We start from the raw sequence: 57,671 nt of genomic DNA on the forward strand, positions 1-57,671 counted from the left end.
AAAACTTAAAAGAAGATCTGCTTAAATAGAATCAGAAAAGAATAGTAAAGGAGTGATTTTTAGATCACTCCTTTTTTTATTGTATCAAATTTGAAATTGCTTTCTAAATAAAAGTTTAGCAGATGCAGTTCAAAAAAAAACTTTATCTTAGCACCCACACCAAACTTATTATCCCTAGGGATAAATACTTTTATAACAAATCTTTCGGACTTTAGGAATCTGTTTCTTGAGAAGATATTTTGCACCCTTAATTTTGTGTGCATTTTGTGAAACAAAAACAATAACAATGAGTACCAATAGATTTTCTAAAATTGTAGGTTCTGGTAGTTATCTGCCAAGTATCGAAATTAAAAATTCACACTTTTTGAACCATGATTTTTTTGAACCGAACGGACAAAAAATTGAAACTCCAAACGAGGAAATAATTGAAAAATTCCGTGAAATTACCGGAATTGAGGAAAGAAAATATGCTACGAATGAGCAGCAAGCATCGGATTTGGCTTATTTGGCTGCAAAAGATGCACTAGACTCTTCGAAAATCGATAAAGAAAGTATTGATTATATTCTGGTTGCGCACAACTATGGTGATATAAAACCAAATTCAACTTTAACAAGTCAACTTCCATGTTTGGCTGCGAAAGTGAAAAACCTTCTGCAAATTGAAAACCCAAAATGTATTGCTTACGATATTCTATTTGGATGTCCAGGTTGGGTTCAGTTAATGATTCAAGCCAACTATTACATTAAATCGGGAGATGCCAACAGAGTATTGGTTATTGGTGCAGAAACTCTATCACGTGTTTGTGATCCACATGACAGAGATAGTATGATTTATTCCGATGGAGCCGGCGCCACTATTTTGGAAGCTTGTGAATCGGAAGAAGAAACTGGAATTCTATCTCATGCAATGAGAACCGACACCAAAGATCAGGCATATTTTTTAAGAACAGATATTTCGGACAATGCTGATTTTGAAGGAAACAGCAACAGCCATTTCATTAAAATGTACGGTCGTAAAATTTACGAATACGCAATTACCAACGTACCTGGAGTTGTAAAGGAAAGTATCGATAAAGCAGGTTTGGATATCAAAGACATTAAGAAAATCCTGATACACCAGGCAAACGAAAAAATGGACGAAGCCATTGGAAAAAGACTATTTAGGCTGTACAAAGAAAGAGAAGTACCTGAAGATATCATGCCAATTATTCTTCAAAAAATGGGCAACAATTCTGTAGCTACCGTTCCTGTTCTTTACGATCAAATTGCAAAAGGAACTCTAAATGGTCACAGTTTAAATCCTGGCGACTATGTTATTTTTGCATCTGTTGGTGCGGGAATGAACATTAACTCTTTTGTATATAAAGTGTAAATAGAACTTGAAATGTTAAAATTTTAATCTTTTTAATAAAGATTTATCCAAATGTGTTGGATTCAAAAATAATTTTTCTAAATTAGCAGGGCTGAATCTGATAGAGGCTAGAAAATAAAAGGGATTGAGGAGAATAAGATATTATCAGATTTGATTTTGGAATTGCATTCTAACCCTAAAATTACTATACAATATTACCCGAATTAACACTTGTTGGTTCGGGTAATTTTTTGCTCTTTTTTAAATTGTGATTTAAAATGCATAAACATATAATTAATCAATTTAAGGTTTAAATGCCGAGAAAGAATCCAAATTAGATTTGCAAAATGGATTCCCTAAAAAAATCCTTTATCTTTCGGTTCTAAGCCTAATCAAATGAACCAAATTTCACTTCTTACCTGCCTGATTTTTTCAATTATTCTGTTGGCAGGTTTACTGTACGCATCCATTGTTTTTTATCAGGAAAAAGAAAAAAGGGCTGGTTTCAGAGCCATTTTACTTGCTTTACTCCTACCTCCTATTTACCTGATAACATGGTATTACAACTGGGAAATTGTAGCTCTCATTCTTACAGCCGATCTTTTGATTACCGGAATCCTGTTTCTTATTCCTTTCGGCAATAAGAAAAACATTACCGATGATTTTCCACAAGCACAGATTGACGAAAGAGATATCATGTTTTCACGAAACGAATTAAAAGAAAACACAGATAGGTTCAATGAATATTATTCCAAAAACCCAGACAAATTAAAACTGGATAATGAGTTTAGAAAAGAACCCGGATTAACTGCTGATAAATCCATTTTCTTTAATGAATTGGCATACAAAGCTGCCAATGCCAGCTTTTTTACGGTAGATCAATTTCATCAAGCTGTAGATGGTAATATCAATCCAAAAAAATCAGATATTTCAAAAGACGAATTAAGTAATTTTATAAAGGATTGGAGCAAAAAGCTTGGAGTTTTAAATGTAGGAATTGCTGAATTGAAAGATTATCATTTCTATTCGCATAAAGGTAGAGGTGAAGAATATGGTGATCCTATCGAGAGTTATCATTCACATGCCATTGCCTTTACTGTTGAAATGAGTCAGGAAATGGTGGCCGCAGCACCACAATCCTCCATTGTAATGGAATCGGCACAACAGTATTTAGAAGCTGGACGAATTGCTGTTCAATTGGCACAATTCTTAAGAAGCATGGGATTTTCAGCCAGAGCTCATATCGATGGGAATTACCAAATTGTTTGCCCTTTGGTTGCTCGCGACGCAGGTTTAGGAGAAATTGGAAGAATGGGATTACTAATGACTCCAAAAGAAGGTCCGCGAGTTAGATTGGGAGTGGTTACCACAGAATTTGAATTGAATACTGACAAAAGAACCAAGGAAAATTCGATGCTTGATTTCTGCTTACAATGTAAAAAATGTGCCGAGGTTTGTCCAAGCAAATCCATATCGTTCGACGATCCAAAACTTGTGAATGGAATTAAAAGATGGCAGATCAATTCTGAATCTTGCTTTACCTATTGGTGCAAAGCTGGTACCGATTGTGGTCGTTGTATGGCCTGTTGTCCATACTCGCATCCCAATAATTTACTGCACAACTTTATTCGTTTTGGAATTAAAAATTCTGCTCTATTCAGAATCTTGGCTGTTCATTTGGATGATTTCTTTTATGGAAGGAAACCAAAATCGGCAGATCTTCCGAACTGGATTCCTAACAGCAAAAAGGCGCAGAAATAAATTTCCTGATTAGAAACGTATTATTTCATATTTGTCCATAAAAAAAACGCAGAAAGCTTCTTTCTGCGTTGCAATATTTTTAGTCTTTACAGATTATTTTCTCTGTCGAACAGCTTCGTATACCATTAAGGATGCAGCTACCGAAACATTCAGCGATTCAATCTGACCCAAGATTGGTACTTTTACCTTTTCATCAGCCAAGCGAAGCAATGCCTCATCAATACCAGTATCCTCCGATCCCATAATAATAGCCGTTGCCAAAGTTAAGTCTGCATCGGTATAATAACTTTCAGCCTTCTCGGTTGAAGCTACAATTCGAATTCCTTCCTTTTTAAGATTTCGCACTAGAGTTTTTAGATTCTGTACACGACAAACCGGAATTTGATACAATGCTCCGGCTGAAGTTTTAATTGAATCAGGTGTAATTTTAGCCGAATTCTTAAATGGGATAATTATCGCATCAACCCCAGCACACTCTGCAGAACGAGCAATGGCACCAAAGTTTCTAACATCGGTAATCTGGTCCAAGATTAAGATTAAAGGAGTTCTACCTTCAGCCATAATTTGTGGCACAACATCTTCAACATCCTGGTAAGCAATAGGTACAATTAAGGTAACAACACCTTGGTTGTTTTTCTGGTTAAGTGAATTGATTTTTTCAGCAGGAACAAATTGATATTCGATTGATTCATCACGAATTAAATCGAATAGATCTTGGTACAAACGACCAGTTAATCCTTTACGAATTAATACTTTTTCAATTTCTTTACCACTTTTAATCGCTTCCATTGTTGCTCTAATACCGAACAACATTTCCTGTTTCTGTTTAGCCATCTATCTAATTCCTTGATTTTACTTTTAATGCAAGTTGTGGTTTTTCCTTATAGGTTAGGTATCGCCACAACCATTCCAATGGTCCCATCCTGTAATACTTCAACCAAATATAAGATGAAGTTATTTGAAAAATCCAGATGCCTAGCATCCAAAATAGCAACTCAAACCTGCTGAACTCACCGAACAATCCAAATCCGTAACTATAAAAAATGATGGAACAAATTACGGATTGGCAAAGGTAGTTTGTAAAAGCCAATCGACCAACTGCTTCGAAAGCTTTCGTTAAAAATTTCAACAGATTTAATTGATACACCAAAATGATTAAGCCAATGTAGCCTAGAGAAGTAAAAATGCTGGAAAAATAATTGTACTGATATCCATATTTGAAATAATGTACTACTTCCCATCTATTTTGAGCCATTTCCTGAACGCCATAATTGGAAATTAATGCACCAATTCCTATCCCAAAAACTGCCATTCCAGCATAAAATAGTTTGGATTTTTTTGCTGATAAAATTCCTTGATTTAAAAGTACCATCCCTAACAACATCATTCCTGTAGTTCGCCATACAGAAAGCATAAAGAAGCCACCTACCTGATAATTCATGTTTAACTGAACCCTTTTCACAAAAATATCGAACCACGAGCCATGTTGATATAAGTTTATTTCAGCAGATAATGACTCAGCAGAAGGTAAAAATTCAGACATTGACTCTTCCATCATTTTTTCTGGCATGGTATCAAACATACTTCCAATTGCATAAAAGAAAAGCATAGGAACCAGGTAAAGCAATACAGCGAAAACCAACTTCCATACATCCTTCATTTTACGAAGCAGCACAGCAATTAAACCAATAATTGCGTAGGCAACCAGAATATCACCAAACCAAATTAAATAAGCGTGAATCATCCCAAAAAGTAGAAGCCACATCATTCTTCTGATGTGAATTTTTGAGCCATCAATCCCTTTATCTGCCAAACGATTCACAAATAATAGAATGCCTGCACCAAACAGAATAGAGAAAATACTCATGAACTTTAGCTCGGCAAAAACATGAACCAGCCAATAAGAAAAACTTTCCAATTCACTCATTTCTCCCAACACCAAAGGATTGGCAAATGATGCATTTGGCAAAGCAAAAAGCTGAATATTAATAAATAGAATGCCCAATAGTGCGAAGCCTCTCAAAATATCAAGGGAATGGATTCTTTCTTTTAGGGTAGTTGGAGCAGCATGTGTGGTTTGCATTTTTTTCTTTCTAAGATAAGAAGATTAAAGAAATAAAATATTTCACGTAAAGGATGCAGAGGTTTTTATTTTAAAAGATCGCAAAGATTTCCTACACAAAAACTTTAACACAAAGACACACTAAGTTATTGCACAAAGTCCACAAAGAATATGTTCACTTTTAGTTTAAGACCTGCAGTCAACCTATTTTCAGGTAATGACTCCTTTATCCTTTATCCTTTATCCTTTAAACTACTCCCCTCTTTCAGAAATCAATTCCTCTAATTGTTCATTGTATTCTTCCCAGGCCATCATTTCATTTTCAAGATCTTGCTTAGCATCCTCATATTTGGTAAAAAGAGATTGATCTTGCATTTTCTCAGGGTTAGAAAGCAAGTCCTCCATTTCAGCAATTTGCTCTTCAAACTTGGCTATATTTTCTTCAGCCTTGGAAACATTGCGCTCCATTTTGGTGATTTTTTTACTTAACTCTTTTCTCTCCAGGTAATTCAACTTATTTTCCGAAGGAGCTTCTTCAGCTTTCTCTTGAACAATCGCTTTTTTCACTTCTAACTCCTGAAGAGTTTCCATTCGTTTAGCTCTTAAGAAGTCATAAATACCTCCCAAGTGTTCTTTTATTTTTTTGTTGCCAAACTCATATACTTTCGAAGCCAAACCATCCAGGAACTCTCGGTCGTGAGAAACAACAATAACGGTTCCTTCAAACTGTGACAAGGCCTCTTTCAACACATCTTTCGATTTCATATCCAAATGGTTGGTAGGCTCATCGAGCACCAATAAATTCACTGGTTCTAAAAGCAAGCGAATCATTGCCAATCGAGATCTTTCTCCTCCCGAAAGCACTTTAACCTTCTTGTCTACATCTTCGCCACGGAACATGAAAGCTCCAAGAATATCCCTGATTTTAGTTCGTACATCGCCAACGGCAACATCATCAATCGTATCAAAAACCGTTTTGTTTTCATCCAGAAGTTGAGCCTGGTTCTGAGCAAAGTATCCAATTTTTACATTATGCCCAAGCTTACAAATACCTGAGTATTCTAACTCGCCCATCAAAACTTTTACAAGAGTTGATTTTCCTTCTCCATTCTTTCCTACAAAAGCAAGTTTCTCTCCTCTTTCAATTACAAACTCCAGTTCACTTAAAACCAGATGATCGCCATAAGCTTTGCTCAAGTTCTTAGCTTCGCAAACCAAATCACCAGAACGAGGTGCGGGTGGAAATTTCAAATTCAATTTTGACATATCTTCCTCATCCACCTCAATTCTATCGAGCTTTTCAAGCTGTTTGATTCTTGACTGAACCTGAACAGCCTTAGTTGCCTTATACCTAAACCTTTCAATAAAATCCTCGGTATCCTTAATCATCTTTTGCTGATTGATATAGGCTTTCATCTGCTGTTCTCTGCGCTCGGCATGCAAAACAACATATTCCGAATATGGAACTTTGTAATCATATATTTTCCCAACCGAAATCTCAACTGTTCTGTTGGTGATATTATCCAAAAATGCACGGTCGTGCGATACCAACACCACAGCTCCGGGATACACCTTCAAAAAATCTTCTAACCATTGAATTGACTCAATATCCAAATGGTTGGTAGGCTCATCCAAAAGAAAAACATCCGGACGACGCAAAAGAATCTTAGCCAATTCGATACGCATTCTCCAACCACCGCTAAATTCGTTGGTCTGACGAGTGAAATCGCTACGTAAAAAACCAAGGCCCAATAAGGTTTTCTCAGCCTCAGCATCAACATTTTCACCACCCATCATGTGGTAACGGTCATTTTTATCGCTCAAGCGATTAATCAGCTTCATGTAATCTTCCGATTCATAATCGGTACGCTCAGCGATTTCTGCATTAATTTTTGCAATCTCTTTTTCAAGGCCCAAAACCTCTTCAAAAGCGGTAAGAGCTTCTTCCATTACCGTTCTGCCATCAAAGTGGTTCATTTGCTGTGGCAAGTAACCAATCTTAATCTCCGAAGGAATGGAAACATTTCCCTTTGTGGCTCCTTGTAATCCCGCAAAAATCTTAAGCAAAGTTGATTTTCCCGCTCCATTTTTTCCAACAAGACCAATTCTGTCTCGCGAATTCACAAGGAAACTTACCTCTTTAAAAAGAGTAAAACCACCAAATTCAACTGTAAGATTATTTATAGAGATCATATTAATTCCGTTTTTAAGATGTGGCGACAAAAATAATGAAGAATGAGCAATTAGTAATGAAGAATTATTAATTGCTCTTCAGAAATTCTAATTCGATAACTGCTCACTGTTCACAGATATCTTTTCACTGATCACTGCTTTCTTCAACATTTCTGACTGAATGATATTCTCCTTTACTTCAGTCATTACGATATTTTCAGCTTCAGCAAAAGAAATATCATAAACACGATTTACTTTAGCATACTCTTCAGGGAAACGAGCCAATAGTTTGTCATACAATCGATCAAGATCTTGTTTTTTAGGATTTTGAAACTCCATTTTCAATTCGAATCTGCGAATCAAAGCCTCATCAATCATATCAATTTGATTGGTTGCTGCAATCATTACAGAATTCTTTGGCAAGTGATCCATCATTTGAATCATACCATTCACAACACGTTTCATCTCGCTACTATCCGTGTTGTCATAGTTTCGTTCCTTTCCCAAAGAATCAAACTCATCGAAAAACAAAACTGCCTCTTGTGTTTCAATCATTTTAAAAGCCGATGCAATATTTCTTGAGGTCTCTCCTAATTTTGAAGAAATAATATTCCCCAGGTTTATTGTTTTGATTTTCTTATTCAATTTATTGGCAATTGCCTTTGCTGTCATGGTTTTACCACATCCCGATTTTCCGTATAGCAATATCTTATTGACAACCGGCAATCCATACTTTGTAAGAATTTCAACATGTTCATATTCTCTTAAAAACTGAGAAATCTGCGAAAAAAGTTGTTCGTCAAAAACAACGTCATTCATGTCAACTTTTCCGTTGTTGGGTATAAACAGGTGATTCATGCTTAAATATTGTGTTTGCTGTATTTTGTTGTTGTTTATTTAATGTTGCAAACTTAGTATTTTATCCTTAATCATAAGCAAGGTCATTTTGAGAGTTTTGCAAAAGAATTACATTTGCGAACTATTTTTCATCAATGAACTCTATAAGAGGGTAAATGTGTTTCTAGAGGGGGGAAGGTAATGAGCAATATTAGATATTCATATTTGAAAAAAGAAAAGCAATTGGTTATTGCTTGTAATGCTAAGAAAGTAGATCCAGAAATCTTAGTTTCCGAATTTAAATCCATGTTCGAAAGCTTGAAACTTGATTCGCCTGTTGATATTCTTATAGACATTAAAGATCTTAACTTAATAGCATCTATTGAAGACAATAAGCTTTATACCAACTTTTTTCTGAAAGAAAAGATACATGTTAATGCCAAAAAAATTGCCGTTTTAGCTGATACTCCTTCTCAGGTAGTACAAAGCATGCTACTTTTCGAAGGAGTAAAACATTTAGGTATTGCCATTAAAGTATTTAATTCTGAAAAGACTGCTTTAGATTGGATCAATTCAAAATGTCAACACAAGAGGAAATTACAAATCCATCAAGCTTTATCAAAGCTAACACACAAAAAAGCATCATAAAAAAGGAGAACTTTAAATTGTTCTCCTTTACTTTTTATTTCTCTTTCGAATAATCTTTAAAAATCGCCTTTTCGAATTCTATCCAATGTTCGTTAGTCATCCTATCAGGTGTGAACAAACAAATTCCTGTAGCACCATTCACCATCGATTCTCGAATTGCTTCTCCAATCTCTTCTGGCAGTAGGCCATGATTCTCAGGATCTGCTTCTTTTGCTTTTGAATCTGGACTTGGGCAAATAAACAAACCACTATAAATCGGTCTTTCTCCATTTAAACTTTCAACAGACTCCTTACACATTTTGCCAATCCATTCGGTTCCCTCCAAATAGAAATCATTATAATTCATTGGTAAGAAGGCATCCAAATTCCACTGATTCCATTCCTGGCGAACCATTTTAACCGCATGTGAATTTGGCCCGGGAAATACCGCTGCCGTAATGTCTTTACCTTGAGCATGCACATCTTCAACCAATCGATTAACAATTTTTGTGATCAGATCCTGACGAAACTTTTTCCACTCTTGCAAATCTCTTGCCTTAGCCTGATCAGTGATTTCGATTCCTGTTTTTTCCTTAAAATCAGCTTTACACTTATCGCAATAACAATAATCAAAATCAGGATATTCCTTATCCATTACCAATCCGTACTTATCCCACAATCCTTTTGCAAGAATTACATCAGGGAAACGAATATAATCCAAATGCACACCATCAACCTCTGGTAATCTAGCGATAGTTACATATAAGTTTGACAGATATTTATATACCTCCTCCTTATTCGGACACAAGAAAGTATAATGATCAACATAGGCCGGTTTATCGTAGGCCGATTCTCCGTTTCCATTTACGGCATACAATTCTTTGGGAATATTTTTATCTCTGCCTTGAACCATTGTTGGTATCCAGGTATGAAATTCCAGCCCCACCTCTTTGGCAATCTTTCCCACACGTTGATATACCGCAGGATCATGACCTCCGTTATACATCAAACCATCAATACCTTTTTCCTTTAAATCAGTAAATTTTTGTAAAATTTGGGCATCGCTTGCTTCGCCCGGACCGCCAAGCCATGCAAAACATGGCACTTTAGTTGACTGTTGTGTACCGCACGACACCAACAACAACAAACTGATAACAGCAAGTAGCTTGTTCATAGTTAAATTATAAATAAGATTTGTGGCTTTGGAATACTTGCTAAAGATAGCAAATTAAAGTAAGAAGTATTTAGATAGAGTATCAGGAAATGTAATACGACTTTTTGACCATTCAACTTTTTGACTTTTTGACTATTCGGCTTTTCGACTATTCGACTTTTTATATCTTTGTGCCCAAATTAAAAATATACGACAAGTGGGAAGAAGAAGAAACAGAAAACCCCTTCTGCAAAACATTAAAATTGAGAAGTTAGCCGCCGAAGGAAAGGCCATCGCAAAAGTGGATGAAAAAGTATTGTTTGTAACAAACGTAATTCCTGGCGATGTAGTGGATGTACAGGTTACCAAAAAACGCAAAAGTTATATGGAAGGTAATCCTGTTTTCTTTCACGAACATTCTCCATTAAAAAAAGATGCCTTTTGTGAGCACTTTGGTGTTTGTGGTGGATGTAAATGGCAAAATCTGCCATACGAAGAACAATTAAAGTTCAAGCAACAAGAGGTAATTGACAATTTGGAAAGAATTGGTAAAGTTGAATTACCTGAAGTGAATGACATTTTAGCATCAGCTAAAACTGAATTCTATCGTAACAAATTGGAGTATACCTTCTCTAGCAAGAGATATTTAACCAACGAAGAAATTGCCAGTGGCGAAGATTTAAATCGTACACCAGCTGTAGGTTTCCACGTTCCTCGATTATTCGATAAAATTGTTGACATCAACAAATGTCACCTACAACCTGAACCATCGAATGCCATTCGCTTGGCAATTAAAGATTTCGCTTTTGCCAACGATCTTAGCTTTTTCGACATTCGCAATCATGAAGGGTTTTTAAGAACATTAATCATTAGAACTGCGTCCACAGGTGAGAATATGGTAATTGTTACTTTCTACCACGAAGATGTGGAAAAGAGAGAGGCATTACTGAATCATTTGGTTGAAAAATTCCCTGAAATCACATCTTTAATGTATGTGATCAACGAAAAGGCAAATGATACCATTACCGATCAGGAGGTAGTATTGTTTAAAGGACGCGATCATATCTTCGAACAAATGGAAGATTTGAAGTTTAAAATTGGTCCAAAATCATTCTACCAAACCAATTCCGATCAAGCTTACGAATTGTACTGCAAAACACGCGAATTTGCTGAACTTACAGGCGACGAAGTGGTTTACGACTTGTACACGGGAACGGGAACCATTGCGAATTTTGTAGCCAAACAAGCCAAACAGGTAATTGGTATTGAATATGTGCCCGAAGCCATTGAAGATGCTAAGGTAAACTCTGAAATCAACGGAATCAACAATACAAAATTCTTTGCTGGCGACATGAAAAATGTATTGACCAAAGAATTTATCGAACTTCACGGTCAACCTGATACCATGATTGTTGATCCACCACGTGCCGGAATGCATGTTGATGTTGTGGAAACCATTCTGCACGCAGCACCAAAACGCATTGTTTACGTAAGCTGTAACTCGGCGACTCAAGCTCGCGATTTAGCACTAATGGACGAAACCTACAAAGTAACCAAAGTACAAGCTGTCGACATGTTCCCACACACTCATCATGTGGAAAATATTGTGCAATTGGAGAAACGTTAAGTTTTTCAGCCTTAAAATATAAAAAGCTCGCAGAGATATTCTTTGCGAGCTTTTGTTTTTATTTAACAATACTTTTAGGAATTGTAAAGCTAAATTTTGAACCACGCCCAACATCCGATTCTACCCACAATTCACCGCCCAATAGCTCTACAATATCTTTCGATATGGATAGTCCCAGACCAATTCCTCCATGTTGTCTGATAAGGTGATTTTCGATCTGTCTGAAACGACTAAAAATAATCTTCTGATGCTCTGGAGATATTCCTATTCCTGTATCCTGCACATAAAAAAGAACTGTATCTTTTAAACTTTCACAACCAATAATAATCTCACCCTCTTTGGTAAATTTAATGGCATTTCGAATCAAATTATTTAAAACCTGTAACAGTTTACCTTTATCAGTATGTATTTCAAAATTTGGGTTAAACATGTAATCCAATTTTACACTTAACTTCTTTTTTTCAGCCTCAACAGTATGAAGATTTTTTAAACCAGATAAAAATGGATCAAGAGAAACACGATCTACATTTATTTGTAATTTCTTTGCCTCCAACAATGAAGCATCCATTATATCATCCATAATACTCATTAGCTGATTTCCACAATCTTTTATTATGGAAGCATACTGTTTTCGCTCTTCATCTGTTAAATCAACATCACCAATAAAATCGGTAAATCCAAGCAAACCATTTAGTGGGGTTCTAACTTCATGACTCAGATTAGCAAGAAATGCCGTTTTAAGCCTGTCATTTTCTTCTGCCTTAAGCAGGGCATGTGTTAGTTTAGCTTCAATTTGTTTTTTTTCGGTAATATCCAATCCAACTTTTAAGTACCCTATGATACTATTTTCATCGTCAACCACAGGTGAAATGGAAGCCGACTCCCAATAATAACTAGAATCTTTACGCTTGTTATAAAATTCTCCTTCCCACTTTTCACCAGACGATATTTTCTGCCACAAATCTTTGTAAACAATAGCGGATTGTTTGCCCGATTTTAAAATCCTTGGATTTTCTCCTATCAGCTCTTTAAGATCGTACCCGGTCACCTTGCAGAATATCGGATTTACATATTCTATTTCTCCCTTAGTGTTTGTAATTACTATTGATGCAGGACTTTGCTCAACCGCATTGGATAGTTTAGTTATTTTAAGCAAGTTCTTATTTCTTTCGGTCACATCCCGAATTACAGAGTGTAAAAGTTCTACGCCATCAACCATAACAACACCTGACGAAATTTCAACATCTTTAATTTCTCCCGATGCAAGGCGGTGCTTCGCTTTAAATATCGTTTTTGAGTTAGTTTTAGCTTTCTCAATATTATCCCAAACCGTAACTTCTCCTGCAATATTTAAATCCCAAATTTTAAGATTTAACAGTTCTCTTTTAGAATAACCATAGAACTCACAAGCACTTTCGTTCACATCTTTTATCAACCCATTTTCTGGCGACACAAGCATCATTACGGAAGAACTACCGTAAAAAATATTCTTGTATCTATTCTCCACCTCACTTAACTTCTTCTTTAATTTAACCTTATCGGTTAAATCTACCGCTGAAACTGCAAATTCCTTTTCACTTAACGGAAATGAATCTACATAAATAAACTTCCCAATATCCGAATGATAGGAGTAAAAATTGGTATTCTTGAAATCATTAGTCACCGAATTGAAATAATCAATCCACTCGGGTTCTGTATTTGGAAACAATTCCAACAAAGTCTTACCAATCGCTTTTTCTCTTGAAATTTCTATAAATTTTTCGTTCGCCGGATTCATATCCTTGTAGAGTAAATCCACCAATTCTCCAGATTTATTCTTAATCGTTTCAAAAATAGCTATAGCTGAAGTTGAAGTTGAAAAAAGTGTTTTGTACTTCAATTCACTTTTCAACAATTGCTCTACAAGTTTTTGATTTTCTACCTTATACTCTTCCAAAAAGAACTTATTCATTTCTTCCTGATACAATACTTTTAAATCAGACTCGATAATCTTTCGGAATTCTACCAGCGAGCATTTTATACCTGAATCGAACTTTATTTCCTCCTCATTTACAACATATAAAACTCCAAACAAATCTCCATTCGAAAACTTAAGAGGATATCCAAAATAATTGAGGTTGTTAAAATTGTTAAGTACAAAATCATCAGAACAAATTTCTTTTTTTGCAGCTAATTCTTTTACATGATCCAAATTTTCTTGAATCTCTAACATGAATGCTTTATTGCATCCATCACTTTTTAATAAAAGCTCAATATTTGATTCTTTAAAATGAGCGATAATTACATTCGAAATATTGAATGTCCTTGAAATGAGATTCAATACATCTTGCCATTTACTTAAAATGCGACTTGAAATCTTATAATTTACAACTTCTGACATAATTTTCAATTCTATTCGATAGTAGAATAAATAGTCAACTAAAAATAATTACAGCAAACACACAAATCAACACAGACTCATATTGCAACCCTGACTATTAATAACAAAATGATATTCTTACCATTAAAAATAACTACAGATACATAAAGTTAAATAAAAATACATTTAACCCAAACATAAATTACAAATAAAATCTATTCATCATTTACTTTCTATATGCCATAATACCTTTATTAAATATATATCACATTCACAAAATGCATTCAGCTAACTCTATTATAAAAGCTCAACTTGCAATTTTATATTTTGTTGATTATATTGAGATTACATTCTATCTCTAACTTTAAACTACTACAAGGAAGATTTAACCAAACAACCTCCTACACATGAAAGGACTGAAATTTCAAACACGACTCATACTAGGCTTTTCAACCATACTTTTATTTAGTTTCATAATTGGTATCATTGCATTTATCGAAATTAAAACCATTAGTAAAAACACAGAGTCTATCTATCACCACCCTCTAACGGTAAGTAATTCTGTTCGTGATATAAACATTAGCATTAACGCCATTCACCGATCCATGAAAGATGTTGTTTTGGCAAAGAATATTGAAGAATTATACGAATCAATTTTATTGGTCAACAAACACGATCGCCAGGTTTATGCCTCATTTAAAATTGTAAAAGAACGTTTCCTTGGTGATAAGGAGGTTGTAAATGATACTTACTCGGCATATCGCGATTGGGAAAAAATCAGAAATGAGGTAATCTTGTTAAAAAAAGGCGGTCACGATGAACGAGCTGCTGATATTACCAGAGGTCGTGGCGCTTTTCAAGTAAATCTTTTGTTCGAAAAAACCAAAATCCTTACTGATTTCGCACAAAGCAAAGCTGATGAATTCTACCACAACACAGTCGAATCAGAAGAAAAAAGTATCGCCATTCTAATCTTCAGTATCTCCTTAATACTACTGATCAGTTTGATTACAGCCGTTTGGCTATCAAAAAGTATTTCTAGGCCTATTCATAATTTCATAGAAGAAATAAGTACAATATTCACAAATCAAGATGATTTAATAGATAACATTCAAAACAAAAGCGAACAGGAAATTCTTGGAATTACATCGAAGAAACTGAGATCAGGCTATCAAAAATTAAATGATTTCAACAAAGAGCTTGATCAAAAAATTGAACAACGCACATCGGAGTTAAAAGAAGCAAAAGAAAAGGCAGAAGAAAGTGAGCAATTAAAATCCGCTTTTCTTGCAAACATGTCTCACGAAATAAGAACTCCTTTAAATTCCATACTGGGATTTTCTGAATTCCTAAAAAAAGACAACCTTCCCAAAGAGAAAAAAGAATTGTATTTGAACATGATTGATAATGGAGGACAAAGACTACTTACCATCATCTCCGATATTGTTGACATTTCGAAAATTGAATCCAATCAATTCTCGCTTAGTTATGAAATCACTATGCTAAACGAAATTCTGGATAATTTGGAACGTCAATTCACAATAGTTACCAATAAAAAAGGTATAGAACTAAAAACTGTAAAATCTCTCGATGATTATTCAAGCTTTATTTCAACCGATGTTACCAGACTCTCGCAGGTGATATCAAATCTATTGGAAAACTCTATAAAATTCACAGAAAAAGGAACAATCGAATTTGGGTATAAGGTAAATAATAACAAGTTACTATTCCATGTTCGAGATTCTGGTATTGGCATTCCAAAAGAGTTTCATTATTTAATATTCGAAAGATTCCGTCAAACAGATACACAAGAATCAAAACTGCATACGGGAACAGGCCTAGGGTTATCCATTGCAAGAGGAATAGTAGAATTGTTTGGAGGTGACATTTGGGTTGAATCAGAAGAAGGAACAGGAGCTTGTTTCTATTTTGAAATTCCCCACCTTCCTACTGCCTCATCGCAAGTTGATAAAAAAATCAAAACGGACGAATTCTTTTTACATACCGAAGGAAAAACCATTTTGGTGGTTGAAGATGAACCATCCAATTATATTTATATACGCGACCTATTAAGTGAATTTAACTATAATATAATTCATGCCAAAAATGGCCAGGATGCTGTTGATATCATTAACACCAAAATAAACATTGATTTAATTCTAATGGACATTAAAATGCCGGTTATGAATGGACTGCAGGCTACCAGAGAAATCCGTAAAACAAATAAAAAAGTTCCTGTTATTGCTCAAACCGCTTATGCCATGTTGGAAGATAAAAGACAAGCTCTCAATGCCGGATGCAATGATTATTTAGCGAAACCAATCACCTTTAAGGCTTTCTCTGAAATTATACAAAAACATTTAAGCCATACTAATTGATCAGGGAATATTATTTTGTAGGTTTATAACACAAATAAACCACACTTATTTATGCGACGAAAAGAACGAGAAATAACAGATCGAAATCTCATTGATGAAATTCTAAAAAAATCGAATACCTGCCGATTGGCAATACACGGCACTCCTTATCCATACATTGTAGCTTTAAATTATGGCTACGCTGATAATGCTTTATTCATTCACTGTGCAAAAGAGGGAAAGAAAGTTGATCTTCTAAAAGAGAACAACAAAGTTGGTTTTCAAATTGACCTTGGAAGTGAATTAATTAAGCATACAGAATCCTGTCAATGGACTACAAAATACAGGTCGCTAATGGGAATAGGAGAAGTTGAAATCATTGAGAATTTTGATCAAAAATGCCAAGGTTTAGATGTTATTATGAACCATTCAGGCAAATCAGACAACTACTATCACCCAAGAGCAGTTGAAAAAGTATTGATTCTAAAGGTAAATATCAAGGATATATCGGGAAAGCAAGCGGGTGATTGGCAAGCAAACTAAAGCTTCCAAGCGTCAAAACCCAAGTTAAAAAATTCAAAAAAGCTTCATCTGAAGTTAAAAACAACCGATGAAGCTTATGGTAACAATTCCCTTTTGGAATTTATACTTTTGGGGTTTGTAAATCGGAATTTTCTATACCTTCTTCAATTTCCATCTTCCGGTTTTAAACCAATACAAAGCAATTAGCGTTAGTACTGCCTCAGCAATAATTATGGCATAAAACACTCCTTTTTGATTCCAACCAAATTGAATTGCCAAAAGATAAGCAACAGGAATTTCCACAATCCAAAAACTAATCAAATTTAATAAGGTTGGAGTTTGTGTGTCGCCTGCCCCATTAATCGAATTCAGCAATACCATACCCATTCCGTAGAAAATAAATCCACAACTAATAATTTTAAGTGCTTGAATTCCATTAACCACAATTCCCTGATCATCGGTAAACAATTCAATAAAATAAGTTGGAAACAAGAAGAATATTATTCCTATCAATCCAAGAAATACAACATTAATTCTTCCTGCAGCCCACACCGATTTTTCCGCACGTTCTGACTGATTAGCACCTAAGTTTTGACCAACCAAAGTAGCTGCGGCATTGCTCAATCCCCAGGATGGTAATAAAATGAATATCAAAATACGGATTGCAATGGTATAACCTGCAATGGCAGCACTACCAAACTCAGCCATAATCCTCATCAAACCAATCCAACTTGATGTTGCAATAATGTTCTGTCCTATTCCTCCAACCGACAGCTTAATCAGTTTCTTTATGGTTTTCCATCGTAAAGTAAAATGTTCTAATTTGATATGTATCTTACCACTTCCTTTAAACAATAGAACAAACTGATATACAACCGCCAATCCTCTACCAATACTAGTTGCAATCGCAGCGCCTTCAACGCCCATAGCAGGGATTGGACCTAGTCCAAAAATCAATAATGGATCAAGAATAATGTTTAAACCGTTGGCAATAATCAATACGCGCATAGAAAGTGCAGCATCTCCCGCTGATCGAAATATCGCATTATTAATAAATAGCAACATGATAATCATGTTACTACCCAGAATAATGCTTGTATAACCCAACATTTCATTCACAATGGTAGAATTTGCTCCCATTAATCGCAGCAAGTCCTTCGAAAAGAAAACTCCAACTATTGCGATAAAAACTGAGGCAATCGCTCCGGTTACAATGGCCTGTGCTGAAACTTTTGCTGCTTTCTCGAATTTCTTTTCTCCAACTCTTCTGGCAACCAAAGCTGTTGTTGCCATTGATAAACCAAATCCTATGGCATATACAATTGTGGTAATTGTTTCAGTAATCCCTACAGTTGCAACTGCATCTTTACCAAGTTGGGATACAAATAAAATATCGGCTATAGCAAAAACCGATTCAAAAATCATTTCCAATACCATTGGTATAGCCAGCATAAATAAGGCTTTCCCAATTCTTCCATTGGTATAATCTTTTTCTTCTCCTGATAAGGAGTCCTTAATCATATTAAACAATTGCCTCCCTCGGTCAATTGCCTTTACTCGTAAAAACTTCTCTTTTAAATTGCTATTATAGTGCATTTTCGTTTTCGCTTTTGATGATGAATTAAACTCTTTATTTTTCCTTCGATTTTGAAACAATTGTTTGTTCCAACTTTCACGAGCTCCGCAAATGGGGCACAATAATTCATAGGTGTACTCATAATTTTTCCTCCATTAAATTTTTAGGTGTACAAAAATTGTATCGGGCGGCTTACGCCTCCGTTACTTCTGATTAATAATATTTATAGAATAAGGAAAGCCTAAGCTGTTTAGCTCAGATAATTACAAGGTGTATTTGTGACAAATTTATTCATAGCTTTCCTCCGTTTTTTGCGTGAGTATCACAAATATAAATCAATTTATTTAATTCCCAACAAAATATTTTCTTGTTACAAACTGAATACCAGCTGAAAATTTGAATTGAAGCTAACAAATGTTCTTTTTTATACTCCGAAATTTCCGTAGTATTGAGGTCTAGCAACAAACCAAATAAATCGTAATAAAAAATGAACAAGATCATTGTATCAGCATTGGCTGTAATACTAAGTGTAAATCTTTGCTTTGCTTCCTCTGCCGAGGATAACAAAGAAAAAACAATTAAAAATTGGCTAATTACTGATGCCATCGAACTGCACCTTCCTGCATTCAATACAACCGAAGATTTTAGCGGAAGTACTTTCGAACTGAAAAATCTTTTGCAGGAAAACCAAATAGACCTTTGCAAGATTGCTCCTAAAGAATCAGACAAACTAAATTGGAACAATGAGCAATTAACCTGGAAAAAGAAAAGTGCTAATTCTAAAGGTTTTCTTTCTTTGTCAAATAAGGAAAGTAAATTATACTATCTGGTTTCATATTTAAACACTGATCAGTGGGGTGAGTTTGAGCTATCATTAAAAAGCTACCCTATGATTGAGGTGTATGTGGATGGCAAAAAACAATTATCGCAATACAAGCATGAAGCGGATGAAGCCAAAGAGTCCAGCAAAAGTCTAAAACTAGAACAAGGACACCACAAAATTGTTGTGAAAGTGCTAAGCAGTTCAAAAAACAATCAGTTTCAACTTGCTTTGAAATCCAAAATTGATGCAAATGCTTTTGAATTGAGTCTTTCTCCAAAACAATTTATGAATATCAACAAAGTTTTAGATGGCACAAAAGTAAAAAGTACTGCTTTATCATTCGACGGAAAATATGCTTTGATTTCTTACAGCAGAACCTTACCTCCATCTGATAAAAGTGAGAACTGGAAAGAAATACAAGAAATTGAAACTGGCAAAACCTTATATACTTTTAGAGGAACTCAACTTTCGAACATCAACTGGTTGCCAACAGGAAATCAAATTTCTTATACCAAGAAATACAATGGTAAAACATCTATTTTTGTTTTCAATTTCGAAAAGAATACTGAAAAACAAATTACTGAAAACATTGCTGATTTCTCTTCATATACTTGGGCTCCAAACGGAAAATTCATCATCTACAGTGTAGGTAAAAGCAATTCTGAAGACTGGAAAATGAAAAAATTCCAAGGAATGGAAGATCGTTTGCCATGGTACAGATACAGATCGTTCCTTTACAAACTAGATGTTGCAAGTGGTGTAAAACAACGACTAACTTACGGAACTTTAAGTACCAACTTGGCTGATATTAGTGCTGATGGAAAAAACATCCTATTCACAACTTCGCGTCCTGATTACAGTGGATATCCATATTTTAAACAGAATCTTTACCAAATGAATGTTGAAACTTTTAAAGTGCAAAGCATTTGGGAAGACAAATTGGTATCAGGTCAGGCTCAATATTCTCCTGATGGAAAGCAATTGTTGGTACAAGGTGGTCCTTCTTGCTTTGGCAAGATTGGTGAGAATATCGGCAATCATCCAATAGCGAACAATTACGATGGACAACTTTACATTTACGATTTGGCTTCGAAAAAAGTAGATCCTATTACCTACAACTTCGATCCTGCAATTGATGCATCGGTTTGGAACAAATCTGATCATAAGATTTACATCAAAGCACAAGACAAAGACTATGTGAAACTATTCAGCTATGATATTGGGTCGAAAGAATTCACAGAATTAAATTCGAATTCGGATGTGGTTCGTGGTTTTGACTTGTCGGAAAATGGAAAAACAATTGGCTATGTGGCTTGTGGAATTTCAAGTCCATACAAAGCATTTATTTACGATATTACTTCGAAAACAAATCATGTAATTTCAAACCCTGAAAAGGATCATTTGAAAAATGTAATGTTCGGTAAAACCGAAGATTGGAATTTTACCAAAGAAGATGGTACTACGATTATTGGTCGTGTTTACTATCCTCCTAATTTCGATTCCAATAAAAAATATCCTCTGATTGTAAACTATTACGGCGGAACATCTCCTGTAGAAAGAAGTTTTGGTGGTCGTTATCCATTGAATATGTATTCAGCAATGGGCTATGTGGTATACTTACTACAACCAAGCGGTGCTACCGGATTTGGTCAAGAATTCTCGGCTCGACACCAAAACAATTGGGGTATTATTACTGCCGATGAAATTATTGATGGTACCAAGAAATTTATCAAAGATCATTCATTCATCGATGCTGATAAAGTTGGATGTATTGGGGCTTCATATGGTGGTTTTACCACTCAGTTGCTACAAACAAGAACCAATATTTTTGCAGCAGCCATTTCTCATGCTGGCATTAGTGATATTACTAGCTATTGGGGCGAAGGATATTGGGGATATTCCTACAGCATGAATGCTACTGGTAAATCATTCCCTTGGAACAGAAAAGACATTTATGTAGACCAAAGTCCATTGTTTAATGCCGATAAAATTACCACTCCAATGTTATTGCTTCATGGTAGCCAGGATACTAATGTTCCATTGGGGGAAAGTATTCAAATGTACCAGGCATTGAAACTACTTGGCAAAGATGTAGAGTTTGTGCAGGTTAAAGGTCAAGATCATTTGATTCAAAACTACAATAAGCGCATTCTTTGGAACAACACGATCTTTGCATACTTCGCAAAATACTTGAAAGATCAACCAAAATGGTGGGATGAATTGTATCCTGATAAAAATTTATAAACCTTTATATCAAAAGAGATTGGCAATTGTCAATCTCTTTTTTTATCCATAACTATTTTGGGGAAGTCATTTTTTTTTAGAATTGCCTTCCCCAAGTTGGGGAGGGTCTCTTTTTTTTTAAAACAAGCTTCCCCAAGCTGGGGAATGGCCATTTTTAAAAACAATACCCTTTCCCAGTTTGGGGAAAGGCCCTTTTTTCTACAATCACGTTTTCCCAGCTTGGGGAAGGGCTTCTTTTTTTCAGAGGAGCTTTCCCAAAAATGTAAATAACGTGAATTAAATCCCTTCATTTTCTCATAGACAGAAACTAATGCAATATCAATAATGATAAACTCTATTGATGCTTATTTGAATAATACTTACTTTTAAGAATCAAAAATTAAAAGAACAGAATATGTTAATAGTTATATCACCTGCCAAAACGTTAGATTTTGAATCTCAAGCGAAAACAGATATTCATTCTGAAGCAAACTTTACGAAAGATGCTGAACAATTGATAAAAATTCTTCGCAAACTTAAAGTTGATGAAATTGGAGATTTCATGGGCATTAGCCCTAAACTGGCTCAATTGAATTTTGAACGTTTTCATGAATGGAACTTGCCTTTTACTCCCGATAATGCCAAGCAAGCACTATTGGCCTTTAAAGGCGATGTTTATACAGGTATTGATGCAGAAAGCTTAAGTGATACTGACTTTGAAAATGCACAATCGCAATTGCGCATTCTTTCCGGTTTGTATGGGGTTTTAAAGCCAATGGATTTAATTCAGACTTATCGATTGGAGATGGGGAAAAAACTGGAAAATAAAAAAGGGAAAGACCTGTATGAGTTTTGGGGAGATAAAATCACGAAATCCATTAATAAAGATTTAAAAGAATACGATCACCAGCACTTAATTAACCTGGCATCGAATGAGTATTATAAATCGATAAAGGCAAAACAAATAAAGGCCGAGATCATTACTCCTGCTTTTAAAGATTTGAAGAATGGACAATACAAAATGATTAGCTTCTTCGCTAAAAAAGCACGAGGATTAATGACTCGTTTCATTATTCAGAATGGAATAAGCAATCCTGATGACCTAAAAGCTTTTGATTTAGATGGATATATCTACAATCCTAACTTATCAAAAGATAATGCTCCGGTTTTCACTCGTGATCATTAAAGAAAATTTACATTATTAAAAAGAGTTTTAAGTCTTGTTTTTGCTCTCATTTTTTACTATGTTTAAGTGTAAGACAATCCGAGTATTAACCCCATAATCCTTCTGCATATGACCACTGAAAACTATGTTGTAAAGTATGGTAGTCTTCTAAAAGAAGAAACCCTTGAAGTTATAGATGATAAAATATTACCTAATACCATTGTTCTCGAAGCGACAAATCCGTTTCCGGGATACTATGAGTATTATGATGGTTTTCAGAAAGATGTTCAGCCTCATTATATTTATTTGGTATTGGATAGAAGATACGATTTAGAAGAATTTACTCGAGCTACTCAAAAAATAATGAACTATTTCGAGGCCAAATTCCACGCTGCAATAGGTACTATTACCATTTATAATGATATTCACTATGTAATTCGTATTAGAAGACTTAACACTTACGATCAAGTGAAGGAATTACAGGAATGTTATCAATCTGAAGGAATCATATTTAAGACAAATGGTTCTATTCCTCACAATTCTAAAGCAATGATTCAATTGAATAAGTTTTTTGCATTGGATATCATCGAAGACGGATACTTTAAAGATCATATTGAACCAAATCATGGATATTTTACCATCCCTGAAAAGCTAAATTGGAAGCAATTTGAGCAATTAACAAAGAAAGTGAAGTACAATATGGAGATGATTCATTTCGATGTTTCTCTGGGCTTTATTTACGACCATTTTAAAGCGATTGATATGATCAGAGTTTATGCTGAAAACTTAAATCTGGATTTAATGAAGAAAATTCGAGCTAAATACATTGAAAGAATAAAATAGATTTACAAAACAAAAAAGGAGGTTTTCAAAATTGAAAACCTCCTTTTTTCATGCAATATTTCCTTAAAATACTGGTGATCGAACTGCCTTAATTCTTTTCCTCCTTTTCTTGGTAGTCGCAAGTGGAAAAGAGAATGATATTTCATGTGCTCCAGTATTCGTATGAATTAACTTAGATATGGCGTAATCGTAACTGTAAGCCACTTTAAAGCGTTCGGTAACGAAACCTGCCATGGCAATAAAAGAGTCGTAATTTGGCTCAAAATTCTGGTTAAACCACAATCCGAATACCACAGAACTCTTACTTGCATATAATCCATAGTTCATCTGAGAAAAATCTCCTTGTTGCTGATAAAGCAATGCTGGGGCAAGAATCCAATTATCAGCATATCTTCTACTTCTTCCTCCCAACACAAATTCAGCACCTGCGTGAACTGTGTACTTGGTTTGCAATTTGTCTTCCTGTTCGTCATCAAAACTTAAATCTGGCTTAGCCAAGTGATGAGCAGCAATACCGAAATAAAAATCTCCGTAATAAGCTATCGAACCCAATGAGAAATCCCATCCATCTTTTCTCCTATTTACAGGATCACCTGAAGGATTGTGTGGAAATATATTCCCATAAATAGGAGAAACCTGATCGGGAAATACAAGGTTCTGCCAATCTACTTTTTTTTGCATAAAAGCTGCCTGAATAGCTGGACGAATCACAAAATCATCTGTTATTCTCAAGTAGAATGAGTACATCCCAGCAAAGGTGGTTGTTTTTAATGCTCCATCTCCCTGATCATCCTGAATTACCATAACACCTATTCCTCCATTTAAAGTCTCATAGAAGTTATCGAATGCTACACTATAAGTAACGTATGGAAGATCCAAATTTGGCCATTGGTTACGATAGTTTAAGCTAACATTTGAATTATTTGTAGATCCTGCCAAAGCTGGATTCAGGTATAGTTTATTTGCATAAAACTGAGAAAACCGGATATCCTGAGCAAAGCTTTGCACCAACGATCCAACAAATAATAAGCAAAAAACAATCAGAGCTTTCTTCATCTATACTCAATTTATAACTCCACAGAGTTATTCTAGTTAAAAAAGTGATTCGGACATTTGTGTGTAAGTCCGAAATCACTTGTAAAATAAATTTATTTTATTGATAAAATAAAACCTTTTCTTGATTATCTGATCAACATGAAGGTTCCCTTATTGGTAAGTTCACCATTAATAAACACCATCCAAACATATGCTCCTGCCGGACAAAGTTTTCCTTTGTATTTACCATCCCAACCACCGTTGCGACCTACTTCGTCAGTCTTATAAAGCAATTCTCCCCAGCGGTTGTATACATACATTTCAAATTGCTCAATATCGTAATTGATATCTTTTAAATAAAATTTGTCGTTATCATTACTAGAATTTGGAGTAAATGCATTAGGTGATTCTATACCTACCGGTTTCACCTCTACATTCACAGAATCCTTAGCAATACAACCTAAGTTATCTCTTACTGTTAGTTTATATTTACCTGTTTCCGATACCTCGTATCTCTGAAGAATACTGCCTTCCTTACCATCTTCCCACTCAAAGTAGTATGGAGAATATTCCAATGGAAGATTTGGAACCAATGTTACAGTTTGTCCTTCAAAAATTGTTATTGGTCGATCTTTAACAAGCTCAATCTCTCTAGGTCCACTAAAAATCAAATTATTCAACAATTCTGGTTTTGGTGTTGGATTTATTACAAAATTTTGATCATCGCCACAACCATATTTGTTCTCTACAGTTAACAGATATTTACCTGGTTGATCAATTGTTCTATTAATATCCGTGTATCCATCTTCCCAAATAGGATTTTCCATTCCTGCAATATTCACTTCGAATTTTTCACCCTCACAAGCAAACTTATCTTCTTCCAATTCAGGATCAGCTACCATATTTACAAGTACTTCTCCCTCTGCATCACAACCATAAAGGTCGGTCACACTAATCTTGTAAGTATAAGTTCCTTCAGGAGCATTTACAATCCTCGGACTTCTTGTATTAGGGTCATCTAAATGATCTGGATTCGTCCAAGTAATTTCACCTGCATCACCTACAATATCCGTTAGTAATTGTAATTGGTTACACTGACCTACCATAGTATCAGAAATGGTAGTTACAATTGGCAGCGGAGCAACTGTAAGCTCAACTAAATCCATATTTGTACAACCATGCTCATCCATAACCGTGGCAACCAATACTTGTGATTTTCCAGGAGTAAATGTTGGAGTCATAGAATTCGCATCATCCAAATCTGCTGCTGGTGACCATTGAATATTACTTTCATCCGTTTCTGCACTTAATTTAAAAGGCTTACAGCTACCAATGGTAGTATCATCTGTAATATTTACCGTTGGCAAAGGATCTACTTGTAAAGTTGTTTTTGATGTAACATTAGAACATCCATTTTCATCGGTATAAGAATAATGAATATTATAGGTTCCTGCTCCTTTCTCTGCTGGATTGAATACTTCTTCAGAAATATCATCAACCCAATAAATACCACCTTCAGGATACCCTCCTGAAAGAGTAAAGCTTTCATTACATACTCCTTTTGATTCAAATAGAGCCAAGTTCACATCAGGTAGAGCATTTAATTTCACCAATGAATCGACTTTTGACTCACAACCAGTAGCAACATCTGTAATCATGATAGAAAGTTCTCCATCCTCCAGTTCACCCCAGGTAACACGAGTACGTAAACCTTTATCTGGTCCAGCAAATAAACCACCTTCTACTCCCCATCCATACTCAATTTCTGGTATTGCATCAGTTGTATATGTAACACGATCTTCCTTAGCACAAAGTACCATTCTACCCAAAATTCTCGAGTTTGGTAATTCATGAACGGTTAATTCTGTTGGTTTTGTTGATCTTGAATCTGTACATCTATCAGAAACAATACATGTATAATATCCACTATTATCTGGGCTTGTTTTACCTAAATTCAATACCGATGTATTTTCTCCAGTTAAATCAACTCCATCCAACTTCCATTGGTAAATTACATCATTACCCTCTACATCTGTTGTAAGCATTACTTCTTCACCAGAACAAACCTCAATATCTGCCATCTCAGATAAAATTCTCAATTGAGGAATTACCTTAAGCGTCATTTCATCGCTAATAACATCTGAACATGAATTATAAACTTTACAAGTATAATTGGCTTCATCAGTAAGCTGAATGGATGTTAAACTCAATACAGGTGAAGTTTTTCCAACTATATCAATTCCATCTTTTCTCCACTGATATTTCAGCTCTTCACCGGTAGCACTAACACTAAATTCTATCAAGGATGTGTTTTCACAAGTTTCTACATTGTCACTAACTGAAATAACTACTGGTAATTCAGTCACCTCTAGGTTTCCTGTTGTTGTTACATTACCACATAAACCTGTTACTTGTACTTCATAATTTCCCTCATGCGCTAATTGGGTTGGATTATAATTCAGAATTTTTTGATCCGAAACCTCAACTCCTCCAAAAAACCATTTGTACTTAATATTAGCTGCTCCTTTTACATTTGGAATCCATTCTAATTCCTCGCCTTCACAAATTGTTTTAGCACCAAGAGCTGCAAGAAGAGTTGTATTCTCATAAACACGAACTGTTGTTTTCTCAACAATACCATCTACTGGAGCTCCCTCTCCTTCAACCTTACAAGTATAAACACCTGCATCACCTGCTTTAAGTTCAGCTACATAAAGGGTTAAATTAGTTTCTCCAGGAATTTCAAATCCATCCTTAAACCATTTAACCGATGATATTTGACCAGTGGCACTTATACTCAAACTTAATGGTTCACCAACACATTTTTCTTCCAAACTAACCAATCCATCAGTAATAACAACCGGTTCCTTAACAGTTATCTTACCTGTTGCCAATCGAGTTGCACAAGTGCCATTAATTTCGCAATTGTAATACCCTTCATCAGCAAATTGAATGTTTGTTAGCGTTAATGAATTTGTTTTTTCAGATAAGTTAGTAGTTACACCATCTTTTACATGAGTCCATGTATAAGACAGGTTATGACCTGTAGCATCAACTGTCATCGTGTAATCTTGCCCAACAAATCGCACTACATTCTTTAAAGTAGCTAGAATTATTGTTGAAGGATTCACTGTTAATTGTGCAGTCTCTATTAATATTTCTCCACAACCATTATCGTTGGTAACAGTACATTCCACGATATACACTTTTGGAGTAAATTCATCTGCTGGAAGTACATCCGTACCACTCATTAACAGTGTAGGAGTATTTAATTCAACACCGCCAACAACAACAACATCACCATCAATTTTCCATTGGTAAATTAAATCACGTCCTGTAGCTTTTGCTCTAAACACAACATCTTCATTTTCACAAACCGTTTGATTTGCAATTGGGGCTAATGTGGGTTTAGGATTAACAACCTGAGCTCCTACTGAAATATCAGATCCGCATTTATTTGAAACTTCAACCTTATAATTACCTTCCATTGCTGTTGTTGCATCTCCTAAATTCAATTGAACTCCAGCTACAGAATTTGTTGATCCATCTTTTAATGTCCACTCAATATCATCGTAAGATCCAGTTACACTTACCGTACCTAATACCAAAGGATCACCTTCACAAACTGCTATTAGATTTTCTATGCCATCTCCATCAATTGAAGGCGCATGCATAATTGTAATATTAGTTGTGTAAGTAAATGTATTTCCACAATGATCTTCAACAATACATTGATAGCTTCCTGCATCTAAGTCAGTAACTGCAGCAACCAAATAATTCGTTGTTGCTGTTATTGAATTTCCATTATGCGTCCATGTGTAAGATTTTACATCACCAGTCACTTCTACTTCAAGATTTAACTCATTTCCTAAACAAATCTTATCTGTAAGATTCCATGGTGTTCCTACTACAATTGGCTCATAAATATTTATATATCCCGATACTGATTCAGTTGAGCAATTGTCGTTTACAACTATCTTGTATTGACCTGCTTGATTCTTATCTATAACAACAAGAGTATAGCTTGGGTCTGGTGTAACTCCTAAACTCACATCATCCTTAAACCACTCATATGTAGTTGTTGCAAGCTTAGCAGCATCAACATTTACTGTTGCAGTTAAAGTCTCAGTTTTACCCAAACAGGTCTCGTCAACATTTGTCCATGCTTCAATACTTAAGTCAGAATAATGACTAACAATAAATTTGTCTTTTTCCTCCGGACAAACACCATTATCAACTGTTACTTCGTAATTTCCATTATCCGTATCAGCAATATTAACTGTTGGGGTAGTAGAAACTTCCGTCCCTACAGTATTTGTCCATGAATAGGTTAGAGGTGTAGTTCCTGATGTTACATTCAATGTAATCTGCTTACTTTCACCAAAACATAAAGGCTGATCGGCTATTGGATCAAAGGCAACAGGTGCAAAAACATCAACTTTTACCTCATTTGATGTATCATCAGCACTTGAACCATCTTTAACAAGACAATGGAATGTCCAATCTTTCATTTGATCTCTTACCGATGTGATCTTAAGCTTGGAACCATTCAAATCGCTTGTCGAACTTAAAGAAGGTTCAGAACCAATAGAATTGAAATCAACTCCATTCGTGCTATATTCCCACTCATAAATTAACCCTTCACTTGTTCCTTTAATCTCAAACTCAATATCATCTCCAATACAAGCCTGAAGGTTTGTTGGTTGGGTAAAGATTTTGAATAGAGCATTAACAGTTATTTTAACTGTAGCACTTTCTACATCAGCTGAACAAGTATTGCTAACAAGACAACGGTATTGATTTTCGTTGAACGATAGATTTGCTTTTGTAATTGTTAAAGTTGCAGTATTACTTCCCGAATAAGTTGTTGCATCATCTGTTAAATCATCCCAAGTTCCACCGTTTAGAATTTGCCATTGATAATTGATTGGTTCTTCACCAGTAGCAATTAATTCAAATGTGGCATTTTCTCCATCTGAAATTGTAATATCACTTGGTTCAGAAGTAATCGTCACTCCTTGGTTTACTATCAATTCTGCAACATCACTAGTTAAACTATTTCCACATCCATCGGTAATAACACAATAATAGGTATTACCATCTACAGCTGTTGTTGGTGTATATTTATTATTATCTACCAAAGCTGTTACTGCTACTCCATTCTCAAACCATTGGTAATTTAGCGTTCCATAACCTGTAGCTACAACCGAAAATTCAGGAATCTCTCCTCCTTCACACATGTCTTCTATTTCTGGTGGAGTTATAATAGCTAGTTCCGGACGAACTGTAAAAGTAAATGTTCTACTTTCAGTTACACAATCATTTGAAACTTCACACACATAAACAATGTTTGCACTAATTTCATCAACAAAATAAGAATCAGTTGTAGATATAATATTAGCAGGAGCACCTTGTACATACCATTTATACTCTTTATCATCTCCTGTTGCTGTAACAGATAGGTTTCTGGATTCTCCTTTACAAACTTCTTCTGACGTATCAGCATCAACAGGAGTAGTTATTGCCACTTCTTCCCATACTGTTAATTTTGCTTTATTAGTTGTCATAGGAGAGCCTGTCCCTTTTGAAACGATACAATAAAACTGCCAATCATTCATAACTGGTGTTACATTGGCAATGGTTAATTGACCAGGTACAGAAATATCCCAAATTGCTTTTGCTGGATGATCTGTTCCATCATTATAAAACCAATTGTATGCATTAACACCTGCCACTACTTCTACTGTAAATGTAACTGGTAAACCTTCACATAGTTTCTGATCTGACGGATGAGCTGTAATTAAAGCTAAAGGATCAATTAATAGTTTGGCAAGATTAGTTTCTACAGAAGGAACACAACCTTTCACTCCATCTGTTGTTACAATACAACGATATTGCTTACCATCCATTCCGTCAGCAATTCTTGCATTCGTAACAGTTAATTCTTCAGTATTAACTCCAGAATAAGGATCTACTTCGGTCAGATCAATCCAATCATCAGGATTTGGACCATTCCAAACTTGCCACTGATACGTGTAATTTGGTTCTCCAGAAGCTGTTACATTAAAATGAGCCGTTCCATTATCAGCTATTGATTGATCCAATGGATCTGTTACTGCAAGTGGCTCTACAACTGTTAACAAAGCACTCTTTGAAGTAACTGTATTACAATCAGTAGACACTACGCAATAATACGATTGTCCATTCTGCGGAGTATCTACAATTAAATTTGCATGGCCAGTACCAACAGCTACATCATTTTTATCATACCATTGATAAGTAAATGGTCCATCTCCATTTGCTGTTACTGTAAATGTTGGGTTAGGATCACCTATACACATTACTACATCCTCAGGATTATCAAGTGTAAGCAATTCTAATACATCTACTCCAAATGTTCTAGTCTCATTATTACAATTCTGATTGTTAAAGACTTCAACCTTATAAGTCCCTTCATCTCCTGTAGTAACTTTAGCAATACTGAAAGTTGCTTTATCGGAAAGAGTAGTTGACTCATCTCCTACCTTATACCATTTGTATTTTAAGTTCTCACCTGAAGCTTCAACTGTTATTGAGAAAGGTGCATCTACGCAAGCTTTAAGATTTGGATCATTCAGTGTAGTCACAACAATATTATCCCAAACATCAACCGTAACTTCACTTGATGATTGAGATGTACTTACTCCATCACTTACAAGACATCTAAATCCCCAGTTTTCCATATCTTGTGTTGCGCCGGTAACTGTATAAGTAGAAACTTTTACATCAGTATCTATTTTTGCATTCTTGAAATTATCATCTCCTGTGTGATATTGCCATTGGTAAGTCAAACCTGTTGTCTTTGTACCAGTAATTGAGAATGTAAAATCTTCTCCCTCACATACTACCTGGTTTGCAGGTTGCCCTGAATTTGCAATTTTATTAACTGAATTTATTGTAAGTTTTGCTTTATCACTAGTTGCAGTAGCATTCAATGCGCAAATTGCCCCATCACTTGTTACTACACATCTGTATTGGTTTCCATCAAATTCAGCTTTTAGTGCATTTGTGATTTTAAGTTCTGGAGAGTTAATTCCTAAATATTTTGCACCGGTAACTGGTTCCCAATCAGACCCATTCAAAATTTCCCATTGGTAAGAATAATCCTTCTCTCCTGAAGCTATTACGCTAAAGGTTGCATCTGCTCCATCATTAATCGTTAAATCATCAGGATTGGTAACTGCAACTTTTGGTATAATTGTAAGTGTTGCTTTTTTAGATGTTGCGATTCCACAAGCATCTCCTGAAATTTCACAATAATATGATTGTCCATCAACAGGCACTACTGTTAATGTTGGATTATCATTACCAACTGGATTCTCATCTTTATCAAACCACTGATAATGTATATCACCTTGAACTTCTCCTTCAACTGTAAAATCAACAGAAACTTCTGTTTCACAAATTATTTGATCATCTGGATCTTTAGTAATCTTAGGTTTTTTATTTATAATTACATTAAATGTTAAAGTTTGTTCTCCACATCCTACTATACCATTACTCAATTCACAGGTATACTCACCATCATCTTCACCAATTTTAACATTCGTCAATTCAATGCTTGGTGTATTTGGAAGTACCCTAGTTGGATCAGTTTTTTGAGTCCATTTGTATTGAATCTTATTATCTCCAGCATCATCTGCATCAACAAATAATGAAACTGTTTCACCTTCACATACTGTAGTTACTGCATCAGATTGATCATTTGTTACCATCTTATTTGTAATATCAACAGTAATTGTAGCCTGACTATTACCACAATAATCAGAAGTTACCTTCGCAACATAAGTTCCATCATCATCTTGACTAGTGGCAGGATTAATCACAAAATCAGTAGATTCTGAATTTCCATCGGCAATTTCATCTGTATTTTCACCGTTCTGTTTCCACCATGAAATACCATTATGTTCGCCACTTTCCGTGATTTTTAACTCAAGGAGACCTGCGCATTGCTGTATAACACTACGATCAGCTGTTAATATTGGTTTCTCGTGCACTTGAATAATATACTTTTTCTCTAAATTATCACAATTTCCAAGGCTTGTTACTTTTGCTTTGTAAGTATAGGTTCCTGGTATATCGTGTTTACTTAATTGTACCTGATTTACATCTCCAAAACCAACTAGTGGATTATCAGTATTATTGGTCCAACTTACAGTATAAATATCTGCATCTCCATTCACTTCAATATTAAGAACTGGTTGTTCTCCTTGACAAATATGAATGGTTTCATCGGCAGGAGAAACTATAGAAACATGTTCGTGTACAATAAGCTCTCTTTGAATATTAACAACATCTCCACAAGTTAAAGTAACTGCACAATAATATATTCCTGCATCATTAACTGTTACAGGATTAACGGTTAGTGAACCTGTTGATTCGCTTAAGATTGTTACATCTCCTGCTTTATTTTCAAAACTCCACTCAAAGTTTGGAGTTCCAGTATAAGCAATATCAATACGGAAATCGGTATCGCCAACACATTTTTCAATTGCAGTTCCTATAGTAGAAGTAGTTACTTTTTCAATACTTAAATTAGCTGTTGCAGTTTTTGAATTTCCACACTGATCTGTTACAATACATTTATATTGTCCTAAATCTGCATCCTGAACATTCATTAGACTCAAGAAGTTCGTATTTTCTCCTACAATGGTTGTATTTGTATTATCTTTCCATTCGTAAGTCAATTCCGACAAAGGTGAAACATCCTTCACTTCAACCACAAAGTCAACATCTTTTCCAATACAGGTCGCTTTGTCCTCCATTGATACAACACCAAAATCAGGAATCAGGTTCCATGTAAATTCATGAGTGAAATTATCTCCAACACAATTTGGTACAGCAATAAATTCCCATGTCCCTTCGCTTGTTGTATTCACTTCGAATGTATATGGATTTGTAATTACAATTTCAGAACCGTCTGGTTTTTTAGCCTTGTACTCAGCAACGGCATCATTATCATTAAAAGTAACGGTTACGTTTGTTGGACTACAGAATGGTCCAGTAGCACTGGCTGTTATGCCATTCACAATCATCTTTGGCACCACTGTTAATTTTGCTGAAGTCACCTTGCGATCACAATCATTCCAAACCTCTACCTTGTAAGTTACATCATCATCATCTTCAGTAACATGTGAAATCAAATATGTAGACGTTTCATTATCTGTTGGAATACCATTCTTATACCATTTAAATTTGTTGTTCCCATCATTTACTTTAACATTAGCCTCTAATTGCAGAAGTTCACCTTCACAAAGTGTAATATCACTTAGATCAGTCAACTCAATATCTGGAATAATATTTAAAGGATCAGAACTGATCGTTTTCTCAGCCCTACATTCAAAAGACACTCCTTCGATAACATACACATTCGAAACTCCTACATTGTAAACTTCACCTTGATGTTCAGTTATATTTGAAGTGAAACTGTAGGTTGCATCAAAATGGTCAATACTTTCCGCTCCTCTTCTCCAATAATATTTAATCAATCCTGTACCATCTACACTTGCAATAGCTTCCATTGATATTTCAGCTTCTTCACAAAAATGATCTGCAATCACTAAATTAGTTAATTCTGGATAAGCAAATACTTCAATTGTAATTTGAGCGGCTGATAATCCACAGCCATTTTCAGCTATACATTCAACAGTATGTAACCCCGGAGTATCTGAAGTAAATTTGAATGTTCGTTCTTTCCCTGCTTGTGCAGGAGTCTCACTTTCATCAATATACCATTTAAGAATTTCCTGATCACCCTTAACAGAAGCTTCTAATGTAACGGGTGCATTTAAACAAGCATGAGAAGCACCACTAATACTTACTGTTGCAGGTTCATCTACTAAAACAGAAAGGTCAACATGTACATCATCTGTCGATGTTCCACAGTTTTTATATTCTTCTTTAAAACTAATTTTACATCTATAATCTCCTTCGTTATCCTGTTGTGGATTCAAGAAAATTAATTCATGTGTTTTGGTTCCTGAAAATTCACCAGCTACATCGTCTAAGTCAATATAATTTCCAGCTACATCCTTTTTAGACCAAGAATAACTATACCAACTTGTATCTCCATTTGAAACATCTAAAGAATTTTGTACCCCTTCACAAAATTGGAATGTTTTACCATTATTTGAATAGCTATAATTAGGAATTACTTTCGCTTCAAATAAATCAGTATCTTCTACTGCTTGAACAAAACTAATACTGTCAATGGCAAAAAAGGTTCCTTCTCCATTTAAGTTGTTATTTAATATTTTTATTGAGGCATTTCTTGCGCCATTTGGCCTCCATAAAGCTGATACTGACTGCCACTGATCGGAGCGATCAATTCTAAAGTTCTCAACAATTGTCTCGTTGTTAATTAACACTTTAAGAGATTGAATATCCGCAGCATCACTTTTAGCTAGTCGACCATGCATCTTAAAAATGTAATTAAACTTACTCTCCACCTCCATTTCAGCTGAACGATAGATGGTATCATTCTGATTTTTAGAATATGCCAATAACATCTTCCACCCGCCAATAGGATTAAAATCATTTAGTATCGGATTTTCATCTTTAGGTCGTCCAGTAATCGCAAATTGACCAGGATCTACCAAATTATTCGTAACCAACTCATAATAGGAATCAAATCCATTGTATCCATCTAAAAAGTCGCCATTAAACAGAATTTCCAAACTTGGATCTCTATAATAAGCTCTAACTTGCCATGTTGTATTTTCATTTGGAGCAGGAATTTTTAATGAACTATTTATAAAATTAGGTCCTTCCCATTCTGTTTCTCCTCCAATATTTACAACCTCCTTGTACCATTCGTAAAAATCCGGATCTCTTCCTGTATTATCTTTTATCGATACAATTATATCATCATCGTAACTTTCACAAATCAAACTTAAATCTGTTTCGATATTTAGCTCGGGATGAATTGGAGATACCGCTTTTGTAAAACCAGAATAATATCCAGCTGCACCTAATGTATTTGAGCTTGCTGTCCATGCAACATTTATGGCCTTATCTCCTGTGAAACGAGAATCGCCTGAAATACCAGAAACCGTATAGTAAACCCACTCAGTTGAGCCCAAAATATCTTTGGGATCGTTTAAAGTAGTACCATTATGCTTGACATTAACATTCTTTTGTGCTAAAACTGTAACAGTTGGACTAATATAATCTCCACTGGTAATTTGTTTGGCTTTAGGGATTACAACCTCTTTCATTCCCAGTGCAGTTAATGGTGGAATAAAATTCAAACCAATATTTATCCAATCTTCATTCGTACCACACATAGTCTGATACACATATATATCTTTTCCTTTTGAATTGATAAATAGTGTTGGAATATCATCTGGATTAACAATATCATCCAGAATCATAAAATCTCCTGGTTCTGCCAATTCTCCTTTAAAAACTTCATTCACCCAAATCTCTGTATTTGCCTTAGTAGCAACTACAATGGTTCTTTCTTGACCAGCATGATAAGCTGTCGGATCAGGCTCAGCTCTACCTTGTCCTTTCATCACTATATACTTATCTCTAACCTGATCAACAGGAACGATTTGATCAAAACCTATATCCTGAGAAGGTTTAGCTCCTGCAGTCCAAGAGCCTGAATTCACAACAATATCTTTTGTTGAAGTAATGTGCGTACCATTCATTCCATTACGCACCTCTATTGATTCACTTCCAAATTGATCACTGTGTAAATTTGTTCCAAGTGTATAAGTTTGTCCTTTATTTAAATTAACCGTAACTGTTTCGTTAGGTGTAATTGACTTTAAAACAACTTTGCCTCCTTCATATTTGGTAATATACTTACACTTTATACCAGAAAATGTAACCGTAGTAACACCATCTTCTACTGCCATTACCGAAATGGAATGACTTCTAATAGGTCTAGTATCTCTATAAGAATAATAATCTAAAGGATCTCCATTTAAAATCGTGTGACCATACAAATGACCTGAATAAAACTCTTTCCCTTTTGCATAAGCTCCTTTTGCAGACAAAGAAAATCCATGAGTCAAAGCTCTGCCTTCACCACGATTACTATAACCATGTCGAATATTTGCAAAAAAAGGTCCATCGTACGAAAAAATCCTAAGTCCATGTCCATCAAGTGGCTTATTTAATTCTTTCGGACCAATAATTCCATATGAGTAACTGCAGCCATCAGGATAGTAGTAATTACTGTGTTTACTATATGTAGCCCCCGATGGAGTTCTAAACACATAAGTCTCACTATGGTTTCTATTAACTGTGAATGGTCCAGCTATTTTATTACCTTGACCATCTTCAATATAAACATTGATATCTTTCTCTGAGTTTGTTGATAAAAACACCTCTTGCTTACCAACCTGAGAAGAACAATAAAATGGTGGTACATAGTGCTCATAGTCATACTGAGCAAATCCAGACAAAGGAATTGCTAATAGTATAAAAATTGAAATTGACTTTAAAATTTTTTGAAAACGAGTAAAGATTTTATCATTTCTCATATTTATAGATTCAAAGTTATATTCGTTAAGTCTAAAAGAATTCTTTGCTAACATTTCAAATCACTTCTTTCCTATCAATTCGCAATAATCCAACAAAGACTATTTCAGTGAGTTAGAGTTAAAGTATTCAATACATACCATTAAGTTATTGTACGTATATTATAATTTATTCCACAAATATACCTTTTAAACTGATAAAAGGGTTTATTTGTTACATGTTTGTATAAATATTTAGTAAAGTTAAGAAAAATTAAACAAGAGGTCAAGGTTAAAAAAAACGGTCTCTCCAAGGAGAGACCGTTAAGCCTTATAAATATTAAGCCTGCAATTATTTCATGATAGCTTCTACTTCTTCAACAGAAATAGGAATTCTTTTACCAATTAACCTATTTCCAGTTTCTGTCACAAGAACATCGTCTTCTAAGCGAATACCACCAAAATCACGATATTCATTCACTTTATCGAAATTAATGAATTCTGTATGTAAACCTTCGTTTTGAAACTTATCAATCAAAGCAGGAATAAAGTAGATACCTGGTTCATTTGTCAAAACAAATCCTGGTTTTAATTCCTTACCTAAGCGCAAATAAGCTGTCCCGAACTGATCAATTCTCTGAACTTCATCATCATAACCTACATAGTTTTCACCAAAATCTTCCATATCATGTACATCAAGCCCCATCATATGTCCCAATCCATGCGGCATAAATAAAGCATGAGCACCAGCCTTCACAGCTCCATCTACATCACCTTTCATTAAACCAAGTTTTTTCAAACCAGTTGCCAAAACTTTACAAACCTCAAGGTGAATGCTCTGATATGTAACTCCTGGACGAATCAATTCATTCCCTTTGTTGATTCCTTCCAATACGATTTCATAGATCTCTCTTTGCTTTTGGCTAAACTTGCCTCCAACAGGAATTGTTCTTGTATTATCAGAAGCATAATGAGTATCTGTTTCTGCACCACTATCAACCAATAGCAAATCTCCTGCTTTTAAAAGATTCCCATGTTCATGATTGTGAAGTGTTTCACCTCTTTTAGAAACAATAGCGGGGAAAGATAGCAAACCTCCTGCTCGCAATGCGATAGCTTCACATTCACCGGCAATTTCTCGTTCATAAACGCCATCCTTTGCCATTTTCATAGCTGTAGTGTGAATTTCATAACCAATTGCTGCAGCTCTTTCTAATTCTTTAATCTCGTATTCATCCTTAATTTCACGTAAAGCAACAACAGCTTTAATAAATTCCACTGAAGCATTCTCCTTAATAGAATCAAGAGGAGTTCCTAACATTTCGTGAATTAATATCTTATTCTCTGCTCGATAAACAGGTAAAAAGTGAATTTTACGACCTTCTTCCACTGCTTTTGCAACAAAAGTTTTTAATTCGGCAAATGGAGCTGTATTCTCCAATCCAAACTCTGCAGCTTGATCCACAACACTTGGCTGAGGCCCCATCCAAATGATATCATCAATATCTACATCATTACCAAAAACATAGTCTTTGTTATTATCTATATCGAAAACACCAGCAAAACCAGGGTGATCTATACCAAAAAAATATAAAAATGTACTATCCTGACGATAATGGTAAATATTACCAGCATAGTTCATTGGAGCGTCTGGATTACCAAGAACAATCGCAATTCCATCTTTCATTGATGCACGCAATTTCTCACGTCTGTTTATATAAACTTCTTTTGGAAACATGTTAATAGTATTTAAATTTTAAGATTTTGTAAGATACAAAAATAGCTTGCTTTTAAATTCTTTTTTATGTCATTTATCAGTTTAATCCATAAAAAAAGGCCTCCAAAACGGAAGCCTTCAAATTTTGATATCAGTTTATCTATAACTTTATTTCTCTATCTACGGTTTGATCCAAAGAAATTAGAGTTTCCGTTTTGGATACTCCATCAATATTCTGAAGTGTATTAATCAACACATCCATAAGGTGTTGATTATCTCTACACAACATTTTCACCAAGAATGTATAATTACCTGTAGTAAAATGACATTCCACAATTTCCGGAATTGCCTCAATACTATCAACAACCATTTTATATTGATGCGCATGATCTAAAATTATACCTACAAATGCACAAACTTCGTAGCCTAAAGCTCGAGGTTTCACAATAAAACGCGATCCATCAATAATGCCAGCGTCTTCAAGTTTTTTTACACGCTGATGAATTGCTGCTCCCGAAATTCCACATTCTCTGGCAATTTCCAGAAAAGGTATACGTGCGTTTTTGATCAAATAAGACAATATCTTCTGATCTACTTCATCAATTTGAATCTTCATGTTCTAACAATTAGGGTCAATCTAAATGGCTTATAATCATTATCCATTAGATGAATTCTATACAATTAACTTGCAAGCATCTTACAAATCATTACAATAATAGCAAAATTAATAATAATTTATAACCATATAAAATCTATTCACCTTTGATTACAAATTTAGAATGATTAAACTCTACATGATTTTAAATCAAGAGTATCAAAATTTGACAACAGGTAATTTCAAATAGAATGTTTAAAAACCAATTCAACTCACCAATAAAAAGTTATTTTTGCCAAAAACTAGGGTAATAAGATTGATCTTAAGATTTTAAACATGAGAAAACTAAAACCTGTAATGTTCGTTGGAACAGGATCTGATGTAGGAAAAAGTATTGTAAATACCGGATTCTGTAGAATTCTAAAACAAGATGGATACAATCCGGCTCCATACAAAGCACAAAACATGTCATTAAACTCTTATGCTACACCCGAAGGGTTTGAAATAGGAAGAGCTCAGGCGGTTCAGGCAGAAGCATGTGGCATCGATTGCCATACTGATATGAACCCCATTCTTTTAAAACCAACAAACGACAAAAGTTCTCAGGTAGTTTTAAACGGAAAGCCTGTTGGCACACAAAGTGCATATGATTATTTCATGGGAAATAATAAATCTGCTTTGTTTGAGGAGGCCAAATCTGCATTTCATCGATTAGAAAAAAGGTTCAATCCAATAGTTTTGGAAGGTGCAGGAAGTATTTCTGAATTGAACCTTAAATCCAGAGACATTACCAACATGAAAATGGCAATGGAGACCGATTCGGTTACTTACCTTATTGCCGACATAGACAAAGGTGGTGTTTTTGCCAGTGTTTACGGCAGCATTGCTCTTTTGGATGAAAATGAACGAAATCAAATCAAAGGAATTCTTATCAACAAGTTTCGTGGAGACATCAAGCTTTTTGAAGAAGGAAAAAAAATAATTGAAGACCTTACTGGCAAACCTGTAATTGGAGTCCTTCCCTATTTTAGAGATATTCATATCGAAGAAGAAGATTCGGTAAGTTTAGAAAAGAAGTTTAGCAATGCACAAGAAGGAAAAATCAATTGTGCTGTTATCCTGCTTCCCAGAATGGCGAACTTTACCGATTTTTCAGTACTTGAACATGATCCTAGAGTGCATTTGTACTATACCAATAATATTCAAGAAATTGAGAATGCTGACATTGTTATTATTCCTGGAAGCAAAAACACAATTTCTGATTTACAAGAATTAAAAAACAATGGTGTGGCCAAATCCATAATTAATGCTCGCAAAAATGGCAAAAAAGTGATTGGCATTTGCGGAGGATATCAAATGATGGGAAGTATAATCTCTGATCCCAAAGGCATCGAAGGTAATATCAAGCAAATTAGTGGACTTGGATTATTGCCAATTGAAACAGTAATTACAGAAGAAAAATTAACTGAGCAATGTGAATTTGCTTTTAAAAATTATACAGATACCTGTGAAGGTTATGAAATTCACATGGGACAGAGCAAATCACTAGTTCAAGGTAATAGTTTGAATAAATTATCGAATGGCAAGCAAGAAGGATATATTTTAGATGATAATTGTTGGGGCTCTTACATCCACGGAATTTTAGACAATCAAATTGTTATCAATGATTTACTATCAGGTTTTGAAGCGATATCTAATGATGAATTCAATTATAAAAAGTTCAAAGAAGAACAGTACGATAAATTAGCCGATGTAATTCGCGAAAGTGTTGACATGAAGCTATTTTACCAACATTTATCGCAAGAGTAAAATATGGAAGTAAATAACAGATATATAATTACCGGTGGCCCAGGCTCTGGTAAATCAAGCCTTTTAAACGCATTAATTAATAAAGAATACAAAGGATTTGAAGAAATATCACGTATTGTTATTCGGGAACAACACGAAATAAATGGTGATAAACTTCCGTGGAAAAACCTTGCTGCTTTTGCTGAAATCTGTTTTGAAAGAATGAGTAAACAATTGAGAGATTGCAACTCAACAAATTATTGTTTTTACGACAGAGGTATTCCTGATATCATTGCATATGTGCGACGCGGCAGTCTGAAAGTTCCAGAAAAATACTATGAAAAAAGCAATCAGTACAACCCAATTGTATTTATTGCTCCACCTTGGCAAGAGATATTTATAAACGATGCCGAACGCCCTGAATCCTTTGATGATTCAATGGAAATCTATCAATTTTTAAAAGAAACCTACAATGAACTTGGTTTTCAAACCATTGAACTTCCGAAAGTTTCCATTAAAGAAAGAGTAAAGTTTATTGAAAATTACTTATCAGCTTGCAAAGACTGAGTTACCCCTTTGATTACAGCCTTAGCCAATAACTCTCCAAACAAAACATGTTTGCCGCAATAAATAACTTCGGGACCACCTCCACAAGCAATTGCTGCAGAGTCGGTTCCTGTTCCTGTTGCTATATTGTTAGAAACCCGGCTTTTAATGTTCAAATCTTGCATACACGCAGCTTTGGCTTCTGCAACCATCATTAAGCATTCGACCATAGCTGCATCCGATAAACTAGCATTTGTTACGATTAGTATATTAATGGTACCTACCTTCTCACACTCCTCATTCATGAACTTGTAATCAGCTGGATCACCTGCTCTTCTTGCATTTGAAACACCCGCAGTTACCAATGCATCAATCCAAACCCCCTGTTCTTCAATGTGAACTTTGCGAAAAGTTTTCATTATAGCAGCTGTCATCATGCCAACACAAACACCCCCCCATGAATTTGTTTCAACCATCCTGGCAAGGCTTACTTGTGGCTTTTCAAATTCAGTTCTCTCTCCATTAAAATTTGCATCAACCTTTGTATTCAGAAAATGCTTTGCATTTTGAAATCCTCCATTTAAAATTGCAGAACTAAGTATTTTAGTCGGAGTATCAAATTCTACATGTAGAAATTGATGGTTATGCTCTATATTGTATTTCATCCTAATCTAATTTCAGTTGTTGCGAAAAAGCAAATTCAACAGCTTGCTCGTACTTCTTAATCCCTGCCGATTTCTTAATTGCTTTAAATACTTTTTTGTCATTTTCGAAATGCGACGAAAAGTACTCCCAAAATGGCTTCATTTTTTGCATGATTTGAGAATCTCCTTGCAAATACGAGGAGTACAATTTAAAAATATCATTATGCATATTTTTAAGTTGATTTCTTCTCTTATCAGAATCAGGCAAATCAATTCCTTTTATTTTATGTGGCAACCAATAATCTTTCAGCAAACCACGCCCTATCATTACATGTTGCAAGTCTGGAAATAAGCTTTTAATCTTATCAAAATCCTCTTTACAACAGACATCTCCATTGTACCCAAGGTAAGATCCATACTTCTCATACAAATCATTAAACCGATTTAAGTTTACCTTGCCTTTATAAAGCTGCTTTCCGATTCTAGGATGAAGTATTACTTCTGAAATATTATAACCCTTTAGGATCGGAAGTATTGAATCAACTTCAGAATCATCGCCTAAACCCAATCGCAACTTTACCGATAACTCTAATTTATTATGAAATGTCGATTTTAAAATTTCTTCCACCTTATCCGGATTTGGCAACAATCCCGATCCTTTTCCTTTTTTTGTTACCATTGGATATGGACATCCCATATTCCAATTCATTTTGTTATAACCTAATTCTGCAAAGTACGTCTCAAAAAAACTTAATTCTTCAGAACTCCCACATAAAAACTGTGGAATCAAATCAGTACATCTATCTTTGTAGGGTTCAACCTCTCTTTTATGGGCAGTCTTTACGATACCATCATTCTGTAAAACGAGAAAAGGAGTATAGAACTCATCTATACCCCCAATATTCTTTTGATAGGCTTGTCTAAAAACCCAGTCTGTATATCCTTGTAAAGGAGCAAGCGAAATTTTCATAAAACCTCTTTATCGTCCAAAACTTAAGACTCCTAACAACTGTTTGCGTTGGCGATAATAGCTTAATCCCTCATCTGTTGCAATACTTTTTACAAACTCATCGATCATAGTATCGTATATCGTTCCAAATTTAAAACGCTCAGGCGGATACAACTCTGGATTATGCATATCCTCCAAACGGGAAAGATACATACGTCCAACCATCTCGCCACTTAAATCACTTCTATACATTCCTTGTGCAATTCCCTTTTGAATGTTGATCTGAATTTTATCAAAAATAAACTCCATTCTATCTTCCATATGCTTTGCATAAATTTCTGGAAAATATTGCTCAAGTTCCATTGTTATCGAAGGCGTAACATGCTCAAACTTATCATTAATCTCCTGACTGACAATAAATAAAATATCAATAGCATTCTGACCTTCGAAGTTGTACTCAAGAAAAATTGCCTCAAAACTCTTTCTCTCAAACTCCAAAATTTTCTCTACCAATTCTTCTTTAGAATTAACAAATTTTGAGATATCTTCTTGTGTTACACCAAAATCTTTAATTTTTTCAAACGAAAAATCCTTTAAACCGTTCTTCAACAGAAAAGTTCTTACTTTTTCTATAACCTGTACAAACTCCTTATCCATATACACTTATCCCTATAAATTCTTCAAAATTGCACCAACACAATTCCTCAATTCAATATAGCCATAAAATTAAGAAAATTCGAGTGGTAAATCTAATACAACATGTAAATGATTTAATTTTTCCAACAATATTTTAACAGAACAGTGATACATATCAAATATCAACAGAAATGATTATCGTTCTAAAACAGTATAAATAAGTTCCACCTATTATTCATCAATTAACAGCTTTTCGTTGACAAAATGAGTTTATTCGTAAAAATCGGAGTTACAATAGGGTTGGATTTAAAAACAAATAGTATCTTTAATGCAGAATGGATACTTTTAATACATAGGGTGATTGAAAGTTCTTTTTCATAAGTAAATTTAAGTAGTAGTTTTTGGGCGGCTAGTCACCGCCCATTTTTGTGCTCTAAAATAAGATATTTCGCATTTTTTCAAATACTTAATGAAATAGTGTGCTCCGGCATTCAAGAACTTTAAAAAGCTGCAAGTAATCATCTTGCAGCTTCTTATTTATTCCTTATCCAATTCCTTTTCAATTACTTTTTTCATGGCTTCAAACTCTTCCGGGTTAAATAGCCTCGTTAGGAAAATTATTTTTCCATCCCTATCAATAATCACATTGCGAGTAACTCCACTTTTAAGATTTGCATATTTTGCAAAAATATTAGCTCCATCATCCAATCCAATAGGATATGTAATCCCTGTTGCTTTTATTAATTTATTGGCTTTTTCAAGAGGTTCATCTCTGTCGATACCGAATAAAGCAAAATCCTTATTTTTATGAGCCTTCCAAATATCATTTTCAATATGCGGCATTTCTTTTCGGCAAACCCCACACCAACTAGCAGTAAATTGTAGCATCACCACTTTGCCTCTATAATCTGATAATTTAATTGTGGAGCCATCTGTTAATTTCATTTCAAAATCAGGAGCCATATCTCCCACTTGTACGATATATCCACGGCTATCTCTTTCTTGTGAAAAAGATGTAAAAACAAATATCCCCAACAAAAGTGTAAGTAAATTAATTCTCTTCATTCTATTCAAATCTAATCTATTAGTAATAGGTCGTAAACCTATTTAATTTCAACACAATTTCAAATTTTTTAACGAAATTGAACAATGTTTGGCATAGTTCATGCTTAAATGCAAATGAACTAAAAAGTAAAAACATGAAAAATATCAAATTAATTGTTGTTATAATTTGCCTCCTAGCCTCTGCAAATAGTTTTGCTCAGCTTAGTGGAAAAGCTAAACGACAACAAAAAAAAGAATTTAAAAGGCAAGAAATTGAACAAATGGTAAGCAATCAAAAATTTACATTTATTCCGCGTTCGCTTACAACAAGTTCTGGCTTCACCAAAGATTTAAACTTTTCGTATGAATTGGAATTAAATCAGGATTCTACAAAAGCTTATCTTCCCTTTTGGGGAAAAGTCCACATCGCTAAAATTAATGATGAAGGAGGTATTCTTTTTGAAACAACTGCGGATGATTTAGAAATTAAAAACCTTAATAAAAAAGGCTATGAAATAAGATTTAAAGCCAAAGGAAAAGAAGATACCTATCAAATAAAATTGGAAATTTCTAAACAAGGTTATGCAAGTTTATTCATTACTTCTAATAATAAAAGCCATATCTCCTACTATGGACACATAGAAGCAATTAAAAAGAAATAACTATTGTGAGTTTAAAGAAAACATGTCTAATATTTTCTTTTTTACATCATTTTTTCGAGAAGTCAAATACATAGTCACAGCCTTACGCATCAGCTTATCCTTTACAAGAAATTTTCTTAAGAGATAAGCTGATCCGGCATATGGCAATGCAGCTATTAGTATATCTAACAGTTTTACTTTTCCACGTAAATTATACGTTATATACACCAACTTTGCCAAAATATTACCCAATAAAAAAAGAATGGGCGGTGTCAATACTTTATAATCCACAACTCCATGAAAAATGGCATATACAATGATTCCTGGAAACAATACCGAATCAATAATACCAGCTACAATAGCCCAACCCGCAAGAACTGAACTCACATAAAGGATGCCAGAGAATCCATTATTAGTAATGGTTTTAACCAGATAATCCTTTTCTAATTTTTCAAAATCTTGTGACTGGCTCACATAGATACCAAAAGTACTTTTTGCACATGAACATTTCTCATCGTAGCTTAACGAACCTTTCATTTTACCTAATCCTATTTTTTAAGTAATTCTCTATACAATTTAGGTAAGTTTGCACTATAAATAAGTATCACACTAAGTACTAAAGCTGCTATAGCCATTGCAAACAACTGTCCGTTATCCGAAACTCCATCAACAACCACCTCAATCCCCAAAGGTGTGAAAAGGTGAAAACCTATAGCTCCTACCATTAAACCTGCAGTAATTAAAGATGCAATCTTCCAATAGTTAGGTAAAAAGAATAGAATACCGGTAATCAATTCAATTGTTCCGATTCCATATCTTCCCCAAGGCTCCATTCCAATAGTCGAAAAAATATGAACAGCCTGTGGGTGACCCGAAAATTTAAAATGTAAGGTCTGAATTAAAATTATTGCTGTTACAATTCTTAATAACATTTCAATGGTTCTATATTTTCTTTTCTCTTTCATGATATGCGACTTAAATTCAACTTAAAACTACAAAAATGAATGAATTCTTTGAAATTCATCTTGATTACAATTGCAAGTTAGAACAATCGTTACTAACAAATTGTGATTCAAATTACAAAATCCGTAATTTCATAAAATCTTCTGAAAGCCCCGAGAAGACTACATACTTTTGCGAAGGACGACGTACTAATCAGAAGGGAAGCTTACTTTACGTAAGGAGAGCTTTAAAACCCGAAGGAAAACATTCTATTACCAAGGTTTGAAAATAGCCTTCGTTTTATAATAAATAGCATAAAATGTATATTTGAATTTTAAAACTAAACCTAAAAGATGAATTTTAATAAGCTAAGAAAGGCATTCCTATTTCTGCTTAGTGGAAGTATTTTTGCTTGTAGCCCCCCTGAAAAGGAGCTTAAAAAAGCCGAATCGGTTATTTCTACCGAAAGAATGGTAGAATATATTAAGGAATTGGGATCTGATGATTACCAAGGGAGAAAACCATTCTCAGAAGGAGAAACAAAATCTATAAATTACATTGCCAAGCTGTATAAAGAAATGGGATTGGAACCTATAAATGGAGATTCTTACTTTCAGGAAGTTCCATTGGTAGAAGTAACAGTTGATGTTCCGGAAGATATAAAATTACAATCCTATAAAGGCAAATCAGAATTAAAATACCGCGACGATTTCGTGATATTCTCAAGAAGATTGCAAGATGATATTGAGTTAAAAAACTCTGAAATGGTTTTTGCCGGTTATGGAATTGTTGCGCCTGAATATGGTTGGGATGATTACATAGATCTGGATGTAAAAGGTAAAACTGTAGTGGTAATGGTTAATGATCCAGGATTTGGCTCTACTGACAAGAGCTTTTTTAAAGGAAATGAAATGACCTATTACGGACGATGGACCTACAAATATGAAGAAGCCGCAAGACAAGGCGCTGCCGGATTATTAATTATTCATCAAACAAAACCTGCAGGATATCCTTGGTCTGTAGTTTTAAACTCAGCTTCGGTTCCTAAATTATACCAGCAGCCAAAAGACAATTATCAATCACGCTGTGCTGCAGAAGGCTGGTTAACATGGAAAACTGCTGAAACTTTATTCAACTCTTGTGGTAAAAATTTAAATGAAGAGTTAAAAAAAGCTAAACAGCCAAACTATAAAGGTTTTGATTTCAATACCAAATTATCGATTAAATTTCACAACAAAGCTCGTTTCGATAAAACCAACAATGTTCTTGGCGTTTTAAGAGGAACCGATTTGGCAGATGAGTACATTTTTTATTCTGCACATTGGGATCATTTAGGAATCGGCCCTAAAATGAATGGAGATTCAATTTACAACGGTGCCGTTGACAATGGCACTTCACTTGCGTGGATGTTTGAGATAGCAAAAGCATTTAAAGCAATGCCACAAAAACCAAGAAGATCTATTGTGTTTTTCGCCCCTTCTGCCGAAGAATCAGGATTAAATGGTTCGGGATATTATGCCGATCATCCAATTTTTCCTTTGAAGAAAACTGTTGCCAATATCAATAATGATTTGATGTTGCCATATGGTAAAATGAGAGATGTGATGATTACAGGTTATGGACAATCTGAATTGGAAGACTATGTAGTTGAAGCTGCTAAAAATCAAGATCGCTATATTTTGCCTGACCCAAATGCGCAATCAGGAATGTATTACCGCTCAGATCATTTTAGCTTTGCACGCGTTGGTGTTCCTTCATTATTTGTTAGAGGAAATAATGATCATTGGGAAAAAGGCAAAGAATTTATGTCTGAAAAAGAGCAATATTGGCTAGCAAACCACTATCATAAACCATTCGACGAATATGAAGATTGGTGGGATTTAGAAGGAGTTGTCGATGATGCCAAACTATTGTTTAGAGTGGGATGGAAATTGGCTAACGAAGATAAATTTCCAAATTGGAAAGAAGGATCAGAATTTAAAGCAATCCGGGAAAGCTACATGAAAAACTAAATAATTAAAAGAATGGTTTCCGAACCATTCTTTTTTTTGATTTAGCAACATATGAAACTGTTTTGTAAGCTTCACTAAAATTTATTACTTTAATAGTCGACACTATTAATCAAACATCCAATGAGTCAGCCACATAATAACAATACTGCTGAATTACATAAAGAAATAAAAAAATTACGTAAACAGATTGACTTTCTAAACAATAGAGAACAAGATTTCTTTGGTAATTATCGTCATATTTTATCTAATGATAAGATTGTGGCTTTCTACTGGTCATTCAGTAAAAATAAAATTCATTGGTCAGATTGTGCTGAAACCATATTTGGCTTAAAAAACACAACTTTTGGAAATACAAAAGAAAGCTTTTTACATTGTATTAAACATGAGGATACAGCAAGTTTTGTAGATAAACTCTCTGAATGTTTTAGTAATAAATCAATAAATTGCGAATCAACTTTTAGGCTTTCAGAAAAAACCAACTCTACAGTTTGGATAAAAGCCTCTTGCAAAATAGAGTACGATTTAAAAGGAGATCCAATAGAGCTTAGAGGCATTTTAAAAGACATTACCCCCATAAAAGAAACCGAAGAAGAAAGATATCTTAATAACCTAAGATATCAAACACTATTCAATTACTCTCCTGTACCCTTATGGGAAGAAGAATTCTCTGAACTCTATCAATATCTAGATGAATTAAAACAAAATGGCATAACAAACTTTAAAGATTATTTTAATGAGCATCCCGAATCTCTTGCCTTATGTTCGCAGAAAGTTAAGGTAACAGATGTAAACCTAGCAACATTAAAACTGCATGATGCTGGATCAAAAGAAGAACTACTAGGAAATTTAGACAAAATTTTCACTCCAAGATCCTACGAGGTTTTTAAAAATGAAGTTATTGCTCTTGCAAATGGTCAAAAAGAATTTGAAACCGAAGGTGAAATTAAAACTCTAAGTGGTGTTGCCAAGCAAATTTATCTTAAACTATCAGTGGATTACAATTCCCTAGATCATGCAAAAGCCATGCTTGCTACAATCGATATCACCGACAGAAAAAAAGCAGATGCAGCACTTGCTGAAAGCGAAAGAAAATTCCGAACATCATTTGAAGCGTCGGATGTTGGAATGGCAATTGTTGGTGAGGACAAAAAATTCCGTTCAGTAAATTCTGCATTCTGCAAGATGATGGAATCGACACCTGAGGATCTTATAAAAGATAATTTTATAGATATCACCCACCCTGAAGATATCGAACTTAGCAAACAACACTATCAAAAATGCAAAGAAAGCAAACAAGCATTTACTATTGAGAAAAGATACCTTACACATAATGGAAATTTAAAATGGGGATTAACCAGCGTAAGTCCAATTTTTAATTCCAAGAGTAAATTTCTTTATACAATTGTTCATGTACAGGATATTACTGATCGAAAATACTCTGAAGAAGAACTTTTAAAAAGCAACAAAGAGTACGAAGTTTTAGCAGAGGAATATAAAGATCAAAACGAAGAACTAATTAAAGCAATTGAAATTGCTGAAAGAAGCGATCGTTTAAAATCGGAATTCCTACAAAACCTATCGCATGAAATTCGCACACCAATGAATGCAATACTTGGTTTTACAGATTTCCTTGAGTTGGAAAGCATTACTCCAACCAAGCGCAAACAATACATCAACATTATAAAAAACAGTGGATTTCAGCTATTAAAAATCATCGATGACATTCTAGAAATCTCAGCTTTGGAAACAAAACACGTTCAACTAAACGAAAGCGAATTCAATCTTAACAACCTTCTTACGGAATTATTTACTATTTTTCAACCTCAGGCAAAAAAGCAAAATTTATCTCTATACCTGCACAAAGATTTAAATGACGAAAGTTGCTTCATTCATTCTGATGAAGTCAAATTAAGGAAAGTACTTGTTAACCTTATTGAAAATTCACTCAAGTATACAAACTCAGGTTCTATTGAGATTGGATACCACGTTAATGAAAATACATTAGAGCTATATGTGAAAGACACAGGTATTGGAATCGATACTACACGACATTCACAAATATTTGAAAGGTTTTCTCAAGCCGAAGGTGAAATTAGCAACAAGCAAGGTGGTTTAGGCCTAGGGCTTTCCATTGTAAAAGAAAACGTAAAGTTACTTCAAGGTGAAATTAAACTGATTTCTAAAGTTGATAAAGGAAGTAAATTCATTATCGAATTGAAAAACTGTATTATCCCAAATCAAGAAAATAATACAAAACCATGCAAAAAGGGTAACAATTGCAATATTTTGGTTGTTGAAGATGAAGAAATAAATTACTTATATTTTGAATCTTTAATGGAGGAAATTGCTCCTGAATGCCGTTTAGAACATGCAAAAAATGGACTTGAAGCAATCGAACTTTTCAAGCAGAAAGAGTTTAAGCTTGTTTTTATGGATATAAAGATGCCTGAAATGAATGGGTATGAAGCAAGCATGGAAATTATTAAAATCAATCCTGAGCAGAAAATTATTGCGCAAACAGCCTATTCAACAAGCGAAGATAAAATAAAAGCCAAACTAGCTGGCTGTAATGACTTTATATCCAAGCCTATTAGTATGAAAACAATGCAGAAAATACTAGCAAAACACCTAATTTATTAGATAAGGTAAATTATAGAAAAAATAATTGGCTCATTTGATTTTTATTCAAATAAGCCAATATCTTTTTATCGATAGGTAAATCCTTTTAAACTAGCCAAACCTCCAAGTGAAGTTTCTTTATAAGACAAAGACAAATCTAAACCTGTTTTCATCATAGTTTCGGTCACCTGATCAAAACTAATTCTATGTCTTCCATCAGACAATAATGCGTAAGTATTGTGATTTAATGCACGAGCTGCAGCAAACACATTACGCTCGATACATGGAATTTGAACCAAGCCCAAAACCGGATCACAAGTCAATCCCAAATGATGCTCCAAACCCATTTCAGCCGAATATTCAATCTGGTAAATGGTTCCTCCATGCAATTGAGTTGCCGCTCCTGAAGCCATCGCACAAGCAACTCCAACTTCTCCCTGACATCCTACTTCTGCTCCAGAAATTGAAGCATTGAATTTTACGATATTTCCAATTAATCCTGCCGTAGCTAAAGCTTTCAAAATATCCTTCTTTTTAAACTTGTAGAATTTTTTGTGATAATATAGAATTGCCGGCAAGACTCCACACGCTCCACATGTTGGCGCTGTTACAATAGTTCCTCCTCCTGCATTCTCTTCTGATACCGCCAATGCATATGAATAAAGCATCGAACGCTTTCGCATTGGCCCACTATAGGTCTTTGCTTTTAAGTGATACAAATGTGACTTACGAGGTAATTTTAAACCTCCTGGAAGTTCACCTTCATTGTTCATTCCTTTTTTTATGGCATTCTTCATTGCAGTCCAAACCTCATCTAAAAAACCCCAAATTTCTTCTCCCTCTCTTAACAAAACGTATTCCCAAAGTTGCTTATCATTCTCTTTACACCACTCTAGAATAGTATCCATAGTAGTTAAATCATAAATTGATTGTGAAGAATGTTCTGTCTTATCATCAACAATGGCACCACCTCCAATACTATAAGCAGTCCATTCTTCTACAACTTCCCCTGATTTGTCAAAGGACTTTAATCTTAATGCATTTGGATGTTTTTCCAGAAACTCCTTTGGTTTCCATATTAAATCAAGCTCCTTGCTCTTAAAAACCTCTTCGATAGCAACACCTGTAAGGTGTCCTTTTCCCGTTGCAGCAAGACTTCCAAATAGAGTTACCTCAAATTTATCATGACCAGAATTTCTTTGCAGAAATTCCTCTGCTGCTTTTCTAGGTCCCATGGTATGGCTACTAGAAGGACCATAGCCAATTCTATATAGTTCTTTTATTGATTCCATTTCTGTTGTTGTTTAGTTGCGTACAAATTTAATAAATGCAACGAAAGGAATTACAATTTTGGCAGGCATAAAAAAAGAGAAGTTCATTATTGAACTTCTCTTCTCTGTCGGGGTGGCAGGATTCGAACCTGCGACCTCCTGCTCCCAAAGCAGGCGCGATAACCGGGCTACGCTACACCCCGAAAAAATCCGGTACTTATTTCGATAAAACGAGAAGTTTTTAAACTCCTCAAATTTTTCTGTCGGGGTGGCAGGATTCGAACCTGCGACCTCCTGCTCCCAAAGCAGGCGCGATAACCGGGCTACGCTACACCCCGAAAAATTCGGTACTCTTTTCGATAAAAAAAGAGAAGCTTTTAAACTCCTCTGAAAATTTTCGGTCGGGGTGGCAGGATTCGAACCTGCGACCTCCTGCTCCCAAAGCAGGCGCGATAACCGGGCTACGCTACACCCCGAAAACTTAGCGGAGAGAGGGGGATTCGAACCCCCGGTACCGATTGCTCAGTACGCCAGTTTAGCAAACTGGTGGTTTCAGCCACTCACCCACCTCTCCTGATTGCGGAAGCAAAAGTATGTAAAAATTTCTGATGTGCAAAATATTTTTTTCGCAATCATTCAAAGATTCCTTCAGGCCTGATTATAGTAAATTATAAATCAATGAGATTAGATTTTATTTTTTTTTGAAATATTTTTAAAAAAAGCCGAAAAGGAAACAATCCCTTTCGGCTTTTACTCAAAATTCACTGAATTTTATTTCTTCTTCCCTTTATCTTTAGGGTTTGCAATATTCTCTCTCATGCTTGTATCAGCTTCGATATTCTTCATACGATAGTAATCCATGATACCAAGCTGTCCATTTCTGAAAGCTTCAGCCATTGCTCTTGGCACCTCAGCTTCCGCCTCGATTACTTTAGCACGCATTTCCTGAGCCAATGCTTTATTTTCTTGTTCAGAAGCTACAGCCATTGCTCTACGTTCCTCAGCTTTTGCTTGTGCAATTTTCAAATCTGCGTCAGCCTGATCGGTTTGAAGAACCGCACCAATGTTTTTACCTATGTCGATATCGGCGATATCAATTGATAAAATTTCAAATGCAGTACCAGCATCCAAACCTTTCTCCAATACAACTCTCGAGATATTATCAGGATTCTCAAGAACCGATTTATGAGTTTCAGATGAACCAATTGATGATACAATACCTTCACCAACACGTGCAAGAACGGTTTCCTCACCAGCTCCACCAACCAATTGACGGATGTTTGCTCGTACGGTAACTCTTGCTTTTGCTATCAACTGAATTCCATCTTTAGAAACAGCTGTTACAGGAGGAGTATTAATCACCTTAGGAATCACACTCATTTGAACTGCTTCGTAAACATCACGACCAGCCAAATCGATAGCAGTTGCCATTTGAAATGGAAGATCAATATTTGCTTTAGAAGCTGAAACTAAAGCATGTGTAACTTGCGAAACATGACCTCCTGCCAAATAGTGAGCTTCCAATTCATCTCGATTCAATTTTAATCCAGCCTTGGTTCCTTCAATTAATGCACGAACAATTACATTTGGCGGTACTTTTCTCCAACGCATAAATACCAATTGAATCAAAGATATTCTAACTCCTGACAACAGAGCTGAAAACCAAAGTGCCACAGGAATAAAGAAAAACAGGATATAAATCCCGACTCCTACAGCAGCAAATATTAGAATTATAGTTCCAATTCCTTCCATCTGTATAGTTTTATATAGGTTTTACAATTACAATTTTATCCATTAAACCAATAACTTCTACTTTGCTCTTCTCATCAATATAAGCACCTGTAGATTTTGCTTCGACAACTGTTTTATTAATCTTTATTTTTCCCATAGGTGCCAGTCTGGATAAACAGATTCCTTGATCACCTACATTTATTTTCTCATCTTCCAGCTTTTCTACTTTCGAATCTACCTCTGCTTTCAGCATTATTTTATTCCAAGTATTAGACTTTAATGCCAACACTAAAGATATTCCACAGAAAATAATTGTAGCCAACACCGTTAAATGTCCAATGGTATTTCCATAATGATCATAGGCTAGGTAAATACCTCCACCAATCATTAAAACACCACCTATTGCGGCCAATGTAATTCCTGGAATCACCAAAAATTCTAATAACAAAAGAAGAACTCCTAATAGAATAAGTAATACAATAATTAAAGCTGTCATTAAATTCTAAATCTAAAATTATACAATTGTGACCTTTAATCCCTTCTTCGCCAAACCTTCTCTCATTGGTCTAATAACACTCATTTTTCCTTTTTTCACATCACACTTGCCTTTGTAATGCGTAATATATGCACACTGTTCTGCCTGTTCAAGATCATGATTGCAGATATCAACAAGTGCATCTACAACAAAATCGAAGGTGTGATAATCATCGTTATGCAAAAGCAAAGTGTTACGATTAATGATATCATCCAAAACCTCATTTTCCTCCCCCAAATATCCTTCATCGTAATTACTCATATCGTCAAAATTTTTATTGTCGAAGAATTTCCAATGCTTGCTGAATGGTAATTTTATCGCTTCCGGAATAAGCCACAGTAAATGCATCGCTTAATCCAGCTTCTCTAAGTTCCATTTTCAATTTACTCACTTTGCTATAAGAATCAAAGTTTCCAATCGTGCAAATTGTATATCCTCTGTAATCATTGGCATATTCAATTTTATATTTCGAAAATGCTCTAAGTTTATCCTTCACATCTTGCGGAACACCTTCTGAAAAAGCTCCCACCTGAACCTTGAATACAACTTCTCCACCATCAGCTTTTACTGTCTTAGGTTTTGTAATTGGCTTTGATGTTGATTTTGCCACTACGGTAGGCTGATAATTCTGATCGGTTATTTTTATTGCCTGTGCAAGATTTGCTTTCTTACCATCCTTATATGCAACTACAAATGCATTAGGAAAAAGCTGTCTGATTTCAGGAATGGCTGACTTAGCAGAAGCAAAAGTTGGATAATTTCCAACCATATATTTATACAACTTGCCATTTCCTGCCAATTCCTCCTTAACCGGATTTAAGCCTTCAAAAAATTTAGGATCTCTTCTGCTTGAAAATACTCCTACTTGTAAATGATAAACATAGCCTGCAATCACATTCTCTGATTTTTCAGGAAGCTTTTCCGATGTCATTACCAAATGTTCTTTTTTGTCCGATTGTGCAACAACATCGGTTTCTATGGTTCCAACAATATGCTTGTTCAAATAATCTGATTCGATAGATCTTGCCTGCATCATTTTTTGCTGGGCTTGATTTCCCAACTCGTACGATTTTTCTTCCAGTTTCGAAATTTGTTTGCTCAAGCCAGCTTTTGTAGCTTCATTAGCATCTGCCAATTTTGTTCTCAAGGTTTCCGTTACACTATAAAGGCTATCTGAATTGAATTTATCATTTTTCGATTGCATGAAAATATTCTTCGCCTCATTCGATTTAAACTCCGTTAGGTAATGGTAGGTCAATTCTTCACTAATTTGAAAGTTGAAGTATGGTAAATTAGCGCTGGTAAATTTAGTTGTATACTTTATTTCAGAGGAAGCCATTTCAACTGCAGGTTTTTCTGGCATAACATTTCCTCCTTTTTTTAGCACAGCCAATTCAGGAAGTGATTCCGCATTCATTACCACTTTTTGCTCTGGATATTCCGACAGCTTAATTTTATAAATCGTTACATCCGTTTTTCCATTCTCACGACTCGAAGCAAAACAAGCAAACTCATCGTTTACATCCGTCGCAAAAAAGAAATCGTTAGAAGTTGAATTGATAGGAAAACCTAAACTCTCTGGTTCAGTCCAGGTATCAGTTATTTCATTATATACCGATCTAAAAATATCAAATCCGCCCATACTTGCATGCCCTTGAGAACAGAAATATAATGTTCTGCCATCACCTGCCATATAAGGGTAAATTTCATCTAAATCTGTATTCAAAGCAGTTAGTGCTTCCCATTCGCCCCAACCTCCGTTTTTTAAACGCTTGGCACGATACAAATCCCTTCCATTTTTCTTATTTTTTCCATAGCTAGAGAAATATATGTATTGACCTTTGTTTGCCAAACATGCTACATCTACATCACCTGTTCCATCATATCTTGATTTGATGCTTTTTGTTTTCTTTGACAATCTATCATCAAAACCTTCAATTTTGTAATAGCGGAAAAACTCTTGCTTATTAACTACCGTTTTATCTCTAACATCAACCACATAATATGAATTCACCAAAGGCAACCCATTCTGACACATTACGATCAACTTATCAATTCCCGTAGATTTTTTCTTATAGTATTCCTGGAACTTTCTGTAGTAACGAATTGCCGAGTTGAATTGATAATTCATATGAAAAGCACGACCCAAATAATATGGAACCGATGCATTTACATTCTTGGTTGAAGCTATTTTAAGATGTTTGATTGCTTCTGGAACATTTTCATTCAACTCCACCTGGCAAACTCCAAGATAATAATTGTATTCCGGATCTTGAGGATATACATTCATGAGCTCCTGATACAAAGGCATCGCGCTTTTGTAGTTTTCATCATCAAAAAAAGTAAAGGCTTCCTCTTCAATTTGCTGTTCGGTTTTTCCTCCGCTAAAGCTTTGGGCAAATGATATTTGGGCAATAAACAGAGCGATTAAAAGCAACGTGCTGCGTAATCTCATAGTTTTGTTCATAGAATTAATTTCTTGCTAAAAGATAATCCGAAATATTAATTATTTTATTTATAGCCCGTCCATATCCTCTTCACTTAAACTCCCCTAATACAAGGCTTACAATTATAAAATATTAATATAGTAAATATTTATAACAAAGATAATATATAAAGTGTAAGTACGAAATAGCCAGAAAAAGATTGAATTAACAAAATATCCAAGTATAATCCTCAAAAAAAGATCCTCGATTGAATCTATTTCCGACGCAATTTTTTTTAACTTCATGGGTTAATAACTTTAGTCGAATTAATTCGTTCGGATATTCGGATTAAGGTATATTTGTAATTCACAATTTCTGAAAAATGACACATTTAAAAGAAGGAGATAAAGCACCAGATTTCAAGGGATTAAATCAAGATGAAAAAGAATTAAGCTTAGCTGATTTCAAAGGCAAAAAACTAATTCTTTACTTCTATCCTAAAGATAACACACCTGGATGTACTGCGGAATCATGTAATTTGAATGAAAATTACGATGCCCTTACAAATTTAGG

39 protein-coding genes and 4 tRNA genes (2 of these 43 only partly in view) are annotated in these 57,671 nt (G+C 34.8%); 16 read left to right on the top strand and 27 right to left on the bottom strand.

Annotation, left to right across the window (positions count from 1 at the left end):
* The 3 genes from BXY64_RS14005 to BXY64_RS14020 form a co-directional block, all read left to right on the top strand.
* On the top strand, window positions 1-29 hold the 3' end of the coding sequence (locus BXY64_RS14005; protein ID WP_120240631.1) for a chalcone isomerase family protein. Its footprint begins 526 nt before the window's first position; only the last 29 of its 555 coding nucleotides appear in the window; the start codon falls outside the window, past its left edge; it ends in the stop codon at window positions 27-29.
* A 257-nt stretch (window positions 30-286) separates the two neighbouring features.
* A complete protein-coding gene (locus tag BXY64_RS14015; RefSeq protein WP_120240633.1) occupies window positions 287-1,372 on the top strand; it encodes a 3-oxoacyl-ACP synthase III family protein in 1,086 nt (361 codons plus the stop codon).
* A gap of 375 nt (window positions 1,373-1,747) precedes the next feature.
* The gene (locus BXY64_RS14020; protein ID WP_120240634.1) at window positions 1,748-3,112 is read left to right on the top strand and encodes a 4Fe-4S dicluster domain-containing protein; all 1,365 of its coding nucleotides are present in this window, start codon (window positions 1,748-1,750) and stop codon (window positions 3,110-3,112) included.
* Between the two features lie 93 nt (window positions 3,113-3,205).
* Here the strand turns inward: BXY64_RS14020 and rlmB are convergent, their stop codons facing one another.
* The 4 genes from rlmB to BXY64_RS14040 form a co-directional block, all read right to left on the bottom strand.
* On the bottom strand, window positions 3,206-3,946 hold the full coding sequence (gene rlmB / locus BXY64_RS14025) for a 23S rRNA (guanosine(2251)-2'-O)-methyltransferase RlmB (RefSeq protein WP_120240635.1): 741 nt from the start codon (window positions 3,944-3,946) through the stop codon (window positions 3,206-3,208).
* 4 nt (window positions 3,947-3,950) lie between these two features.
* Complete coding sequence (locus BXY64_RS14030; protein ID WP_120240636.1) at window positions 3,951-5,195, bottom strand: DUF418 domain-containing protein; 1,245 nt, start codon at window positions 5,193-5,195, stop codon at window positions 3,951-3,953.
* 231 nt (window positions 5,196-5,426) lie between these two features.
* On the bottom strand, window positions 5,427-7,367 hold the full coding sequence (locus BXY64_RS14035) for an ABC-F family ATP-binding cassette domain-containing protein (protein ID WP_120240637.1): 1,941 nt from the start codon (window positions 7,365-7,367) through the stop codon (window positions 5,427-5,429).
* 87 nt (window positions 7,368-7,454) lie between these two features.
* Window positions 7,455-8,204 (bottom strand): AAA family ATPase, encoded by a 750-nt coding sequence (locus BXY64_RS14040; RefSeq protein WP_120240638.1) that lies wholly within the window; start codon window positions 8,202-8,204, stop codon window positions 7,455-7,457.
* 180 nt (window positions 8,205-8,384) lie between these two features.
* Here BXY64_RS14040 and BXY64_RS14045 point away from each other — a divergent pair, with 180 nt between their 5' ends.
* Complete coding sequence (locus BXY64_RS14045; protein WP_120240639.1) at window positions 8,385-8,831, top strand: STAS/SEC14 domain-containing protein; 447 nt, start codon at window positions 8,385-8,387, stop codon at window positions 8,829-8,831.
* A 34-nt stretch (window positions 8,832-8,865) separates the two neighbouring features.
* Here the strand turns inward: BXY64_RS14045 and BXY64_RS14050 are convergent, their stop codons facing one another.
* A complete protein-coding gene (locus tag BXY64_RS14050) occupies window positions 8,866-9,984 on the bottom strand; it encodes a glycoside hydrolase family 10 protein (protein ID WP_120240640.1) in 1,119 nt (372 codons plus the stop codon).
* 196 nt (window positions 9,985-10,180) lie between these two features.
* On the opposite strand from BXY64_RS14050, the gene rlmD reads away from it, so the two are divergent.
* Window positions 10,181-11,590 (top strand): 23S rRNA (uracil(1939)-C(5))-methyltransferase RlmD, encoded by a 1,410-nt coding sequence (rlmD, locus tag BXY64_RS14055; protein WP_120240641.1) that lies wholly within the window; start codon window positions 10,181-10,183, stop codon window positions 11,588-11,590.
* Between the two features lie 58 nt (window positions 11,591-11,648).
* On the opposite strand, the gene BXY64_RS14060 is transcribed toward rlmD, so the two are convergent.
* Window positions 11,649-13,970 (bottom strand): PAS domain-containing sensor histidine kinase, encoded by a 2,322-nt coding sequence (locus BXY64_RS14060; RefSeq protein ID WP_120240642.1) that lies wholly within the window; start codon window positions 13,968-13,970, stop codon window positions 11,649-11,651.
* 386 nt (window positions 13,971-14,356) lie between these two features.
* Here BXY64_RS14060 and BXY64_RS14065 point away from each other — a divergent pair, with 386 nt between their 5' ends.
* Both BXY64_RS14065 and BXY64_RS14070 read left to right on the top strand, forming a co-directional pair.
* Window positions 14,357-16,327: an ATP-binding protein gene (locus BXY64_RS14065; protein ID WP_120240643.1), complete on the top strand. Its 1,971-nt coding sequence runs from the start codon at window positions 14,357-14,359 to the stop codon at window positions 16,325-16,327.
* A 51-nt stretch (window positions 16,328-16,378) separates the two neighbouring features.
* A complete protein-coding gene (locus BXY64_RS14070) occupies window positions 16,379-16,849 on the top strand; it encodes a pyridoxamine 5'-phosphate oxidase family protein (protein WP_120240644.1) in 471 nt (156 codons plus the stop codon).
* 132 nt (window positions 16,850-16,981) lie between these two features.
* Here the strand turns inward: BXY64_RS14070 and BXY64_RS14075 are convergent, their stop codons facing one another.
* Window positions 16,982-18,424, bottom strand: a complete 1,443-nt coding sequence (locus BXY64_RS14075) for an MATE family efflux transporter (RefSeq protein WP_120241024.1) — start codon at window positions 18,422-18,424, stop codon at window positions 16,982-16,984.
* 467 nt (window positions 18,425-18,891) lie between these two features.
* On the opposite strand from BXY64_RS14075, the gene BXY64_RS14085 reads away from it, so the two are divergent.
* Window positions 18,892-21,471, top strand: coding sequence for a S9 family peptidase (locus tag BXY64_RS14085; RefSeq protein ID WP_120240646.1), 2,580 nt, complete (start codon window positions 18,892-18,894; stop codon window positions 21,469-21,471).
* A gap of 29 nt (window positions 21,472-21,500) precedes the next feature.
* Here the strand turns inward: BXY64_RS14085 and BXY64_RS14090 are convergent, their stop codons facing one another.
* Complete coding sequence (locus BXY64_RS14090; RefSeq protein ID WP_120240647.1) at window positions 21,501-21,761, bottom strand: hypothetical protein; 261 nt, start codon at window positions 21,759-21,761, stop codon at window positions 21,501-21,503.
* A 104-nt stretch (window positions 21,762-21,865) separates the two neighbouring features.
* On the opposite strand from BXY64_RS14090, the gene yaaA reads away from it, so the two are divergent.
* Window positions 21,866-22,636: a peroxide stress protein YaaA gene (gene yaaA, locus BXY64_RS14095; RefSeq protein WP_120240648.1), complete on the top strand. Its 771-nt coding sequence runs from the start codon at window positions 21,866-21,868 to the stop codon at window positions 22,634-22,636.
* 108 nt (window positions 22,637-22,744) lie between these two features.
* Complete coding sequence (locus BXY64_RS14100) at window positions 22,745-23,458, top strand: hypothetical protein (RefSeq protein WP_120240649.1); 714 nt, start codon at window positions 22,745-22,747, stop codon at window positions 23,456-23,458.
* 63 nt (window positions 23,459-23,521) lie between these two features.
* On the opposite strand, the gene BXY64_RS14105 is transcribed toward BXY64_RS14100, so the two are convergent.
* From BXY64_RS14105 to BXY64_RS14120, 4 genes are all read right to left on the bottom strand, one after another.
* Window positions 23,522-24,514, bottom strand: coding sequence for a PorP/SprF family type IX secretion system membrane protein (locus tag BXY64_RS14105; RefSeq protein WP_120240650.1), 993 nt, complete (start codon window positions 24,512-24,514; stop codon window positions 23,522-23,524).
* Between the two features lie 125 nt (window positions 24,515-24,639).
* The gene (locus BXY64_RS14110; protein WP_147375999.1) at window positions 24,640-37,026 is read right to left on the bottom strand and encodes an Ig-like domain-containing protein; all 12,387 of its coding nucleotides are present in this window, start codon (window positions 37,024-37,026) and stop codon (window positions 24,640-24,642) included.
* Between the two features lie 328 nt (window positions 37,027-37,354).
* Entirely contained in the window at window positions 37,355-38,740 is a 1,386-nt protein-coding gene (locus BXY64_RS14115; protein ID WP_120240652.1) for an aminopeptidase P family protein, read from the bottom strand.
* Window positions 38,741-38,879: 139 nt separating this feature from the next.
* On the bottom strand, window positions 38,880-39,335 hold the full coding sequence (locus BXY64_RS14120) for an Lrp/AsnC ligand binding domain-containing protein (protein WP_110363071.1): 456 nt from the start codon (window positions 39,333-39,335) through the stop codon (window positions 38,880-38,882).
* A gap of 315 nt (window positions 39,336-39,650) precedes the next feature.
* Between BXY64_RS14120 and BXY64_RS14125 the strand changes: the two genes are divergently transcribed.
* Complete coding sequence (locus tag BXY64_RS14125) at window positions 39,651-41,123, top strand: cobyric acid synthase (RefSeq protein WP_120240653.1); 1,473 nt, start codon at window positions 39,651-39,653, stop codon at window positions 41,121-41,123.
* Window positions 41,124-41,126: 3 nt separating this feature from the next.
* Window positions 41,127-41,669 carry an AAA family ATPase gene (locus tag BXY64_RS14130; RefSeq protein ID WP_120240654.1) on the top strand — a complete coding sequence of 181 codons (543 nt, stop codon included), beginning with the start codon at window positions 41,127-41,129 and terminating at the stop codon, window positions 41,667-41,669.
* Here the strand turns inward: BXY64_RS14130 and BXY64_RS14135 are convergent.
* The 4 genes from BXY64_RS14135 to BXY64_RS14150 form a co-directional block, all read right to left on the bottom strand.
* The gene (locus BXY64_RS14135) at window positions 41,645-42,313 is read right to left on the bottom strand and encodes an adenosylcobinamide amidohydrolase (protein WP_120240655.1); all 669 of its coding nucleotides are present in this window, start codon (window positions 42,311-42,313) and stop codon (window positions 41,645-41,647) included. The genes BXY64_RS14130 and BXY64_RS14135 overlap by 25 nt on opposite strands.
* A gap of 1 nt (window position 42,314) precedes the next feature.
* Window positions 42,315-43,262 carry a tRNA-dihydrouridine synthase family protein gene (locus BXY64_RS14140; protein WP_120240656.1) on the bottom strand — a complete coding sequence of 316 codons (948 nt, stop codon included), beginning with the start codon at window positions 43,260-43,262 and terminating at the stop codon, window positions 42,315-42,317.
* A 9-nt stretch (window positions 43,263-43,271) separates the two neighbouring features.
* A complete protein-coding gene (locus BXY64_RS14145) occupies window positions 43,272-43,898 on the bottom strand; it encodes a hypothetical protein (protein ID WP_120240657.1) in 627 nt (208 codons plus the stop codon).
* A 516-nt stretch (window positions 43,899-44,414) separates the two neighbouring features.
* The gene (locus BXY64_RS14150) at window positions 44,415-44,942 is read right to left on the bottom strand and encodes a TlpA family protein disulfide reductase (RefSeq protein WP_120240658.1); all 528 of its coding nucleotides are present in this window, start codon (window positions 44,940-44,942) and stop codon (window positions 44,415-44,417) included.
* A gap of 134 nt (window positions 44,943-45,076) precedes the next feature.
* Here BXY64_RS14150 and BXY64_RS14155 point away from each other — a divergent pair, with 134 nt between their 5' ends.
* Window positions 45,077-45,583, top strand: coding sequence for a DUF4251 domain-containing protein (locus BXY64_RS14155; protein WP_120240659.1), 507 nt, complete (start codon window positions 45,077-45,079; stop codon window positions 45,581-45,583).
* On the opposite strand, the gene BXY64_RS14160 is transcribed toward BXY64_RS14155, so the two are convergent.
* A complete protein-coding gene (locus BXY64_RS14160; protein WP_120240660.1) occupies window positions 45,584-46,099 on the bottom strand; it encodes a hypothetical protein in 516 nt (171 codons plus the stop codon).
* A gap of 11 nt (window positions 46,100-46,110) precedes the next feature.
* A complete protein-coding gene (locus BXY64_RS14165; RefSeq protein WP_120240661.1) occupies window positions 46,111-46,527 on the bottom strand; it encodes a DoxX family membrane protein in 417 nt (138 codons plus the stop codon).
* Between the two features lie 330 nt (window positions 46,528-46,857).
* Between BXY64_RS14165 and BXY64_RS14175 the strand changes: the two genes are divergently transcribed.
* Window positions 46,858-48,516 carry a M28 family metallopeptidase gene (locus BXY64_RS14175; RefSeq protein ID WP_120240663.1) on the top strand — a complete coding sequence of 553 codons (1,659 nt, stop codon included), beginning with the start codon at window positions 46,858-46,860 and terminating at the stop codon, window positions 48,514-48,516.
* Window positions 48,517-48,636: 120 nt separating this feature from the next.
* Entirely contained in the window at window positions 48,637-51,156 is a 2,520-nt protein-coding gene (locus tag BXY64_RS14180) for a hybrid sensor histidine kinase/response regulator (RefSeq protein WP_120240664.1), read from the top strand.
* 65 nt (window positions 51,157-51,221) lie between these two features.
* Here the strand turns inward: BXY64_RS14180 and BXY64_RS14185 are convergent, their stop codons facing one another.
* From BXY64_RS14185 to BXY64_RS14225, 9 genes are all read right to left on the bottom strand, one after another.
* Entirely contained in the window at window positions 51,222-52,427 is a 1,206-nt protein-coding gene (locus BXY64_RS14185) for an L-serine ammonia-lyase (protein WP_120240665.1), read from the bottom strand.
* A 107-nt stretch (window positions 52,428-52,534) separates the two neighbouring features.
* Window positions 52,535-52,609: transfer RNA gene (locus BXY64_RS14190), tRNA-Pro, on the bottom strand.
* A gap of 60 nt (window positions 52,610-52,669) precedes the next feature.
* Window positions 52,670-52,744, bottom strand: a tRNA-Pro gene (locus tag BXY64_RS14195).
* A 63-nt stretch (window positions 52,745-52,807) separates the two neighbouring features.
* Window positions 52,808-52,882: transfer RNA gene (locus tag BXY64_RS14200), tRNA-Pro, on the bottom strand.
* 9 nt (window positions 52,883-52,891) lie between these two features.
* Window positions 52,892-52,980, bottom strand: a tRNA-Ser gene (locus BXY64_RS14205).
* Window positions 52,981-53,177: 197 nt separating this feature from the next.
* Window positions 53,178-54,158, bottom strand: a complete 981-nt coding sequence (floA, locus tag BXY64_RS14210) for a flotillin-like protein FloA (RefSeq protein WP_120240666.1) — start codon at window positions 54,156-54,158, stop codon at window positions 53,178-53,180.
* A gap of 10 nt (window positions 54,159-54,168) precedes the next feature.
* Window positions 54,169-54,633 carry an NfeD family protein gene (locus tag BXY64_RS14215; RefSeq protein WP_120240667.1) on the bottom strand — a complete coding sequence of 155 codons (465 nt, stop codon included), beginning with the start codon at window positions 54,631-54,633 and terminating at the stop codon, window positions 54,169-54,171.
* A gap of 18 nt (window positions 54,634-54,651) precedes the next feature.
* Window positions 54,652-54,933 carry an ATP-dependent Clp protease adaptor ClpS gene (locus tag BXY64_RS14220; RefSeq protein WP_120240668.1) on the bottom strand — a complete coding sequence of 94 codons (282 nt, stop codon included), beginning with the start codon at window positions 54,931-54,933 and terminating at the stop codon, window positions 54,652-54,654.
* Window positions 54,934-54,946: 13 nt separating this feature from the next.
* Window positions 54,947-57,127 (bottom strand): SPOR domain-containing protein, encoded by a 2,181-nt coding sequence (locus tag BXY64_RS14225; protein WP_170150670.1) that lies wholly within the window; start codon window positions 57,125-57,127, stop codon window positions 54,947-54,949.
* 353 nt (window positions 57,128-57,480) lie between these two features.
* Here BXY64_RS14225 and bcp point away from each other — a divergent pair, with 353 nt between their 5' ends.
* Window positions 57,481-57,671, top strand: the 5' end (the start) of a protein-coding gene (gene bcp / locus BXY64_RS14230) for a thioredoxin-dependent thiol peroxidase (RefSeq protein WP_120240670.1). The gene runs 277 nt beyond the window's last position; the window shows 191 of its 468 coding nt (coding positions 1-191); its start codon is at window positions 57,481-57,483; the stop codon falls past the right edge of the window.

The sequence above is a fragment of the Marinifilum flexuosum genome (genome assembly GCF_003610555.1).
In the GTDB taxonomy this organism is placed as follows: domain Bacteria; phylum Bacteroidota; class Bacteroidia; order Bacteroidales; family Marinifilaceae; genus Marinifilum; species Marinifilum flexuosum.

Bases quoted from the DNA above. Each gene is read 5' to 3' on its own strand.
- yaaA (WP_120240648.1), top strand. From the start codon at position 21,866: ATGTTAATAGTTATATCACCTGCCAAAACGTTAGATTTTGAATCTCAA.
- BXY64_RS14165 (WP_120240661.1), bottom strand. From the start codon at position 46,527: ATGAAAGAGAAAAGAAAATATAGAACCATTGAAATGTTATTAAGAATT.
- BXY64_RS14035 (WP_120240637.1), bottom strand. From the start codon at position 7,367: ATGATCTCTATAAATAATCTTACAGTTGAATTTGGTGGTTTTACTCTT.
- BXY64_RS14145 (WP_120240657.1), bottom strand. From the start codon at position 43,898: ATGGATAAGGAGTTTGTACAGGTTATAGAAAAAGTAAGAACTTTTCTG.
- BXY64_RS14135 (WP_120240655.1), bottom strand. From the start codon at position 42,313: ATGAAATACAATATAGAGCATAACCATCAATTTCTACATGTAGAATTT.
- BXY64_RS14110 (WP_147375999.1), bottom strand. From the start codon at position 37,026: ATGAGAAATGATAAAATCTTTACTCGTTTTCAAAAAATTTTAAAGTCA.
- BXY64_RS14030 (WP_120240636.1), bottom strand. From the start codon at position 5,195: ATGCAAACCACACATGCTGCTCCAACTACCCTAAAAGAAAGAATCCAT.
- BXY64_RS14215 (WP_120240667.1), bottom strand. From the start codon at position 54,633: ATGACAGCTTTAATTATTGTATTACTTATTCTATTAGGAGTTCTTCTT.
- BXY64_RS14105 (WP_120240650.1), bottom strand. From the start codon at position 24,514: ATGAAGAAAGCTCTGATTGTTTTTTGCTTATTATTTGTTGGATCGTTG.
- BXY64_RS14020 (WP_120240634.1), top strand. From the start codon at position 1,748: ATGAACCAAATTTCACTTCTTACCTGCCTGATTTTTTCAATTATTCTG.
- BXY64_RS14155 (WP_120240659.1), top strand. From the start codon at position 45,077: ATGAAAAATATCAAATTAATTGTTGTTATAATTTGCCTCCTAGCCTCT.
- BXY64_RS14085 (WP_120240646.1), top strand. From the start codon at position 18,892: ATGAACAAGATCATTGTATCAGCATTGGCTGTAATACTAAGTGTAAAT.
- floA (WP_120240666.1), bottom strand. From the start codon at position 54,158: ATGGAAGGAATTGGAACTATAATTCTAATATTTGCTGCTGTAGGAGTC.
- rlmB (WP_120240635.1), bottom strand. From the start codon at position 3,946: ATGGCTAAACAGAAACAGGAAATGTTGTTCGGTATTAGAGCAACAATG.
- BXY64_RS14060 (WP_120240642.1), bottom strand. From the start codon at position 13,970: ATGTCAGAAGTTGTAAATTATAAGATTTCAAGTCGCATTTTAAGTAAA.
- BXY64_RS14220 (WP_120240668.1), bottom strand. From the start codon at position 54,933: ATGAGTAATTACGATGAAGGATATTTGGGGGAGGAAAATGAGGTTTTG.
- BXY64_RS14175 (WP_120240663.1), top strand. From the start codon at position 46,858: ATGAATTTTAATAAGCTAAGAAAGGCATTCCTATTTCTGCTTAGTGGA.
- BXY64_RS14120 (WP_110363071.1), bottom strand. From the start codon at position 39,335: ATGAAGATTCAAATTGATGAAGTAGATCAGAAGATATTGTCTTATTTG.
- BXY64_RS14160 (WP_120240660.1), bottom strand. From the start codon at position 46,099: ATGAAAGGTTCGTTAAGCTACGATGAGAAATGTTCATGTGCAAAAAGT.
- BXY64_RS14225 (WP_170150670.1), bottom strand. From the start codon at position 57,127: ATGAGATTACGCAGCACGTTGCTTTTAATCGCTCTGTTTATTGCCCAA.
- BXY64_RS14140 (WP_120240656.1), bottom strand. From the start codon at position 43,262: ATGAAAATTTCGCTTGCTCCTTTACAAGGATATACAGACTGGGTTTTT.
- BXY64_RS14090 (WP_120240647.1), bottom strand. From the start codon at position 21,761: ATGAAGGGATTTAATTCACGTTATTTACATTTTTGGGAAAGCTCCTCT.
- BXY64_RS14045 (WP_120240639.1), top strand. From the start codon at position 8,385: ATGAGCAATATTAGATATTCATATTTGAAAAAAGAAAAGCAATTGGTT.
- BXY64_RS14070 (WP_120240644.1), top strand. From the start codon at position 16,379: ATGCGACGAAAAGAACGAGAAATAACAGATCGAAATCTCATTGATGAA.
- BXY64_RS14075 (WP_120241024.1), bottom strand. From the start codon at position 18,424: ATGCACTATAATAGCAATTTAAAAGAGAAGTTTTTACGAGTAAAGGCA.
- BXY64_RS14185 (WP_120240665.1), bottom strand. From the start codon at position 52,427: ATGGAATCAATAAAAGAACTATATAGAATTGGCTATGGTCCTTCTAGT.
- BXY64_RS14125 (WP_120240653.1), top strand. From the start codon at position 39,651: ATGAGAAAACTAAAACCTGTAATGTTCGTTGGAACAGGATCTGATGTA.
- BXY64_RS14065 (WP_120240643.1), top strand. From the start codon at position 14,357: ATGAAAGGACTGAAATTTCAAACACGACTCATACTAGGCTTTTCAACC.
- BXY64_RS14100 (WP_120240649.1), top strand. From the start codon at position 22,745: ATGACCACTGAAAACTATGTTGTAAAGTATGGTAGTCTTCTAAAAGAA.
- BXY64_RS14150 (WP_120240658.1), bottom strand. From the start codon at position 44,942: ATGAAGAGAATTAATTTACTTACACTTTTGTTGGGGATATTTGTTTTT.
- BXY64_RS14180 (WP_120240664.1), top strand. From the start codon at position 48,637: ATGAGTCAGCCACATAATAACAATACTGCTGAATTACATAAAGAAATA.
- BXY64_RS14050 (WP_120240640.1), bottom strand. From the start codon at position 9,984: ATGAACAAGCTACTTGCTGTTATCAGTTTGTTGTTGTTGGTGTCGTGC.
- BXY64_RS14115 (WP_120240652.1), bottom strand. From the start codon at position 38,740: ATGTTTCCAAAAGAAGTTTATATAAACAGACGTGAGAAATTGCGTGCA.
- BXY64_RS14015 (WP_120240633.1), top strand. From the start codon at position 287: ATGAGTACCAATAGATTTTCTAAAATTGTAGGTTCTGGTAGTTATCTG.
- BXY64_RS14130 (WP_120240654.1), top strand. From the start codon at position 41,127: ATGGAAGTAAATAACAGATATATAATTACCGGTGGCCCAGGCTCTGGT.
- BXY64_RS14040 (WP_120240638.1), bottom strand. From the start codon at position 8,204: ATGAATCACCTGTTTATACCCAACAACGGAAAAGTTGACATGAATGAC.